Source organism: Citrobacter sp. MGH110, from assembly GCF_001037515.1.
GTDB classification, from domain to species: Bacteria; Pseudomonadota; Gammaproteobacteria; order Enterobacterales; family Enterobacteriaceae; genus Citrobacter; species Citrobacter portucalensis.
Genome location: NZ_KQ089832.1, coordinates 397412 through 454333 on the forward strand (window position 1 = coordinate 397412; position 56922 = coordinate 454333).

Consider the following 56922-nt stretch of genomic DNA (forward strand, 5'->3'; position numbering starts at 1 on the left):
AGTTTCCGCCGATACTCCAGTTGCCCGCTGACGGCGTTTTTATCCCGGTAGCGCCCTTCGTAATAACCGCGCATACGCTGATTGCTGCCAAGCAGCGGCATCATGCTCCACGGCACATCGCCTTGGGTAAACGCGCCGTCCATCTCCCAGGCAAGCACATTGTTCTCGTCCAGCGAGTGATAGCGGCTGTAGTGCAGTTGATATTCATCAAATCGCGTATCGCTTCCCACCTCTGGTGTGAATCGGGTATAGCGCACATCGGCATACTGTCCTTTACGCGGGTTGGGAACGAAATCACGATCGTCCCAGCTGAGTTCGACACTACTTCCGGAGCTGAGAACCGACGCCCCCTGCCCGGTATGCTCAATGTTGGGCGGATCGTTATCGTCCATTTGGGTAGCGTGCTGGGCGTTCAGCGACCAGCCAAGCCCCAGATAAACATTGGGTGCCAACTGGCGATACAACGTTGGGCGCAACTCCAGAACCTGAGCGGTGTATTGCTGTTTTTGGTTATCTTTATCCCCAGCGCTAAAACCTTGCCCCCAGTAATAGGTTGGAGTATCCGTTAATGCGCCATTGAGAAAAAATCGCCACCGATCGTCGGCAAAAAATGCGTAATTTTGCATCGTGATACCGAATGCGCCAGTTGAGCTAAAATAGCCGCTGAGCGTCAGCGTCGAGTTTTGGCTTACCGTATCATTCGGGTCAGGGCGATACATCCCCACCACCGCTGTACCGATCCCTAACCCCAGCTCCGGGGTATAAAACGGTCCCGGCATTACGCCCCAGTCAATGCCTTTGCTGACGTCAAAGCTATCACTGGCACCCAACTTATTTAGCCAACCGTCAACTTCGCCTCGGCTTGGCAACGCTGCCCGCACTGTACAGGAGAGCATGTTGAACAGCAGGAAGAGGGTAAGACGGCTCAAAAGCGATACTCTCCCGCCATGAAGAAACTGTTACGTTCAGCAAAGCCGATTTCGGTCGTGACGTTGAAGTTCCGGGTAATTTCATACTGTGCGCCCACCAGCACGTTCCAGGGGGATTGCAGATGCTGTTTAACGTCAAAGCGACCATTACCGTCTTTGTTGGCAATATCAACGAGTCTTTGCAGCGTTTCAGACGGCATGGTGAGGTCGTTAAGGTTACCGCTAAATTCTTGCTGCACGTCCTGGTACATACTGCCAACCCATAGATTCAACTTTCCGGATGGCAGGTGCAGCGCATCCACACTGGGGGTGGTAAAGCGATAACCGATGCGCGGAGAAAGGGTTAAGGCATCAATACTCCCATCCAGAATATCGAACCGCGTCTGGGTGTAGTTGGCATCAAAAGCAGTAAACCAGTTGCCTACACCGCCAACCAGCGTCGTCCCTACGCCGTAGGTGGTGCCTTTAAAGTCGAGCTGAAACGCCAAATTCTGCAAACTGCTTGGTGTGCGGTCTTTAAGGGGGCCTTTTATCCCGACGCCTATTTGCGAAACGGAGTGGCCATCGGTATAGCCAATCAAGCCATAGACATTCATAAACGGCAGCAGCCAGGCATCCAGCTTCAGCGTTTCGGTTTTACTGCGTTCACGCGTATTGCCGACGCTAATTTTAAACGCGTTATCCAGTGAGCGACCACCGAGGGAAAGACCGTTGAAGTTAATACTATCCACATTAATATTTTGTCGGATATTCATGTAGTTAATATTCACGCCAAACGGTGCCGGTAGTTCATATCCGCGCTTACGCGCTTCATCGCCTAAAAAGGGCAAAATAGTGTGGTTTTCGGCAGGTTTAACCGTCGTTTTTTCCGGTACAGGCGCAGACAGACCGTCATCCTGATAGCCAAAGAGAGGTGTAATAGTTGAGCTGGAATCCGTCGCGGCACTGGCATGAAAAACCAGACAGGAAGACGTTATCAACACCACGCGGATGCTTGTGTTTGTCATAAGAAAGTTTAGTAGCAGGCAGGAATTGCCCAGATATAAAAGAAGAAGGGAGAGTATAGAAGTTACGTACTATGTGGAGGTATTAATGTGCGGTTTCACATCTGATAATATAAATATATGTTTTATAACATTTTAATGTTAATGCCCAGCCGAGGCCAGGCATAACACGCATCAGGAAAGGACGTATTTCTCTATCGCCCAGGCGACGCCATCTTCAAGGTTAGATTTCGTCACGAAGTTGGCGATTTCTTTGACTGATGGAATAGCGTTATCCATGGCAACGCCCACCCCTGCGTATTCAATCATCGCGATGTCGTTTTCCTGATCGCCAATCGCCATCACCTCTTCGGCTTTAATGCCTAACGCATCGGCCAGCGATTTTACGCCCGTCCCTTTATTGACGCGTTTATCGAGGATTTCGAGGAAATACGGCGCACTTTTCAGCACGGTGTACTTCTCTTTTACTTCCGCAGGTAGACGAGAGATAGCTTTATCGAGGATCTCCGGCTCGTCAATCATCATCACTTTCAGGAACTGGGTTGCGGGATCCATTTTCTCGGCTTCACAGAACACCAGCGGGATGGTCGCGACAAACGATTCGTGCACCGTGTAGTAGCTGATATCACGGTTCGCGGTATACAGCGTATTGCGATCGAGGGCGTGGAAATGCGAGCCAACTTCCCGGGAAAGCTGCTCCAGGTAGCGATAATCATCATAGCTCAGCGCGGTTTGCGCCACGGTACTGCCATCCCCTGCTTTCTGCACCAGCGCACCGTTGTAGGTAATGCAGTAGTCACCGGGTTGTTCCATATGTAGTTCTTTCAGATAGCTGTGAACGCCAGCATACGGGCGTCCCGTGGTCAGCACCACATTCACGCCACGCGCGCGTGCCGCGGCAATCGCCGTTTTGACCGCTGGTGAAATGGTGTGATCGGGTAGCAGAAGTGTGCCATCCATGTCGATAGCAATAAGTTTGATAACCATGAGTTCCCCGGATTAAATGAGTCCGTCCTCATGCTAACGCGATTCCGCTCAAAAAACAGCTACGAAAAGGGGGATAGAAAGGGGAATCGAGATTCCCCTTTTTGTAGATTGGTTGTCGTTTGTAGGTCTGATAAGCAACGCGCCATCAGGCACAATACAACGTCTTGCCGGATGGCGGCGTAAACCGCCTTATCCGGCCTACAGATTGGCTTAAATATCGATGTTCGCCGCTTTCAGGGCGTTTTCTTCGATAAATGCGCGACGCGGTTCAACGGCATCGCCCATCAGCGTGGTGAACAGCTGGTCGGCAGCAATCGCATCCTTCACGGTAACGCGCAGCATACGACGGCTTTCCGGATCCATGGTGGTTTCCCACAGCTGTTCCGGGTTCATCTCGCCCAGACCTTTATAACGCTGGATAGCGAGGCCACGACGAGACTCTTTCTGCAGCCATTCCAGCGCCTGCTCAAAGCTGGCAACCGGCTGGCGACGCTCGCCACGTTCGATAAACGCATCGTCTTCGATCAGCCCACGCAGCTTCTCGCCAAGCGTACAAATACGATGGTACTCGCCACCGGTCACAAATTCATGCTCCAATGGATAGTCAGTATCGACACCGTGGGTACGCACCCGGATCACCGGTTCGAACAGGTTCAGTTCAGCGTCTTTACGCACGAAGCTATTCCAGGTGCTGCCGTGCATTTCGTTTTCATTAAGCACGTTAACCAACTGGGAAACCCAGGCCGTAACTTTCGCTTCATCAGCCAGATCGGCTTCTGGCAGCGTCGGTTGATAAACCAGCTCTTTCAGCAGCGCTTTCGGGAAACGACGTTCCATACGGCCAATCATTTTCTGCGTCGCGTTGTATTCAGAAACCAGTTTCTCTAACGACTCACCGGAAAGGGCCGGTGCGCTGGCGTTGGTGTGCAGCGTTGCGCCATCCAGAGCGATAGAGATCTGATACTGATCCATCGCTTCGTCATCTTTAATGTACTGTTCCTGCTTGCCTTTTTTCACTTTGTACAGCGGTGGCTGTGCAATGTAAACGTGGCCGCGTTCAACGATTTCCGGCATCTGACGATAGAAGAAGGTCAACAGCAGCGTACGAATGTGCGAGCCATCGACGTCCGCATCGGTCATGATGATGATGCTGTGATAACGCAGTTTGTCCGGGTTGTACTCGTCACGACCGATGCCACAGCCGAGCGCGGTGATCAGTGTCGCGACTTCCTGAGAGGAGAGCATCTTGTCAAAGCGCGCTTTCTCGACGTTGAGGATTTTACCCTTCAGCGGCAGAATCGCCTGGTTTTTACGGTTACGGCCCTGCTTAGCAGAACCGCCCGCGGAGTCCCCTTCCACAAGGTACAGTTCGGACAACGCCGGGTCACGTTCCTGACAGTCCGCCAACTTGCCCGGCAGGCCCGCTAAGTCCAGCGCGCCTTTACGACGGGTCATTTCACGCGCACGACGTGCAGCTTCACGAGCACGTGCAGCATCAATAATTTTGCCAACAACGATTTTCGCGTCAGACGGGTTTTCCAGCAGATATTCGCTCAGCAGTTCGTTCATCTGCTGTTCTACCGCCGATTTCACCTCAGAGGAGACCAGCTTGTCTTTGGTCTGTGAAGAGAACTTCGGATCCGGTACTTTCACGGAAACAACGGCAATCAGGCCTTCACGGGCATCGTCACCAGTAGCGCTGACTTTCGCTTTTTTGCTGTAGCCTTCTTTGTCCATGTAGGCGTTCAGGGTACGGGTCATCGCCGCACGGAAGCCTGCAAGGTGAGTACCGCCGTCACGCTGTGGAATGTTGTTGGTGAAGCAGTAGATGTTTTCCTGGAAACCATCGTTCCACTGCAGCGCAACTTCAACGCCGATACCGTCTTTTTCGGTGGAGAAGTAGAAGATATTCGGGTGGATCGGCGTTTTGTTTTTGTTGAGATATTCAACAAACGCCTTGATGCCACCTTCGTAGTGGAAATGGTCTTCTTTGCCGTCGCGCTTGTCGCGCAGACGAATAGAGACGCCGGAGTTCAGGAATGACAGCTCACGCAGACGTTTCGCCAGAATGTCGTATTCAAATTCAACAACATTGGTAAAGGTTTCGTGGCTTGGCCAGAAACGGACCTGAGTCCCGGTCAATTCTGTTTCGCCGGTTACTGCCAGCGGCGCCTGCGGCACACCGTGCACGTAAGTTTGCTGATGCACTTTGCCTTCACGACGAATCACCAGTTCCAGCTTCTGTGACAGGGCGTTAACGACGGAAACACCCACGCCGTGCAGACCGCCGGAAACTTTATAGGAGTTATCATCGAATTTACCGCCTGCGTGCAAAACGGTCATGATAACTTCCGCTGCCGAAACGCCCTCTTCCGGGTGAATACCGGTTGGGATACCACGGCCATCATCGGTAACGGACACGGAGTTGTCAGCGTGAATCGTTACCACGATATCTTTACAGTGACCCGCGAGCGCTTCGTCGATAGCGTTATCTACCACCTCGAATACCATGTGGTGCAGACCGGTGCCGTCATCCGTGTCGCCGATATACATACCCGGGCGCTTACGCACCGCATCCAGTCCTTTCAGGACTTTGATACTGGAGGAGTCATAAGAATTCGACATCAACGTTTCTCGCTCATTTTATCTTGGGTTAATCCGTTATTTTACCCTTTTCCACGGTAAACATCTTCGAATTTTCATCGGACATGTCTATAACGTGTTCAGCGCTGATTGCGCTGACAAAGACCTGAGATTGCGTGGCTTTTAAGCGGCTGGCCAGCAGTCCGCGACGCGCGTCATCCAGTTCAGAGGCAAAATCATCTATCAGGTACAGGCAGCGCCGCCCGCTTTCACGGGTCAGGAACTCCCCTTGCGCCAGACGTAAGGCGCACATCAGCAGCTTTAACTGCCCACGCGACAACGTATCTTCCACCGGCGCACCGTCGGCGCGAATGCGGAAATCCGCCTTATGCGGGCCGTGCGCAGTGTAGGTCAACATGCGATCGCGTTCAAAACTGCGTTCCAGCACTTCGGCATAATCAGTCTCTTTCTCCCAGCCGCGCTGGAATGAGAAGGAGAGTGAAAACTCGGGAAGAAACTGCTGGCAGGTATCCGCCATATCCTGCGCGATACCGGCGCTGTACTCCGCGCGCCAGGTGCTGATTTGTTCCGCCAGTGGGATCAGTTCTTTATCCCACGGGCGCAGTTGCTCATAACGACTCACCTGGCGCAGCGCTGCATTGCGCTGCTTGAGCAGTCGCTTCAGGTTGATCCAGGCGGTGAAAAATCCGACTTCATTGTGAAAGCATCCCCAGTCAAGGAATGCTCTTCTGTATTTGGGGCCGCCGTTGAGTAAAGTAAACCCCTCAGGCGTGATCAGCTGCATCGGCATCAGGTGCGCCAGTTCTGCGACCTTGTGCCCGTCAGTGCCGTCAATGCGCACTTTGCTGTCGCCCAGTTTGTCTTTCGTCAGGCCAATCGACGTCTCACGTTCTTCACCCTGCAAACGCCCGTGTAAAACAAACGACTCCTGCTCGTGGCGAATCACGCGACCAATCTGCAAACTGCGAAACGCCCGACCGTGGCCGAGCGTATAGATAGCTTCCAGTACGCTGGTTTTGCCGCTGCCGTTCGCGCCAACCAGGAAGTTAAAGCCAGGGGATAAAGCGAGATCCGCGCTTTCGATATTGCGAAAATCGCGGATCAACAGGCGGGTGAGCGACATTACAGTCTCATTGGCATAACAACATAGGCAGCCGACTGTGATGCGGCATCTTCAATCTGTACGCTCGATACGGAATCAGTCAGCAGAATACGCACGTTCTCGCACTTCAGCGCGTTCAGAACGTCCAGCACGTAGCTCACGTTAAAGCCGATTTCCAGTTCTGTACCAGGATAGGAGACATCCAGAATTTCTTCTGCTTCTTCCTGCTCCGGGTTGTTGGCGGTGATTTTGAGCTGATTTTCGCTGACATACAGACGCACGCCGCGGAATTTCTCGTTCGAGAGGATCGCCGCACGCGCAAACGCCTGTTTGAGGATATCGCAACCGGCTTCCAGATGCTTGTCCGGATTCTTCGGCAATACGCGGCGATAATCCGGGAAACGGCCATCAACCAGCTTAGAGGTGAAGATGAAGTCACCAACGTGCGCACGAATGTTGTTGCTGCCAATCTGCACGCGCAGCGGGTTATCGCCGCCGTCGAGCATACGCATCAGTTCAATCACACCTTTACGCGGTACGATCACCGAATGGCTTGGCAACGGCTGACCAACAGGCATTGAACAAACCGCCAGGCGGTGACCGTCGGTCGCCACGGTACGCAGCTCTTCCCCTTCGGTTTCAAACAGCATGCCGTTTAAGTAGTAACGTACGTCCTGATGCGCCATCGAAAACTGCGTGGCTTCAATCAGGCGCTTCATCGTCGCCTGCGGCAGGGTGAATTCGACTTCGCTCTGCCAGTCGTCCAGATTCGGGAAGTCGGCGGCAGGCAGCGTAGACAGCGAGAAACGGCTGCGGCCAGAACGCACCAGCATACGGTCGCCTTCCAGTTGAACGGCAATTTCCGCGCCTTCCGGCAATCCACGGCAAATATCGAAGAATTTACGCGCCGGAACGGTGGTCGCACCAGGTTCATGAGGCTGGATCAGCGCCACGCGCGCCACCATCTCCATTTCGAGATCGGTGCCGGTCAGCGAAAGCGTGCCGTCAGCAACCTGCAGCAGCAGGTTTCCGAGAATAGGCAGTGTAGGACGTCCACCCAGCGGGCCGCTGACCTGCTGAAGCGGTTTTAATAAATGTTCACGTTCAACGGTAAATTTCATAGCGTCACGAAGATAATGTTCTGATTAAATTGGAGAAATCTTCTTTAATATCATGGCTTTCTTCACGCAACTGCTCAATCTTGCGGCAGGCATGAAGCACGGTAGTATGGTCACGCCCACCAAACGCGTCGCCAATTTCCGGCAGACTGTGGTTAGTGAGCTCTTTTGCCAGCGCCATCGCCATCTGGCGCGGGCGAGCTACCGAGCGAGATCGACGCTTAGAAAGCAGATCCGCAATTTTGATTTTGTAATACTCCGCCACCGTCTTCTGGATATTGTCGATGGTGACCAGCTTTTCCTGCAAAGCCAGCAGATCGCGCAGCGCTTCGCGCACGAAATCGATAGTAATCGCCCGGCCGGTAAAATTGGCGTTGGCGATCACGCGGTTCAGTGCGCCTTCCAGCTCACGTACGTTAGAGCGTAGACGCTTGGCAATAAAGAACGCGACTTCACCCGGCAGACGAATGTCGTTTTCGTCGGCTTTTTTCATCAGGATCGCAACACGCGTTTCCAGTTCAGGCGGTTCGATCGCGACAGTCAGTCCCCAGCCAAAGCGGGATTTCAGACGATCTTCAACGCCGTTGATCTCCTTCGGATAGCGATCCGAGGTCAGGATGATCTGCTGATTGCCTTCCAGCAGGGCGTTAAAGGTGTGGAAAAACTCTTCCTGCGATCGCTCTTTATTCGCGAAGAATTGGATATCGTCAATCAGCAGCGCGTCAACGGAACGGTAGTAGCGTTTAAACTCTTCGATCGCGTTGTTTTGCAGGGCTTTGACCATGTCCTGCACAAAACGCTCGGAGTGCATATACACCACTTTGGCGTTTGGCTTACGCGCCATAATGCCGTTACCGACAGCGTGCAACAGGTGGGTTTTACCCAGACCCGTACCGCCATAAAGGAATAACGGATTGTAGGCGCCGCCAGGATTGTCCGCCACCTGACGTGCCGCCGCGCGCGCCAGCTGGTTAGATTTACCTTCAACGAAGTTATCAAACGTGTGTTTGACGTTGACGTTAGAACGATAGGTAGGTTCTGCCGGAGCCGGGACGTTATCCCAGCCTGGACGCGCCGCCGGAGCAGCACGTTGTGGTTGCACTTGCTGAGCCACGTGGGCAGGCGCAACAACATTGTTGACCGGCGTTTTCAGCGTTTGCGTGACGGGTTTAGTGCCGACTTCAAAGCGCAGCTGTGGGGCATCCGCGCCACAGAAATTATTGAGTAATCCATTAATATTATTAAGGTATTTATCCCTTACCCAATCGAGCACGAAACGGTTTGGCGCATACAAAGCCAGCGTGTTATCGCTCAGTTCCGCCTGCAACGGGCGTATCCACATACTGAACTCTGTGGCTGGTAACTCATCCTGCAATCGGGCAAGACACTGCTGCCAAAGCGAAAGTGACACGGCGGACTCCACTCGAACAAAAGTCGATAAATGACAAAGGCTGAAACATTCATGATTGTTGACGCACATCGACAAGACCCTATGCAAAGGGTGACGTGCGAATTGCTATCTGCAATTTTTACCCGATCAGGATCCATTGAAACGATCAGGACCGCGGATCATAGCGTAAACTGAGAAAGAGATCTTCTGTTTCTCACAGATTCTTCCCGATTTATCCACAGGATGATCCAGAATCGGCTAAGTGTAAACGATCCTGGAGAAGTGCTGCAGGTTTTAGCGCGCATATTGAAAAAATTAATGAGTAAAGATGCTTTACTGCTTAAACGATCTAATAAAGATCCCGTGCGATCCTTGCGCTTTATCCACCAGCCCGTATAATTCTTACCCCCAGCGAGTAACGGTCGCCTTACGGCGTCAACGCTGCCTGTTTTTTACGCGAAACCATGCGGAAAAAAGCGGGAAATAAGGAAAGAGAATTGACTCCGGAGTGTACAATTATTACAATCCGGCCTCTTTAATCACCCACACTGTGGCGTAAGTCGTTCGAAATTCGTTCGGGTATACGCAAAAGTCAGTGAATTTATTCAAGTTTAGGTAGAAATCGCCATGAAACGCACTTTTCAACCGTCTGTACTGAAGCGCAACCGTTCTCACGGCTTCCGTGCTCGTATGGCTAATAAAAATGGTCGTCAGGTTCTGGCACGTCGTCGTGCTAAAGGCCGTTCTCGTCTGACCGTTTCTAAGTAATAAAAGCTAGCCCCTGAGTGGTTAAGCTCGCATTTCCCAGGGAGTTACGTTTGTTAACTCCCACTCATTTCACATTCGTCTTCCAGCAGCCACAACGGGCTGGCACGCCGCAAATCACCATCCTCGGCCGCCTGAATTCGCTGGGGCATCCCCGTATCGGTCTTACAGTCGCCAAGAAAAATGTTAAACGTGCGCATGAACGCAATCGGATTAAACGTCTGACGCGTGAAAGCTTCCGTTTACGTCAGCACGAGCTTCCAGCAATGGATTTCGTGGTGGTGGCGAAAAAAGGGGTTGCTGACCTCGATAACCGTGCTCTCTCGGAAGCGTTGGAAAAATTATGGCGTCGCCATTGTCGCCTGGCTCGCGGGTCCTGATAGCCCTCATTCGGGTCTATCAACGCCTGATCAGTCCGCTGCTTGGGCCGCATTGCCGTTTCACTCCAACCTGTTCGAGCTACGGAATTGAGGCATTGCGCAGGTTTGGAGTGATAAAAGGCAGTTGGTTGACGGTGAAACGCGTATTAAAATGCCACCCTTTACACCCTGGTGGTGACGATCCCGTCCCGCCCGGACCATTTGATACCAGAGAACACTAACGATGGATTCGCAACGCAATCTTTTAGTCATCGCTTTGCTGTTCGTGTCTTTCATGATCTGGCAAGCCTGGGAGCAGGATAAAAACCCGCAACCTCAGGCCCAACAGACCACGCAGACAACGACCACCGCAGCGGGTAGCGCCGCAGACCAGGGCGTACCGGCCAGTGGCCAGGGGAAACTGATTACGGTTAAAACTGACGTGCTTGATCTGACCATCAACACCCGTGGTGGTGATGTGGAACAGGCTTCACTGCCAGCTTACCCGAAAGAACTCGGTTCTACCGAACCGTTCCAGTTACTGGAAACCACGCCACAGTTCATCTACCAGGCACAGAGTGGCCTGACAGGTCGTGACGGCCCGGATAACCCGGCTAACGGCCCACGTCCGCTGTACAACGTCGATAAAGACGCGTTTGTACTGGCTGACGGTCAGAACGAACTGCAGATCCCGATGACCTATACTGACGCAGCGGGTAACACATTCACTAAAACGTTTGTTCTTAAGCGTGGTGAATATGCTGTCAACGTTAACTACAGCGTGCAGAACGCCGGCGAAAAACCGCTGGAAATCTCCACCTTTGGTCAGCTGAAGCAATCCATCAATCTGCCATCTCATCGTGACACCGGTAGCAGCAACTTTGCGCTGCACACCTTCCGTGGCGCGGCGTACTCCACGCCGGATGAGAAGTATGAGAAATACAAATTCGACACCATTGCTGAAAACGAAAACCTGAACGTCAATGCTAAAGACGGCTGGGTCGCAATGCTGCAACAGTATTTCGCAACGGCATGGGTTCCGCGTAACGACGGCACCAACAACTTCTATACCGCTAACCTGGGTAACGGCATTGCCGCTATCGGCTATAAATCACAGCCGGTACTGGTACAGCCTGGCCAGACTGGCGCGATGACCAGCACCCTGTGGGTCGGCCCGGAAATTCAGGATAAAATGGCGGCCGTTGCACCGCACCTGGATCTGACCGTGGACTACGGCTGGTTGTGGTTCATTTCTCAGCCGCTGTTTAAACTGCTGAAGTGGATCCATAGCTTCCTGGGTAACTGGGGCTTCTCCATCATCGTTATCACCTTTATCGTTCGTGGCATCATGTACCCGCTGACCAAAGCGCAGTACACCTCCATGGCGAAGATGCGTATGCTGCAGCCGAAGATTCAGGCTATGCGTGAGCGTCTGGGCGATGACAAACAGCGTCAGAGCCAGGAAATGATGGCCCTGTACAAAGCTGAGAAGGTAAACCCGCTGGGCGGCTGCTTCCCGCTGATCATCCAGATGCCAATCTTCCTGGCGTTGTACTACATGCTGATGGGCTCCATTGAACTGCGTCATGCGCCGTTCGCTCTGTGGATCCATGACCTGTCTGCACAGGACCCGTACTACATCCTGCCGATTCTGATGGGCGTGACGATGTTCTTCATTCAGAAGATGTCTCCGACCACCGTAACCGACCCGATGCAGCAGAAGATCATGACCTTCATGCCGGTCATCTTCACCGTGTTCTTCCTGTGGTTCCCGTCAGGTCTGGTGCTGTACTATATCGTCAGCAACCTGGTAACCATTATTCAGCAGCAGCTGATTTACCGTGGTCTGGAGAAACGTGGCCTGCATAGCCGCGAGAAGAAAAACTCCTGATTCGGTGTAGGCCGGATTAGGCGAAGCCGCCATCCGGCAAACGGAACATAAAGTAAAGGGCGGTCATTAGACCGCCTTTTTTATTGCATTAAGAAGAGACAAACCATGAGCCATAACGACACCATCGTCGCTCAGGCCACCCCACCGGGACGTGGTGGCGTGGGTATCCTGCGTATCTCCGGCCTGAAAGCGCGTGAGGTCGCAGAAACCGTACTTGGGAAACTGCCCAAACCGCGTTATGCCGATTATCTGCCGTTCAAAGACGCGGATGGCAGCGCGCTGGATCAGGGGATTGCCTTGTGGTTCCCCGGCCCAAACTCCTTTACCGGCGAAGACGTTTTAGAGCTTCAGGGCCACGGAGGTCCGGTGATTCTTGACCTGCTGCTCAAACGTATTCTGACCATTCCCGGGCTGCGCATTGCCAGACCGGGTGAATTCTCCGAGCGAGCATTTCTCAATGATAAGCTCGATTTAGCCCAGGCAGAGGCGATTGCCGACCTGATCGATGCCAGCTCAGAGCAAGCCGCTCGCTCGGCGCTGAACTCGTTGCAGGGCGCATTTTCCGCACGGGTAAATCATCTTGTGGAAGCGCTCACTCACCTGCGCATCTATGTTGAAGCAGCGATCGACTTCCCGGATGAAGAAATCGACTTCCTGTCTGACGGCAAGATTGAAGCGCAACTCAACAGCGTTATCAGCGATCTTGATGCCGTGCGTGCGGAAGCGCGTCAGGGCAGCCTGCTGCGCGAAGGGATGAAGGTGGTGATTGCCGGGCGTCCAAACGCCGGGAAATCAAGCCTGCTGAACGCGCTAGCTGGCCGTGAGGCGGCCATTGTCACCGATATCGCCGGGACTACCCGCGACGTGCTGCGTGAGCATATTCACATCGATGGCATGCCGCTACACATCATCGACACCGCCGGTTTGCGCGACGCTAACGATGAAGTGGAACGCATCGGTATCGAACGTGCCTGGCAGGAAATTGAACAGGCCGACCGTGTACTGTTTATGGTTGATGGCACCACCACCGACGCCGTGGACCCGGCAGATATCTGGCCAGACTTTATTGCCCGTCTGCCAGCCAAACTGCCGATCACTGTGGTGCGTAACAAAGCGGATATTACCGGTGAGACGCTGGGCCTTAGTGAAGTAAATGGCCACTCACTGGTTCGCCTCTCCGCGCGTACCGGTGAAGGCGTTGACGTACTGCGTAATCATCTCAAACAGAGCATGGGCTTTGAAACCAATATGGAAGGCGGCTTCCTGGCCCGTCGTCGTCATCTGCAGGCGCTGGCAGAAGCTGCAGAGCATCTCGAGCAGGGTAAAGCCCAACTGCTCGGAGCATGGGCCGGAGAATTGCTGGCTGAGGAGCTACGCCTTGCGCAGCAGAACCTCAGTGAGATCACAGGAGAGTTTACCTCCGACGATCTGCTGGGACGGATCTTCTCCAGCTTCTGTATCGGTAAGTAACGTTGTGTTGCCCGGTGGCGTGATGCTAACCGGGCCTACAGGCCCCGTAGGCCGGATAAGGCGTTTACGCCGCCATCCGGCAACAACTATTTCCCATGTGGAAATCACTGTTGTCCAAATGGCAACTCGTGCAGTTGACTCTCTGACCGTATGCTTAGCGCCACATTTCTTATGAGGTCGCTATGACACGCTTTCTAATCTGCAGTTTCGCCCTGGTTCTTCTTTATCCTGCCGGTATTGATATGTATCTGGTGGGGCTGCCCCGTATTGCTGCCGATTTACAGGCCAGCGAGGCGCAACTGCATATCGCGTTTTCGGTATATCTGGCAGGAATGGCGACGGCGATGCTGTTCGCCGGTAAAATTGCCGACCAGTCAGGTCGCAAACCGGTCGCCATAGTCGGCGCACTCATCTTTATTTTCGCCTCTGCGCTATGTTCTTTCGCCGAAAGCGGTACGCCATTCCTCATAGGTCGTTTTATTCAGGGCGTAGGTGCGGGCTGTTGCTACGTTGTGGCTTTCGCTATCCTGCGCGATACGCTCGACGATCGCCGCCGGGCGAAGGTACTGTCGTTGTTGAACGGTATTACCTGTATCGTGCCGGTGCTGGCTCCGGTGATGGGGCATCTGATCATGCTCAAATACCCGTGGCAGAGCCTGTTCTACACGATGATGGGAATGGGTGTGGCTGTTTGCCTGCTGTCGGTGTTTGTCCTGCGAGAATCGCGCCCAGCAACGCTTATGGCGACGACGGAAAAGAACCACACGACCGAATCACTGGTAAACCGCTTTTTCTTAAGCCGTCTGGCCATTACCACCCTCAGCGTGTCGGTGATCCTGACCTTCGTGAATACGTCTCCGGTGCTACTGATGGAAGTGATGGGCTTCGACCGTGGTGAGTATGCCACCACGATGGCCATGACCGCAGGCATCAGTATGGCGGTCTCTTTCTCTACGCCATTTGCTCTGAGCGTATTTAAGCCTCGCGTTCTGATGCTGACCTCACAGGTGCTGTTTCTGTGTGCCGGCGTGGTGTTAACCCTTGCCACTTCACACGCAGTAACGCTTTTCGGGCTGACGTTAATCTGCGCCGGATTCTCGGTCGGCTTCGGTGTTGCGATGAGCCAGGCGCTTGGGCCGTTCTCGCTGCGTGCGGGCGTCGCCAGCTCGGCATTAGGTATTGCCCAGGTTTGCGGTTCCTCGCTGTGGATTTGGCTGGCGGCGGTTCTTGGCCTTGATGCGCTGAATATGCTGATCGGGATTCTGATTGGCTGTAGCATAGTGAGTATCATGCTGATTATCACTGTTGCACCTAACCGGTCCGCGCCAACTCATGAAGAAATCCCTCAGCAGTCTCGATCTTAATTTATTGCTCTGCCTGCAGCTGTTGATGCAAGAACGCAGCGTCACTAAAACCGCCAAACGGATGAATGTCACACCGTCGGCGGTCAGTAAGTCGCTGTCGAAGCTGCGGACCTGGTTTGATGATCCCTTGTTTGTGAACACCCCGCTGGGGCTATCACCGACGCCGCTGATGGTCAGCATGGAGCAGAGCCTTGCTGAATGGATGCAGATGGGCAATCAGTTGCTCGATAAGCCGCACCATGAGTCTCCACGCGGGCTGAAGTTTGATCTGGCGGCCGAAACGCCGTTAGTGATGATCATGTTCAATGCGCTCTCCCAGCAGATTTATCAGCGCTATCCCCAGGCAACAATCAAAATACGCAACTGGGACTATGATTCGCTGGATGCCATTATTCGCGGTGAAGTGGATATTGGCTTTACCGGGCGCGAAAGTCATCCGCGTTCGCGCGAACTGCTGAGTTTGTTGCCATTGTCGATCGACCATGAAGTGCTGTTTTCCGATCTGCCCTGCGTCTGGCTACGTGAAGATCATCCCGCACTGCAGGAAGAGTGGAATCTGGACACCTTTCTGCGCTATCCGCACATCAGCATTAGCTGGGAGCAAAGCGATACATGGGCGCTGGATGAAGTCCTGCAAGAAATGGGACGCGCACGCAATATCGCGTTATGTCTGCCCGGTTTTGAGCAATCGCTGTTTATGGCCGCGCAGCCGGATCACGCGCTGATAGCCACCGCACCGGTCTATTGCCAGCGTTATAACCAACTCCACCAGCTTCCACTCGTTGCACGGCCAATGCCATTTGATACGGCGCAACTGGAAAAAATGCGCGTACCGTTCACTCTTCTTTGGCATAAACGCAACAGCCACAATCCTAAGATCGTCTGGCTAAAAGACACGATCAAGGCGCTTTATCGCGATATCTCCTGACGATCCTTCATTTTGGTGTTGCTAAATCGACCATTCTGGCAACAGAAATGTAAATATCGCGTAATGTCTCCCATTTTCGCTTAGTTTTTGGGCAGCAAAGCCTGCCCGGAAGCCGTGTAAATGTTACTCTGGTAATAATCACGGACCATTAATCACGGAGCGACAAATGGCGACACATTTTGCCAGAGGGATTCTTACGGAGGGACACCTGGTTTCAGCTCGCCTCCCTTCTCCATGTCATATCGAAGCAAGAGATCTACCCGCTCATCGCCGGACACGTTTCCTGGCTTCCCGAAGTCTTCTCGCTGAACTGATGTTTATGCTTTACGGCACCAGCACGCTGCCCGAAATTGTTACTCAGGCCAAAGGTAAGCCCGTTTTTCGCGATAAGACCCTGCCGGGTTTTTCGATTTCCTATGCCGGGAATATCGTCGGCGTTGTGCTAACAACTGAAGGAACGTGCGGCCTGGATATGGAACTTCAGCGGGCCACCCGCGGGTTTCACAATCCAAATTCAGCGGAAACGTGGCGCTTCTCCAGTAACGAAAACCTGTGGATCAATAACCAAAACGACCCCAACGAAGCACGCGCGCAGCTCATTACATTGCGCCAGAGCGTACTCAAACTCACTGGCGATGTGTGCAATGACGATCCGCGTGAGCTCCAGCTTTTACCCGGCGCAGGGCGTCTGAAATGTGCCCATGTGGCGCAGGTTGAAGCCATTTGCGATGCGGAAGATGTACTGGTGTGGTCAGTTGCGGTTACGCCAACCATTGAAAAACTCAAGGTTTGGGAGTTTGATGGTAAACAGGACTGGAAAAGTTTGCCTGATATCCAGACTCGCGCCAATGAGCCAACGGGTCGTCTGATCCGGTTCTCTCAATTATGTGCAGCGAAGAGCCATACGCTTTGATTTAACCTTCATGATGAAACAGGAGTCACCATGTCTGAAACATTGAATGTTGTTACGTTACTGGGAAGTCTGCGCAAAGGTTCGTTTAATGGAATGGTTGCCCGTACGCTGCCCAAGATTGCTCCAGCGGGAATGGAAGTGAACGCGCTGCCGTCGATTGGTGATATCCCTCTGTACGATGCCGACCTCCAACAGGAAGAAGGTTTTCCGGCCAGCGTAGAAGCACTGGCTGAGCAAATCAGAAAGGCTGACGGTGTCGTCATCGTCACACCTGAATATAACTATTCTGTTCCGGGCGGACTGAAGAACGCCATCGACTGGCTGTCCCGCCTGCCCGATCAGCCATTATCGGGTAAGCCGGTGCTGATCCAGACCAGTTCTATGGGCGCTATTGGCGGCGCGCGCTGCCAGTATCATCTGCGTCAGATCCTGGTATTCCTCGACGCCATGGTAATGAACAAGCCGGAATTTATGGGCGGCGTCATTCAGAATAAAGTAGACCCGCAGACAGGTGAAGTGATCGACCAAAGCACGCTGGACCATCTGACCGGTCAACTGACCGCATTTGGCGACTACATTCAGCGCGTGAAAGCGTAAAAGAAAAAGCCCGGCGATATGCCGGGCTTTTTGATATATGGGCAAATAAACAGCGATTAGTGCGCGTCGATAAACACAATCTTCAGCACAAACAGCAGCGCGACAATGATGACGCACGGGCTGAGATCGCGGAAACGTCCGGTACCAATCTTCATCACGCAGTAAGAAATAAAGCCCAGCGCAATACCTTCGGTAATTGAGAAGCTAAATGGCATCATCACGGCGGTAATAAACGCCGGAACCGCTTCTGTCAGGTCATCCCACTTAACGCGCGACAGGCTTGATGTCATCAGGACGCCAACGTAAATCAGCGCACCAGCGGCTGCATAACCCGGTACCATCCCCGCCAGCGGCGACAGGAAGATAACCAGCAGGAACAGCAGGCCAACGACCACGGCGGTCAGACCGGTACGTCCACCGACCGAAACCCCGGAAGAAGATTCGATATACGCAGTAACGGAAGAAGTCCCGATAAACGCCCCGGTAACCGACGACACGCTATCCACATACAGCGCTTGCTTCATGCGCGGGAACTTGCCCTTCGCATCCGCCAGACCGGCTTTATCCGTAACGCCAATCAGCGTACCGGAGGAGTCGAACAGGTTAACCAGCATGAACGAGAAAATCACACCCGCCAGGCCAATGTTAAACGAACCGGCCAGGTCGACATGTCCGATAACGGACATCACGCTCGGTGGCGCAGAAACGATACCGTTGTAATGAACATCGCCCAGCATCCAGCCCAGCAGCGTGGTTACGATGATAGAAATCAGCACCGCCGCGTGAATGTTACGGGACGCCAGAATCGCGATGATAAAGAAGCCCAGGATACCGAGCAGTACGCTGTGGGACGTCAGGTTACCGATAGACACCAGCGTGTCTTTGTTGGCGACGATAACACCGGCGTTTTTCAGCCCCATCATGCCGATGAACAGACCAATACCGCTGGTGATCCCCACACGCAGGCTAACCGGGATATTGGCAATCATCCAGTAACGAACGCGGAAAATCGTCAGCAGCAGCAGACCAACAGCGCCCCAGAAGATAGCGCCCATACCAATCTGCCATGACAGCCCCATCGCACCAACGACCACGAAAGCGAAGAATGCGTTCAGGCCCATAGCAGGCGCAAGTGCGACCGGCAGGTTGGCAAACAGGCCCATCAGGATGCTACCAAATGCAGCAATAAGGCAGGTGGTAACAAAGACAGCGCTGGTATCCATGCCAGCCACGCCAAGAATTTGCGGGTTAACAAAAACGATATACACCATCGTCAGGAAGGTCGTTAAACCGGCGATCACTTCGGTCCGTGCCGTCGTGCCATGTTCGCGCAGTTTGAACACGCGTTCCAGCATCCCTTGGCCAGAAGCCTGGGTTGTGTGTTGTTGACTCATTATCAATTTCCGAACAAGGAGGGAAAATTCGTCGCTATCCTATACCAAAATGCGACAATAGGGTTGGGTTATGAGCAACTTTTTTCATTGATTTTGCTTATACGGCAACGATTGCGTCGCCCAATAATGCATTACGAAAACGTTAAACTTGTTAAAACGGAAATGACATGTCCCAGATAGAAGCCGTATTTTTTGACTGTGACGGTACCCTTGTCGACAGTGAAGTGATTTGTTCTCGCGCGTATGTCAGCATGTTCCAGGCGTTTGGCATTACGCTCGATCTTGAAGAAATTTTCAAACGCTTCAAGGGGGTAAAGCTGTACGAGATCATCGACATTATCAACGAAGAGCACGGTGTCGAACTGGCAAAAGCCGATTTAGAACCGGTTTACCGCGCTGAGGTCGCACGTCTGTTCGATACGGAACTGGAGGTGATTGCCGGTGCCAATGCGCTACTGGACAGCATGGCCGTACCAATGTGTGTGGTCTCTAACGGTCCAGTCAGCAAAATGCAGCATTCGCTGGGTAAGCTGGGCATGTTGCACCATTTCCCTGATTTACTGTTCAGCGGCTACGATATTCAGCGTTGGAAGCCCGATCCGGCCCTGATGTTCCATGCGGCGAAAGCGATGGATGTTAATGTTGAGAACTGCATTCTGGTTGATGATTCCAGCGCAGGTGCGCAGGCGGGGATTGCCGCCGGGATGGAGGTGTTCTACTTCTGCGCCGATCCGCATAACAAACCGATCGATCATCCAAAAGTGACGACGTTTACCGATCTGGCACAATTGCCGGAATTGTGGAAAGCGCGGGGTTGGAATATCGTCGAATAAACAGTAGGTCCGATAAGCAAAGCGCCATCAGGCGAATGGCGCAGAATGCCGGATGCGGCGTAACACCTTATCCGGCCTACAATAGCGACGCCGGGGGATCCCGGCGCACGCAACAAACTGCTTATTCCTTCGGATCTTTGCCCGCCAGCAGCTTATCCAGCTCATCCCCGCCCACGTGACGGAAGTCTTGTCCCTTCACGAAGTAGAAGATGTATTCGCAGATATTCTGGCAGCGGTCACCGATACGTTCGATGGAACGTGCGCAGAACAGCGCGGTCAGCACGCTTGGAATGGTACGTGGGTCTTCCATCATATAAGTCATCAGCTGACGCACGATGCCTTCATATTCCTGGTCAACTTTCTTATCTTCACGATAAATACGCACTGCTTCGTCCAGATCCATACGCGCAAACGCATCCAGCACGTCATGCAGCATTTGTACGGTGTGGCGGCCCAGTGATTCCAGGCTTACCAGCAGCGGCTGGTGCTGTTGCGAGAACTTTTCCAGCGCGGTACGGCAAATTTTGTCCGCCACGTCGCCAATACGTTCCAGCTCAGCGATGGTTTTGATAATCGCCATCACCAGACGCAGGTCGCTCGCTGTCGGTTGACGCTTGGCGATGATACGCACGCAGGCTTCGTCGATCGCCACTTCCATCATGTTGACGTTCTTATCGCCTTCAATGACGCGTTTTGCCAGCTCGCTGTCCTGGTTGTGCATCGCCGTGATTGCATCAGAAAGCTGCTGCTCGACCATGCCGCCCATGGTCATCACCTGGGTACGGATGCTTTCCAGCTCTGCATTGAACTGGCCGGAAATATGTTTATTAAGGTTAAGGTTATCCACAACAAGCTCCTGAATCAGCCGTAACGACCGGTGATGTAATCTTCAGTTTGTTTCTTCGCGGGCTTGGTGAACAGATCGTCCGTGTTGCTGAACTCAATCAACTCGCCCAGGTACATAAATGCCGTGTGATCGGAACAACGCGCAGCCTGCTGCATGTTGTGGGTAACGATAACGACGGTGTAATCTTCTTTCAGCTCAGTGATCAGCTCTTCGATACGCCCGGTAGAAATAGGGTCGAGCGCTGAACATGGCTCATCAAGCAGAAGCACTTCCGGGCGAATGGCGATACCACGCGCAATACACAGACGCTGCTGCTGACCACCCGAGAGAGAGTACCCGCTCTGGTGTAATTTATCTTTGGTTTCGTTCCACAATGCGGCCTTGGTCAATGCCCACTGCACACGCTCGTCCATATCCGCACGCGAGAGTTTCTCAAACAGACGTACGCCAAAAGCAATGTTGTCGTAGATGGACATCGGGAACGGCGTCGGCTTCTGGAATACCATGCCCACTTTGGCACGCAGCAGAGCGATATCCTGGGTATTGGTGAGAATATTGTCGCCATCCAGCAGGATTTCACCTTCCGCACGCTGCTCCGGGTACAGTTCAAACATTTTGTTGAACGTACGCAGCAGCGTCGATTTACCACAGCCTGACGGCCCGATAAACGCCGTTACCTGGTTTTTAGCTATATCCAGGTTGATGTTCTTCAGGGCATGGAATTTGCCATAGTAGAAGTTCAAATCACGAACCTGAATCTTACCCGGGGCAGTATCAACCATACTCATTTCAATCTCTTCCTCATCCGGCGCCGCATCAGCCACGCCGTAAAAATTAACCGTGTTTCTTCTTCGCGAAAATGACGCGCGCCAGAATGTTCAGCAGCAGTACGCACAGGGTAATAATCAGTACCCCGGCCCAGGCCAGTTGCTGCCACTCAGCAAACGGGCTCATAGCAAACTTAAAGATAGTGACCGGCAGGTTGGCGATAGGCTGCATCATGTCGGTGCTCCAGAACTGGTTGGAGAGCGACGTAAACAGCAGCGGAGCCGTTTCACCTGCGATACGAGCAATCGCTAACAGAACACCTGTAATGATCCCCGAGACAGACGCCTTCAGGGTGATCGCAGAAATCATCTTCCATTTCGGCGTACCCAGTGCATAGGCAGCTTCACGCAGGCTATCCGGCACCAGCTTGAGCATGTTCTCCGTGGTACGGATAACAATGGGCACCTGCAGCAGCGCCAGCGCGATAACGCCCGCCCAGCCAGAGAAGTGCTCCATTTTTGCTACCACGATGGTGTAAACGAACAGACCGACCACGATTGATGGCGCAGACAGCAGAATGTCATTGATAAAGCGAATAACCTCGGCCAGCCAGGACTTACGTCCGTACTCTGCCAGGTAGATACCCGCCATAATGCCAAGCGGAGTACCAAACACGGTCGCCCACAGAATTAACAGTCCGCTACCGGCCAGGGCGTTCGCCAGACCACCACCCGCTGTATTCGGCGGAGGCGTCATTTCGGTGAACAGCGCCAGCGACATACCGTCAATACCACGGGTGATCGTGGACATCAGGATCCAAATGAGCCAGAACAGACCGAACGCCATGGTCGCCATAGAGAGCGTCAGCGCGATGCGGTTCTTCAGACGGCGACGTGCCTGCATTTTACGGCGGGACTCCGCCAGCGCAGTGGTGTTTTGCATTTCAAGCGTAGCCATTAGCGTGCCCCCTCGTTCTTCGCAAGGCGCATGATCATGAACTTAGACGCCGCCAGTACGATGAAGGTGATCACAAACAGAATCAGACCCAGTTCCATCAACGCAGCAACGTGCAGGCCAGATTCCGCTTCGGCAAATTCATTCGCCAGCGCAGAGGTAATACTGTTGCCCGGCATGTACAGCGAGGCACTATCGAGCTGGTAGGTGTTACCAATGATAAAGGTGACCGCCATGGTTTCACCCAGCGCGCGGCCCAGACCCAGCATCACACCGCCGATCACACCATTTTTGGTGAACGGCAGGACGATACGCCAGATAACTTCCCAGGTGGTACAGCCGATGCCGTAGGCTGACTCTTTCATAAGCACCGGCGTTTGTTCGAACACATCACGCATAACCGCAGCAATGTACGGAATGATCATGATAGCGAGGATCACACCAGCCGCCAGAATACCGATACCAAACGCCGGGCCAGCGAACAGTGCACCAACAAACGGAATGTTGGAAAGGATGTTTCCGACCGGCTCCTGGAAGTACGTCGCAAACAGCGGGGCAAAGATAAACAGGCCCCACATGCCGTATACGATACTCGGAATTGCTGCCAGCAGTTCAATAGCGATACCCAGCGGACGACGCAGCCAACCGGGTGCAAGTTCAGTCAGGAACAGCGCAATGCCGAAACTCACCGGAACGGCAATCAGCAATGCAATAAACGAGGTGACCAGCGTACCGTAAATCGGTACCAGCGCGCCGTAGATATCGTTCGGCGCATCCCAGTCTTTGGTCCACAAAAAGGAGAAACCAAATTTCTGTATGCTTGGCCAGGAGGAGATAACCAGAGAGACAATAATGCCACCCAACATCAATAGCACAATCAGCGCAGCCAGTTTTACCAGCGCGCTGAATATCATGTCACCCTTTTTACCCGGTGGGTTAAAAGCAGGCTTGGTTGCAGCCATAAATCACTCTTTAAGTTAAACGCGTTTACGAAATTGCCCTGCCGGATGGCGCTACGCTTATCCGGCCTACAAATTGGGCCTACAGTCGGAACTGTAGGGCGGATAAGCGTAGCGCCATCCGCCAACTCGTTAAAGATATTCTATTAGTACAGCGCTTTACCGCTGCTGTCTTTCACGTTGGTCTTCCATGCAGCACGAATCTGCTCAACCACGCTGTCCGGCAGGCTGGCGTAATCCAGGTCATTAGCCTGTTTGCCACCATTTTTATATGCCCAATCGAAGAATTTCAGCACTTCAACGCCCTGCTCGGGCTTCTTCTGCTCTTTATGGACCAGGATGAAGGTGGTGGAAGTGATTGGCCACGCATCGTCACCTTTCTGGTTCGTCAGATCCTGAGCGAAGGTTTTGCTCCAGTCAGCGCCTTTAGCGGCGTTGGCAAAGTTTTCTTCGGTCGGGCTTACCGGTTTACCATCAGCAGAGACCAGCTTGGTGTAAGCCAGGTTGTTCTGCTTAGCGTAAGCGTACTCAACGTAACCGATAGAACCCGGCAGACGCTGTACGAATGCGGCGATACCGTCGTTACCTTTACCGCCCAGACCGGTCGGCCAGTTAACGGTAGAGCCGGAACCAATTTTAGATTTCCACTCTTCGTTCACTTTCGCCAGGTAGCTAGTGAAGACGAAGGAAGTACCAGAACCATCAGCGCGACGCACAACGGCGATATTTTGCGAAGGCAGCTTCAGACCTGGGTTCAGTTTGGTGATGGCTTCGTCATCCCACTTCTTAATTTTACCGAGGTAGATGTCGCCCAGCGTTTTACCGTCAAGCACCAGCTCGCCGGATTTCAGTCCAGGGATATTCACCGCCAGCACCACACCGCCGATAACGGTCGGGAACTGGAACAGGCCTTCTTGTGCCAGTTTCTCGTCAGACAGCGGGGCATCAGAAGCGCCGAAATCAACGGTATTGGCCGTAATTTGTTTTACGCCACCGGAGGAGCCGATACCCTGGTAGTTTACTTTGCTACCGGTCTCTTTCTGATAGGTATCTGCCCATTTGGCATACACTGGCGCAGGGAAGGTTGCACCTGCACCTGTCAGGCTCGCTGCTGCAAACGCAGAGAACGCGCTCATGGATAAGGTCGCGGCGACAACAGTTGCGACAGTGGTACGCATAACTTTCATAATGTCTCCTGCACGGTTTTCGTAAATCGTTGTTTGAGTTGCTACTGTGAGCAAAATAGGACAAACAGGTGACAGTTAAATGTACGAAATATGACAGTTTTATGACAATGAAAAATACGAGAAGTTATTTACCTAAAAATACATTTAAAACAAAACGTTAACCATTACCATGACAATAACATTTCGCTAAAATTTTCTTTTTATGACACTGCAAACAGTAGCTGAAGATGACGGTTTGTCACATAAAACAGGCGGGATAATTGATTAAAAACAGAACAAGTTTAAAAAAATGCCCCGCTTATAGCAGGGCATTTTCAGTTCAGTTAGGTACGGATTACTCTACGGTAACCGACTTCGCCAGGTTACGCGGCTGATCCACGTCGGTGCCTTTAATCAGCGCCACATGATACGCCAGCAACTGCAGCGGAACGGTATAGAAGATCGGTGCAATCACCTCTTCCACATGCGGCATCTCAATGATGTGCATGTTTTCGCTGCTGGTAAAGCCAGCATCCTGGTCAGCAAAGACGTACAGCTGACCGCCACGGGCGCGAACTTCTTCAATGTTGGACTTCAGTTTTTCCAGCAGTTCGTTGTTCGGCGCAACCACGATAACCGGCATATCGGCATCAATCAGCGCCAGCGGACCGTGTTTCAGTTCGCCTGCGGCATAAGCTTCAGCGTGAATATAAGAGATCTCTTTCAGCTTCAGCGCACCTTCCAGCGCAATCGGGTACTGATCGCCGCGGCCCAGGAACAGCGCATGGTGTTTATCAGAGAATCCTTCAGCCAGAGCGGCAATGCGTTTGTCCTGAGACAGCATCTGCTCAATACGGCTCGGCAGCGCCTGCAGACCGTGAACGATTTCCTGCTCAATAGCCACATCCAGGCCTTTCAGACGAGACAGTTTCGCCACCAGCATCAGCAGAACGGTCAGCTGAGTAGTAAATGCTTTCGTGGAGGCCACGCCGATTTCGGTACCGGCATTGGTCATCATCGCCAGGTCGGATTCGCGCACCAGAGAAGAGCCCGGTACGTTACAAATAGCCAGCGAACCCAGATAGCCCAACTCTTTGGATAAGCGCAGACCCGCCAGGGTATCTGCCGTTTCACCAGACTGGGAAAGGGTGATCATCAGGCTGTTACGACGCACGGCGGATTTGCGATAGCGGAATTCGGAAGCAATTTCGACATCACAAGGAATGCCAGCCAGCGATTCAAACCAGTAGCGGGACACCATACCGGAGTTGTACGACGTACCGCAGGCGATAATCTGGATATGCTCAACCTGAGACAGCAGCTCGTTGGCATGCGAACCCAGCTCGCTTAAATCCACTTCACCGTGGCTGATACGGCCGGTCAGCGTGTTTTTAATTGCGTTCGGCTGTTCGTAGATCTCTTTCTGCATGTAGTGGCGATAAATACCTTTTTCGCCCGCATCGTATTGCAGATTAGATTCGATATCCTGACGTTTAACTTCCGCGCCAGACTTGTCGAATATTGAGACCGAACGACGGGTTACTTCCGCGATGTCGCCCTCTTCCAGGAAGATGAAGCGACGGGTTACCGGCAGCAGTGCCAGCTGATCGGAAGCGATAAAGTTCTCACCCATACCCAGACCAATCACCAGCGGGCTGCCAGAACGGGCCGCCAGCAGGGTTTCCGGGTTACGGGTATCCATGATCACCGTGCCGTAGGCACCGCGCAGCTGCGGAATAGTACGCAGCACGGCTTCACGTAACGTACCACCCTGTTCCAGCTCCCAGTGCACCAGGTGAGCAATCACTTCAGTGTCGGTTTCAGAAACAAAGGTGTAGCCACGCGTTTTCAACAGCTCACGCAGTGGTTCATGGTTTTCAATGATGCCGTTATGCACCACAACAATGTGTTCAGAAACATGGGGATGCGCGTTCGCTTCTGAAGGTTCACCGTGTGTCGCCCAGCGGGTGTGAGCAATACCAGTACCACCATGCAGCGGATGTTCTTCCGCAGCAGCAGTCAGCATCTGCACTTTACCCAGACGACGCAGACGGGTCATGTTGCCTTCAGCATCGACAACGGCCAGACCAGCAGAGTCATAACCACGATATTCCAGACGACGTAAACCTTCGAGAAGGATTTCAGCTACATCACGCTGCGCGATAGCGCCAACAATTCCACACATATTTTTTGATTCCGAATTTAGGCATTAGCCTGTCGTTGTCGGTCAACCTGTATTTATCCTTCATCTTTCACGCTGTGGCTGTGTTGGCTGCACGCTTTCGCCATGGTCACTTACTGATTGTAAGCTCCCATGGTCTCACGCGCTTGCCGCCTTACCACAACGCGAAATCTTTGGATAAAACCCGTATTCCGGGTGCCCCGAGCCTTGTAGAGAGTGGGGTTATTTTTATAGGTACTGCTTGTTGAGCGGAGGATTATATTATCCCCTCATCTCTTGTCTGCCTGATGGCGCTCACGCTTATCAGGCCTACAGAACGTCACCGCACGTAGGCCGGATAAGGCAAAGCCGCCATCCGGCAAAAATAAATTACTTCTTCTTCACCGGACGCTGCCAGCCCTGTTTATGGACCTGAGGTACACGGCTTAATACCAATTCGTTATCGGCGACATTACGCGTTACGGTGGTTCCTGCGGCAATCGTCGCACCTTTACCCACGGTGACAGGTGCCACCAGCTGAGTATCAGAACCCACAAACACATCATCACCAATAATGGTTTTAAACTTATTGGCACCATCGTAGTTGCAGGTGATCGTACCCGCGCCGATATTCACGTTATCGCCAATTTCCGCATCGCCCAGATAGGTCAAATGACCAGCTTTAGAGCCTTTACCCAGACGCGCTTTTTTCATTTCGACGAAGTTACCCACGTGTGCGCCTTCCTGCAGCTCAGCACCCGGGCGCAGACGCGCGAATGGACCGATGGTGCAAGCGGCTTCCAGATGGGCATCTTCCACCACACTGTACGGGCTAAGCTCACAACCCTCACCAATCACGCTGTTTTTGATGATGCAGCCAGCGCCAATCTTGACGCGATCCCCAACGGTTACGTTACCTTCAATGATAACGTTAGTATCAATTTCAACATCGCGCCCGTGAATCAGCGTACCGCGAAGATCAAAACGTGCAGGATCGCGCAGCATCACGCCCGCCAGCAGCAGTTTTTCTGCCTGCTCGGACTGATACACACGTTCCAGACGGGATAACTGAAGGCGGTTATTTACCCCTTCCGTTTCACTGATTCGTGCCGGATGTACTGCCGCAATTTCACGTCCTTCCTGATACGCCATCGCGATGATATCGGTGATGTAGTATTCACCCTGCACGTTGTTGTTGGTCAGTTTAGACAGCCAACGCTTCATGTCAGCGCCGTTGGCAATCAGAATGCCAGTGTTGATTTCCTGGATTTGACGCTGCTCGTCGGTTGCATCTTTATGCTCAACAATGCCAGTAACTTTGCCGTTTTCACGGGTAATACGCCCATAGCCGGATGGGTCGTCCAGTTTTACCGTTAACAAACCGATACCACCCTGCGGTTTGGCTTCACGCAGGCGACGTAAGGTATCGGTAGAGATCAGCGGCACATCTCCATAGAGCATTAAAATGTCTTCGTCATCACTAAAGAATGGCGCCGCCTGCTGCATTGCATGGCCGGTACCCAACTGCTCAGCCTGCAGAACCCAATTCAGATTGCCATCTTTCAGCGTTTGCTTAAGCAGATCGCCACCGTGTCCGTAGACAAGGTGTACATGAGTCGCACCTAATTCATTAGCTGCATCAATGACATGCTGAACCATCGGCTTTCCTGCGAGGGTGTGCAGCACTTTAGGAAGATCGGAATACATACGCGTGCCTTTGCCTGCGGCAAGGATCACAACGCTCATAGCATTATTCAACATACACGTCCTGACTGTAATTTGAGAACGAATTTATACCGTTTCACATTGAAAATACTACATTTTTTTCAGCGTGAAATGGACCGAAGATAAAACGTTCAACAGGGGGGATTCCCCATCTGATAACTCACTATTTTCGTCTATATCTGCGTCTTTTGTCTCCCAAAAACCAGGAGTTTGCTCTTATTAAAGCCTTAGGTTAATGTTTTTGCTATTTTTTTACCGCATGAATAAAGCATTACATCAGCATAGTACGATTTTATTTATGTGATTCAGTGAGAAGCAGAAAAACGGGTTGGGAAAATTGAGGGGAGGAATGATAGAGAACAAATGATACAGCGAAGGAGGGGGGGTTTAATGACGATGACGCTAGCTGATAAACCGCATTAAGCTTCGCGCCACAGAGCTGGCGGGGAAAGACTAAAAACTCATATTGCTGAACAGGGCGATGATTTTGTTGATCAATTTCATGTTGGTATCTCTTTTTTTATCTGAGTTCATTATGTGACATACATCACATAAAAAAGAGTCTACGCCTCATTTTTTAACCAATCAATATTTTTATGATCTAAATCACGAAATAATAAAACTGCTTTTTATTTACATATTTCCTGTAACCAAGCCATAAAAAAAGCCAGCCTGGAAACCAGACTGGCCTTTGTGCTTTTCAAGCCGGTGTTACATCGCTTTTTTGGTCAACTCGATAACGCGCAGTTTCGCGATCGCTTTGGCCAGTTCCGCAGATGCCTGAGCGTAATCCACGTCACCATGAGAGCTCTTAATGTGCTCTTCAGCCTTACGCTTCGCTTCCAGGGCTCTCGCTTCATCGAGATCCTGTCCGCGAATCGCGGTATCAGCCAGTACGGTCACGCTGCCAGGCTGCACTTCAAGAATGCCGCCGGACAGATAGATAAACTCTTCATGACCGAACTGTTTAACGATGCGGATCATACCAGGCTTAATGGCGGTGAGCAGCGGTGCGTGACCCGGGAAAATACCCAGTTCACCTTCACTACCCGTTACCTGGATTTTCTCGACCAGACCAGAGAACATTTGTTGCTCTGCGCTGACGACGTCCAGGTGGTAAGTCATTGCCATATCACCCTCCGATTAAGGCGTTAAAGTTTTTTGGCTTTTTCCACGGCTTCGTCGATAGAACCAACCATGTAGAACGCCTGCTCTGGCAGGTGGTCGTATTCGCCTTCCATGATGCCTTTAAAGCCACGGATGGTGTCTTTCAGGGAAACGTATTTACCCGGAGAACCGGTGAATACTTCCGCAACGAAGAACGGCTGGGACAGGAAGCGCTGGATCTTACGCGCACGTGCTACCACCAGTTTATCTTCTTCAGACAGTTCATCCATACCCAGGATGGCGATGATGTCTTTCAGTTCCTGATAACGCTGCAGCAGGGACTGTACGCCACGCGCGGTGTCGTAGTGTTCCTGACCAACAACCAGCGGATCCAACTGACGGCTGGTGGAGTCCAGCGGGTCAACTGCCGGGTAGATACCCAGAGAAGCGATCTGACGGCTCAGTACCACGGTTGCATCTAAGTGAGCAAAGGTGGTTGCTGGGGACGGGTCAGTCAAGTCATCCGCAGGTACGTATACCGCCTGAACGGAGGTGATAGAACCGGTTTTGGTAGAGGTGATACGTTCCTGAAGAACACCCATCTCTTCCGCCAGGGTCGGCTGGTAGCCTACCGCTGATGGCATACGACCCAGCAGTGCAGATACTTCTGTACCGGCCAGGGTGTAACGGTAGATGTTATCAACGAACAGCAGAACGTCACGACCTTCGTCACGGAACTTCTCAGCCATGGTCAGACCGGTCAGTGCAACGCGCAGACGGTTTCCCGGCGGCTCGTTCATCTGGCCATATACCAGGGACACTTTGTCCAGTACGTTGGAGTCGGTCATTTCGTGGTAGAAGTCGTTACCCTCACGAGTACGTTCACCTACGCCCGCAAACACGGAGTAACCGGAGTGTTCGATCGCGATGTTACGGATCAGCTCCATCATGTTTACGGTTTTACCTACACCCGCACCACCGAACAGACCGACTTTACCGCCCTTAGCGAACGGACACATCAGGTCGATAACTTTGATGCCGGTTTCCAGCAGTTCCTGAGAGCTGGACAGCTCTTCGTAGGAAGGTGCTGCGCGGTGGATAGCCCAACGCTCTTCTTCACCGATATCGCCTTTCATGTCGATCGGGTGACCCAGGACGTTCATGATACGACCCAGGGTTGCTTTACCTACCGGGACTTCGATCGGGTGTTCGAGGTCTTTAACTTCCAGACCACGACGCAGACCGTCGGAAGAACCCATGGCGATGGTACGTACGATACCGCCGCCGAGCTGCTGCTGAACTTCCAGCACCAGGCTCTCTTTACCATTCATAACCTCAAGAGCATCGTACACGCGCGGTACGGCATCCTGAGGGAATTCGACGTCAACCACGGCGCCGATTACCTGGACAATTTTTCCAGTAGCCATCTTGAATCCTCTACGAATTAACCTGGTTATACCGCGGATGCACCACCGACGATTTCGGTGAGTTCCTGAGTAATGCTGGCCTGACGAGCTTTGTTGTATACCAACTGCAGCTCTTTAATCAGGCTGCCGCCATTGTCGGTCGCGGCTTTCATCGCCACCATACGTGCGGCCTGCTCGCTGGCCAGGTTTTCTACCACGCCCTGATAAACCTGAGACTCGACATAACGACGCAGCAAGGTATCCAGCAGCGCTTTCGGGTCTGGCTCATACAGGTAATCCCAGGATTTACGCTTCAATTCATCATCATCTGATGCCGGCAGAGGCAGCAGTTGAGTGATGGTTGGCGTCTGAGACATGGTGTTAATAAATTTGTTGCTGACAACGTACAGTTTGTCCAGACGACCTTCATCGTAGGCCTGCAGCATCACTTTAACCGGACCGATCAGTTCGGACAGGGAAGGGTTATCCCCCATGCCGGTTACCTGAGCGATCACGTTTCCGCCAACGGAGTTAAAGAAAGACACGCCCTTAGAGCCAATCATTGCGATATCGCACTGAACGCCTTTATCGGACCATGTTTTCATATCCGCCAGCAGCTTTTTGAACAGGTTAATGTTCAAGCCACCGCACAGACCACGGTCGGTCGACACCACCAGGTAGCCCACGCGTTTAACGTCGCGTTCTTCCAGGTAAGGGTGCTTATATTCCAGATTACCATTCGCAAGGTGACCAATCACTTTGCGCATGGTCTCTGCATAAGGACGGCTGGCCGCCATGCGATCCTGCGATTTACGCATTTTGGAAGCGGCGACCATCTCCATCGCTTTAGTGATCTTCTGCGTGTTCTGGACGCTTGCGATCTTACTACGTATCTCTTTTGCGCCGGCCATGAGCTTCTCCTCAATGCCTTGCGGTCCGCCCTAAAGCAGACCGCCAGACGTTACCAGGACTGGGTTGCCTTGAAGGAATCGAGGATAGCTTTCAGCTTGCCTTCGATTTCATCGTTATAGCCACCGGACTGGTTGATCTCTTGCATCAGCGGAGCGTGGTCACGGTCAACGTAAGCCAGCAGAGCGGCTTCGAAGCTACCGATTTTCGCCAGTTCCACATCTTCGAGGTAACCGCGTTCAGCCGCAAACAGCACCACACCCTGCTGTGCAACAGACATTGGCGCATACTGTTTCTGCTTCAGCAGTTCAGTTACTTTCTGACCATGGCTCAGCTGCTTACGAGTAGCTTCATCCAGGTCGGAAGCGAACTGAGAAAACGCTGCCAGTTCACGATACTGTGCCAGAGCGGTACGAATACCACCGGACAGTTTCTTGATGATCTTGGTCTGCGCTGCACCACCAACACGAGATACGGAGATACCCGGGTTAACTGCCGGACGAATACCGGAGTTAAACAGGTTAGTTTCCAGGAAGATCTGACCATCGGTAATGGAAATTACGTTGGTCGGAACGAACGCAGAAACGTCACCCGCCTGGGTTTCGATAATCGGCAGAGCGGTCAGGGAGCCGGTTTTACCTTTAACTTCACCATTGGTGAACTTCTCAACGTATTCCGCGTTTACGCGGGATGCGCGTTCCAGCAGACGGGAGTGGAGGTAAAATACGTCGCCCGGGAATGCTTCACGTCCTGGCGGACGACGCAGCAGCAGGGAAACCTGACGGTAAGCAACGGCCTGTTTAGACAGGTCATCGTAAACGATCAGTGCATCTTCACCGCGGTCACGGAAGTATTCGCCCATTGCGCAACCGGCATATGGTGCCAGGTATTGCAGTGCAGCAGATTCAGACGCGGTCGCCACAACAACGATGGTGTTGGACAGTGCGCCGTGTTCTTCCAGTTTACGAACCACGTTGGAAATGGTGGACGCTTTTTGGCCGATAGCCACGTACACACATTTGATGCCGGAATCACGCTGGTTGATGATGGCATCGATTGCCATCGCAGTTTTACCTGTCTGACGGTCACCGATGATCAGCTCACGCTGGCCACGACCGATTGGGATCATGGCATCAACAGATTTATAACCGGTCTGTACTGGCTGGTCGACGGACTGACGTTCGATTACGCCTGGTGCGATAACTTCGATTGGCGAGAAGCCATCGTTATCAACCGGACCTTTACCGTCAATCGGGGAACCCAGAGTGTTCACCACACGACCCAGCAGGCCACGGCCAACCGGAACTTCCAGAATACGACCCGTACACTTAACCTTCATGCCTTCGGCGAGGTCAGCGTATGGACCCATCACAACTGCACCTACGGAGTCGCGCTCCAGGTTCAGTGCGATAGCGTAACGGTTACCCGGCAGGGAAATCATCTCACCCTGCATACAATCGGCCAGGCCGTGAATGCGGATAACACCGTCACTTACAGAAACAATAGTACCTTCGTTGTGAGCTTCGCTCACAACATTGAACTGAGCAATGCGCTGCTTGATCAGTTCGCTGATTTCGGTGGAATTCAGTTGCATGCTCCAGTCCCCTTAAGACTGCAAGACGTCTGCAAGGCGCTCAAGACGGCCGCGTACGCTGCCATCAATGACCATATCACCCGCTCGGATGATTACGCCTGCCATTACAGACTTATCGATTTTGCAATTCAGCTTAACTTTGCGTGACAGACGTTTTTCCATCGCAGCACTAATCTTCGTAAGCTGTTCATCACTCAGTGCATTGGCAGAAGTGACTTCTACCTCAGAGATAGCCTCACTGGCTGCACGCAGGTGAATAAACTGCTCAAGAACATCCGGGAGCGCATTCAGACGGTTATTTTCAGCCATAACCCTAATCAGGTTTTGGCCGCTTTCGTCCAACTGCTCACCGCACACGGCGATAAACGACTCAGCGAGCGTTTCCGGCGCCAGCGCGCCAGAGAGAAGCTCTGCCATTTGTTCGTTTTTTGTCACCTCAGCGGCGAACGTCAACATATCCTGCCAACGGTCAATGCTTTGGTGCTCAACGGCAAAGTCAAAAGCTGCTTTGGCGTAGGGGCGAGCTACCGTAATAAATTCAGACATCAGCCCCTCCCTCCTTACAGTTCAGCGACAAGTTTGTCCACGATGTCGCTATTAGCAGCTTCATCCACGGAACGTTCGATGATCTTCTCGGCGCCAGCAACAGCCAGGATAGCAACTTGCTTACGCAGCTCTTCGCGAGCACGTTTACGCTCGGCGTCAATTTCCGCCTGCGCCTGTGCCACGATTTTAGTACGTTCCTGCTCTGCTTCAGTTTTAGCTTCGTCCAGGATCTGAGCACGGCGTTTGTTCGCCTGCTCGATGATTACCTGAGCTTCCGCCTTCGCTTTTTTCAGCTGGTCGGTCGCGCTGGCCTTTGCAAGGTCAAGATCCTTATGTGCTCGTTCTGCAGAAGCAAGGCCGTCAGCAATTTCTTTTTGACGTTTTTCGATGGCAGCCATTAATGGCGGCCATACGTACTTCATGCAGAACAGAACGAACAGGACAAACGCGATGGCCTGGCCGAGGATTGTTGCGTTAAGATTCACAGCACAATGCCTCTATCTAGTTAACGTTCTGATATTGCTCTTAATTCAAGCAACGCTTACTACGCGACAGCAAACATCACGTACAGACCCAGACCTACAGCGATCATTGGGATTGCATCCACCAGACCCATAACGATAAAGAACTGAGTACGCAGCAGAGGAATCAGATCCGGTTGACGCGCTGCGCCTTCCAGGAATTTACCCCCGAGGATGCCGATACCGATCGCAGCACCGATTGCCGCCAGACCCATCATCACAGCGGCAGCAATGTACAGCAGATCCATATTCAGGTTTTCCATGACAGTCTCCAGTTTGTTTCAGTTAAAACGTAGTAGTGTTGGTAAATTAATGCTCTTCAGATGCCATCGACAGATAGACAATCGTCAGAACCATAAATATGAAGGCTTGCAGCGTGATAATCAGTATGTGGAAAATGGCCCAAGGCACATTCAGGATCCACTGTGACCACCACGGCAACAGACCAGCAATCAGAATGAAAATCAGCTCACCGGCATACATGTTGCCGAACAGTCGCAGACCAAGAGAGATTGGTTTGGACAGCAGGCTTACCCCTTCAAGGATTAAGTTGACAGGGATGAACGCCCAGTGATTGAACGGCTGCAGCGTCAACTCTTTCGCGAAGCCACCGATGCCTTTCATTTTGATGCTGTAGAACAGAATGAGGATAAATACGCCCAGCGCCATCGACAGGGTGATGTTCACGTCAGCAGACGGAACCACACGCAGAGCCGGTAGGCCAAAGATATGCTCACCGATGTACGGCAGCAGGTCGATAGGCAGCAAATCCATCAAGTTCATCAGGAATACCCAGACGAAAATCGTCAGGGCCAGCGGAGCAATCAGCTTGCTTTTGCCATGGTACATGTCTTTCACGCTACCATGCACAAAGCCGATTACCAGCTCAATCGCGGTCTGAAATTTACCTGGTACGCCGCTGGTCGCCTTTTTGGCTACGCTACGGAACATAAGCAGGAACAACAGACCCAGAACCACCGAGAAGAAAATGGAGTCAATATTGAGCGTCCAGAAGGTGGCTGGGGGGTTGTGCGGATCCACCAGCGAGAATGTACGTAGGTCCAACTGAAGGTTATTCAGATGGTGTCCTATGTAATCCTGCGGCGTCATATTTTCTGAAGCCATGATGCCTTTACCCTTTGTTGTTAATTACAGCCGGCGCCAGTATCTGAACCACCAGCACCAAAACCCACGTAACGATCAGCGGCATGAATACCGCTTTCAAAACAGCCAACGCCACCACCAACAACACCAGCATCGCTAATACCTTGAAGGCTTCGCCGAAAGCGAACGACCAGGCTACTCGGCCCTTCGCTGGTGTATGTACCTGGTGACGCCAGGCAAATATCATAAACAACACATTAGGCAGTAACACTGCCAATCCTCCACACAACGCGGAGATGCCCCAGAAAGGGTCTTTGAGGCTAAACAGCAATCCACTTGCTATTACAACCAGAAGCTGTGTGAGCAAAAGCTTACGAGCAACGTTTCGACTCAAGAGCGACATAGACATCACGTTTTTACTCCTGCTCCCTTCGAGGTATGCCGCGTGTCGTATAAAACGTTCTTTATGGCTTAGAGTCAAGCATCAAAAAGCGGACAAATTATACGGTGCGCCTTCGTGATTTCAAACAATAAGTAGCTAAAAAGTGAATAAATGTTTAAATATTTTTCGCTGCCCCACATTTATTACTTTTAGGCAAACTGTGAACGATCATGCAAAACTGCAAATGCCGCGAAAACACTGGCGCCAAAGCGTGCACCAGATCACATATTGAACATATTCACCTTCACATAATTTATTTACGTGGCAATTGATGCCTTTTCATCTTTTTGATATTTAAGCGTAAAAATAGCCACTATTTCAAAAACAACGCCTAACAACAAAAAAACCGCTCATTGACATTTATAATAAAAAATTAACACGAACGGTGATTCTTACGTTCTATTTTTAGCAGACTGATATTTTCACAGCTGACTTGTTTCGCTTTTAACAAAAAACGGTACGTTATAGTTATGATGCAAAACCGTAAGGCACTAGTGAAATGTAACGACATTTAACCACACTATTACCTATGACTTTTAACACCTGAAAAGCCGTTTTTTCTCTATTTTTTTTGATAAAAATTAAATTTTGTTTGGCTTAATAACCACCAAATGACGTTCACCATCCAACTGCGGAACGCGTAATTTTTCGACGGACTCAACGCTGAATTCTGCTGGCAGAGAATCAATTTCATCTGCAGGCAACTGCCCTTTTAGCGCATAAAAACGCCCATTCTGGCCCGGCAAATGGTGACACCAGCTCACCATATCATTGAGTGAAGCGAAAGCACGGCTAATCACCCCATCAAACGGTGGTTCTGAAGGAAATTCTTCAACACGGCTTTGCACTGGAGTGATGTTAGTAAGCGCAAGCTCATGCTGCACCTGACGCAAGAAACGAACACGTTTTCCCAGGCTATCGAGCAGTGTGAAATGCGCTTCAGGGCGCACGATAGAGAGCGGAATTCCCGGCAGGCCCGGTCCCGTACCTACATCGATAAAACGCTCACCCTTCAGATACGGTGCAACGACAATGCTGTCCAGAATATGGCGCACCAGCATTTCGTTTGGATCCCGCACCGACGTCAGGTTGTAGGCTTTGTTCCATTTGTGCAGCATATCGACATACGCAATCAGCTGATTTTTCTGGTGATCGGTAAGAGAAATACCGGCATCAGCCAGCAGACGAGAGAGTTTGTTGAGCACGGTCGTTACCTGTTAATAATCAAATGCCCGATGCGCTTTCGCTTATCGGGCCTACAAATTTGTACGGCGGGCAAGCGAAGCGCTCCCGCCAAAATAGTGTTATCAAGCGCTGCGGCGCAGCATACCTTGTTTTTTCAGCCATACCAGCAGAATGGAGATGGCGGCAGGCGTTATGCCGGAAATACGCGATGCCTGACCGATCGAAACGGGTTTGTGATCGTTCAGCTTAGCGATAACTTCATTCGACAAGCCAGAGACCTGACGATAATCCAGCGTTGCAGGCAACAGGGTGTTTTCATTGCGCTGTTGTCTTTCAATTTCTTCCAGCTGACGGGCAATATACCCTTCGTATTTCACCTGAATCTCAACCTGTTCTGCGGCCTGAGCATCATCAAGCGCGGGTGCGAACGCAGATAAAGAGGTCAACTGAGCATAGGTCATATCCGGGCGACGCAGCAGATCTTCACCGCTCGCTTCACGTGACAGAGGTGTAGCCAGGTGAGCATTCACTTCTGCTGCGGACTCCGCTAACGGATTCACCCAGGTTGATTTAAGACGTTGGCGTTCCTGTTCGATACGCTCCAGTTTCTCGTTGAAGCGAGCCCAGCGCTCATCGTCCACCAGACCCAGTTCACGACCAATTTCGGTCAGACGCAGGTCGGCGTTATCTTCTCGCAGCATCAGACGGTATTCAGCGCGAGATGTGAACATACGGTACGGTTCTTTGGTGCCCAGCGTACACAGGTCGTCCACCAGCACGCCAAGATAAGCCTGATCGCGACGCGGTGCCCATCCCTCTTTTTCAGCAGACAAACGTGCGGCGTTCAGACCAGCCAGCATGCCTTGTGCGGCAGCTTCTTCATAACCGGTTGTACCGTTAATCTGGCCCGCAAAGAACAGACCCTGGATGAATTTGCTTTCCAGAGTAGGTTTCAGGTCACGCGGATCGAAGAAATCATACTCAATCGCGTAGCCTGGGCGGACGATTCTGGCATTTTCCATCCCCTGCATGGAGCGGACAATTTGCATCTGCACATCGAACGGCAGGCTGGTGGAGATGCCATTCGGGTAAATTTCGTTAGAGGTCAGTCCTTCCGGTTCGAGGAAGATCTGATGCTGGTTACGATCGGCAAAGCGCATAACTTTGTCTTCGATCGACGGGCAGTAGCGTGGGCCGATACCTTCGATCACGCCAGCGTACATTGGGCTACGATCGAGGTTATTGCGGATCACGTCATGGGTTTTCTCATTGGTATGCGTGATGTAACACGGCATCTGGCGTGGATGCTGAGAAGCATCGCCCAGGAATGAGAAGACCGGCATCGGGTTATCGCTGTTTTGCTGGCCGAGCACGCTGAAATCAATTGTGCGCGCATCGATACGCGGCGGTGTACCGGTTTTCAGGCGGCTGACGCGCAGCGGCAGTTCACGCAGACGGCGTGACAGCGGGATGGACGGCGGATCGCCAGCGCGGCCACCGCTGTAGTTATCCAGACCAATATGAATTTTGCCGTCGAGGAAAGTCCCCACGGTTAATACGACCGCTTTGGCACGGAACTTCAGTCCCATTTGGGTTACTGCTCCCACAACGCGATCGTTTTCGACAATCAGATCTTCAACCGCCTGCTGGAAGATCATCAGGTTGGGTTGATTTTCAAGTGCAGTGCGTACCGCCTGGCGATAGAGCACACGATCGGCCTGAGCTCGGGTAGCGCGAACGGCTGGCCCTTTGCTTGCGTTTAGTATCCTAAACTGGATACCCGCGTGGTCGATCGCTTTTGCCATCAACCCACCAAGCGCATCCACTTCTTTTACCAGGTGTCCCTTCCCAATACCGCCGATCGCCGGGTTGCAGCTCATCTGCCCCAGAGTATCGATATTGTGTGTCAAAAGCAGGGTTTGTTGTCCCATTCGCGCCGCGGCCATTGCGGCCTCGGTGCCTGCATGACCCCCGCCAATGATGATGACGTCAAAAGGATCCTGATAAAACATGGTAATTGCCTCGCATAACGCGGTGTGAAAATGGATTGAAGCCCGGGCCGTGGATTCTACTCAACTTTAGTCGATGGAGAAAGACCTGGGATCCTGGGTATTAAAAAGAAGATCTTTTTATTTAGAGATCTGTTTTATTGTGATCTCTTATTAGGATCGCACCTTTCTGTGGATAAGGACGATCCTTTAAGTAAGATCAACAGGTTGCTGAGGATCATTAGCTGTGAATGATCGGTGATCCTGGTCCGTATAAGCTGGGATCAGAATGAAGGGTTATACACAACTCAAAAACTGAACAACGGTTGTTCTTGGGATAACTACCGGTTGATCCAAGCTTTTAACCAGAGTTATCCACATAAAAAAGTACGATCTTTACAAATCTCTGAGCAACGGATGCCACGATCCAAGCCAAATTTCAGCCGGATCTTCCGGAATTTCATGTTCCAGCACGTTGATCCTGAGAGTTTCGCCGATCTGTTTTGCCCCACAGGCCTTCAATTCGGCTTCCAGCTTGTCGATTGCGCCGCAAAAGGTGTCATATTCACGACTGCCGATCCCGATTGCACCAAAGCGCACTTGTGACAGGTCCGGCTTTTGCTCGCGTAACGCATCATATAAAGGCTGCAGGTTGTCAGGAATATCTCCCGCACCGTGCGTGGAGCTGATAATCAGCCAGATCCCGTCAGTCGGAACCTCTTCAAGCATTGGCCCATGCAGTATTTCGCTGGAAAAACCGGCGTCGTCCAGCTTTTCAGCCAGATGCTCTGCTACATATTCCGCACTGCCAAGCGTACTACCGCTGATAAGAGTGATGTCTGCCATGATCGCCCACCTTTATAAAGAGGGCGTATTGTACGCTGTGAGCGAGCTGGGATCTACCTGTGGAAAACCAGGGGATTAAAAAAACCGATCATGGCTTGATGGTGCGCATGATCGGGTTTTGCAGGACGATCAGCGTTTCCGTGGACTGAATTTCGTCAATTGTTTGGATCTTGTTGATAAGTACCTGCTGCAATGCGTCGATCGACTTGCACATCACCTTAATAAAGATGCTGTAGTGCCCGGTGGTGTAATACGCTTCGGTCACTTCATCGAGGCTTTCCAGTCTGGCCAGCGCTGACGGATAGTCTTTCGCACTTTTCAGGATGATGCCGATAAAGCAGCCGACGTCATAACCCAATTGTTTGGGACTGACATCAATCCGCGCGCCGGTAATGATCCCCGCCTGCTTCATCTTTTCTACGCGAACGTGAATTGTTCCTGGGCTGACGCCGAACTGTTTGGCTAATTCTGCGTAGGCGGTACGAGCATTTTCCATTAAGGCGTCAAGAATGCCGCGGTCCAGATTGTCGATCTGATAATTTTCCATAGGTTTTTCTTATGTAGATTAATGATTCCCTCTATTTTAGACGTAATTTTTAACGAATCAAAATCGAAGTCGGCTTTTTGTTTGTTGATTATTGAATATTACCTCCATTCTGTTGCTTAATCATAGGCAACAGGACACAGGAGTACACATAATGAAAACCGCTTACATTGCCAAACAACGTCAAATTAGCTTCGTAAAATCTCATTTTTCTCGCCAGCTGGAAGAGCGTTTAGGCCTGATCGAAGTTCAGGCGCCGATCCTCAGCCGCGTTGGAGATGGTACGCAGGATAACTTGTCGGGCTGTGAAAAAGCGGTGCAGGTGAAGGTTAAAGCATTGCCAGACGCTCAATTCGAAGTGGTTCATTCACTGGCGAAGTGGAAGCGTCAAACGTTAGGACAACACGACTTTAGCGCAGGCGAGGGGCTGTACACGCACATGAAAGCCCTGCGTCCCGATGAAGATCGCCTCTCCCCGCTGCACTCAGTGTACGTTGACCAGTGGGACTGGGAGCGCGTGATGGGCGACGGTGAGCGTCAATTCTCCACTCTGAAAAGCACGGTAGAGGCTATCTGGGCGGGAATTAAGGCCACCGAAGCTGCGGTTAGCAAAGAGTTTGGTCTGGCACCGTTCCTGCCAGAGCAGATCCACTTTGTTCATAGCCAGGAGCTGTTATCTCGATATCCGGATCTTGATGCAAAAGGTCGTGAACGTGCGATCGCTAAAGAGCTGGGTGCGGTATTCCTGGTTGGGATCGGCGGTAAGCTCAGTGACGGTCACCGTCATGACGTACGTGCGCCGGATTATGATGACTGGAGTTCAGCATCCGAGCTGGGTCATGCCGGTCTGAACGGTGATATTCTGGTCTGGAACCCGGTTCTGGAAGATGCGTTTGAGCTGTCTTCTATGGGGATCCGTGTGGATGCTGACGCCCTGAAACACCAGCTGTCTCTGACCGGTGATGAAGATCGCCTGAGTCTGGAGTGGCACCAGGCGCTGCTGCGCGGTGAAATGCCTCAGACAATTGGTGGCGGCATTGGGCAGTCGCGTCTGACCATGCTGTTGCTGCAATTACCGCACATTGGTCAGGTTCAGTGTGGCGTATGGCCGGCCCAGGTACGTGAAAGCGTCGCATCTCTGCTGTAACAATTAACGCCGCCAGCGTCTGAGCAGGCGGCTTCGCATCCCGGTATCAAAGCGCCAGATATGATCGAAAATGCGCATGATGCCGGGTTTGCCATGTGCTGACATCGCCACCGCGTGAAAACGGTGCTGGTGCACCCGCTGTAATTCACCCACTTTATTGACGACCTCATCGGGCAATCGCTGAGCGATAAAATCTGAGATCACCACCGCATCGGCATCAAACCATTCCCGACCCTGCATGCGCTCAATTATGGCGCGAAAACAGCTGGCAATATCAGTGCCGCCACGAAAGCGCTGACTTAAAAAGCGGATCGCCTGTTCGATGCCCTCCGGACCGGAAAGCTCATAGCGCACCACTTCTGTTGAAAACAGCATAATGAAACAGCGCCGGTTATCGGCAAGGGCAACGCGCATTAGCGCCAGGCAAAAGGCTTTCGCACACTGCTCATTAAATCCGCCCATCGATCCCGAGGTATCAACGCAGACGATAAAAGGCCCGCGCGGCTGCTCGTCAAAATCCTGATGCACCACCGGACGTTCCGTTACTTTCTCACGCCATGCTTCGCCGTGCAGGCGGTAGGTGAGCAGTTGCTTTTCCACCAGCCGTCGGTAGAACTCGTATTCCAGTTCGGTAATGCCCAGCGTGGCCAGCTCTGGCGGTAGCAGGCGCAGGATATCGTCACTTTGCTGGATGCCATCCACCTGCTCCGGGACGGTTGCCGGTTCGCGCACCAGCGTACGGAAGGTTTCCATTGGCGCATCTTTACGCGGCACGGATTTCGCCTCTCTGGAACGACCTAACTGCTCGGCCAGGCGCTGGAGTTCGGGTTGTTGCGTCAGAAATTCGCCGTATTTCACCATCAACTGATAATCACCGCGCTTGATTTGGCCCGCGCTCATATCCCACAACCGGCCTGCTGCGTTGTCATTTTCTGCCAGTACAGGTTCCAGTTGCCCGCTGAGGGTCATCCGTTCTTGTACTTCACTGAGCAAATGCTCGCGCTCTTCTTCCAGCAGTTGCTGATTCAGCGTTGTGGTTTGCACTACCAGGCTCAGGCGCCAGCGCTGGAGAAAAAGCGTATGTAGGGCGGGCGTAAAGGTGCTGTTGTCATTGACCAGTTGCTGCGCTTGCCCGGCCCAAGGCGAATGGAGGCGGTGCAATAGGGATAATATTTGCGGTAGCTGAACGATAAACTGCGCATGAGAGAGGAGCTGGCTTTGTTGATAGCACATAACCTCCTCCATCAGCTCCGGCGGTACATGGGTATCTTTGAGGCGGCTACGCAATGATTCACGCCAGCGGGGAATGTCGTCAGTGATCGCTTTTTTAAGGCGAGGAAATTTTTTAAAAAATACCACCATCTTTGGGGAAGCCAGCAGGGCGACGATCATCTCTTCGATCATCGCCTCTTCGCTGACTGCCAGCATGATGTTGAGCGTATCAAGGGTCAGCATTGTTGCGCCTGGCGGATTTGCGCCCCGACATCCTGCAGGCTGGCCTCAATGCGGCCTAACCAGTCGCTATGAATAAACAGGCATTTTTGCTGTTCGCTGAATGCGCTGTGCTGCTGATGCCACTCGTTATCGAGCGCTTCAAGCTCCTGTTTTATCTCTGCGGGCATACTCTCTTGCGAAGCCCCCGGCAGCGCCAGGCGAGAACCTTGTAAACTGACATCGCGTACAACCAGATGCTGTGCGCTATCGACTTCCATATTCAGCGTTTGGGCAAAGCCGATCCCGTTTAGTTTTCCGCGGATCTCACCGCCTTTTGTTAGCCACAGTTCCAACGCACCACGTTCGAAAGCTATATGGATAACCTCCATATCATGCAGTTTTAAAGGCTTTTGCAGCAGTAATGTCACGACAGAAGACGAGGCTTCTGGCGGTAAATCATAATGAGGACGACGGCTGAACATTCCGCCCTGGCGGATCACCGTGAACGCCGTTTTGTCGCTTTGCTGCTGCTGGAGCTGAATGCGGCGCTGCACAATGCTGCCCAGGCGCGTCAGCATGGCTTGCTGTTGCCAGGCGTGTCCGGTCATCAATATTTCAAGCTGTTGTTGCATCAGATTCAGGCTTTGTGCGTCGTACCACAGGCAATCTTTCAGCAGGATCAGGTCGATAGGTACTACCGCATCGCGTCCGCTAAAGAAAGCGCTGGCCTGGAGTAAGCGGATCGCTTTTTTCCAGCGACGATCGGACACATAAGGAGCATTCGGTAACACGTCCAACTGCTGGCGCAGCGTGAAAATGAGCTCAAACACGCGATCGGGAAGCTTGATCGCACCAATGTCTTTTTGCCACTGGTGATACTCTTCATCCGTCACCTGTAATGATGCCGGGACCGGATTGTCGCTTTCATCCTGCTGACTTAACAGCATGGAGCGGAAATTGGCCTTGTCCTGAACTTTATCCAGCCACAGACGAATCAGCATACGGTCGTACAGCGCTTCCAGGCTGCTGTCGGCTTCAGGCAGTTCGTTGGAAGCCGCCACCAGCAGACGCATCGGAATTTTTTCTTCATACGCGCCGTTACGGAAGTGACGTTCGTTAATGGCGGTCAACAGGGTGTTAAGAATTGCCGGGCCTGCTTTCCAGATTTCATCGAGAAAAACGATTTCAGCTTCAGGAAGATAGCCCGCCGTTAAGCGTTCATAGCGACCTTCGTCTTTTAACGCCTGAATGGACAGCGGACCAAACACCTCTTCGGGCGTAGAGAAGCGCGTCATCAGGTATTCAAAAGCGCGTGCGTTTTGGAAGGCAAACTTCAGTCGGCGGGCAATTAAGCTTTTTGCGATCCCCGGGGGACCTAATAAGAAAACGCTCTCGCCGCTGAGTGCTGCCAGCAGACACAGACGAATGGCGTGGCTACGTTCATAAAGTCCCTTTTCCAGCGCATTGCTCAGACGGGAAATTCTTTCCGCTAATAAATGTGGGTGAGCCATAATGAAGTGGCGTCCTTTCGCCAAATGTACTGCATAAACTGCGAGTATAGATGCTTCACACCATTGCAGTAATAGACTGAAGGTGCGCTTATTTTTCTTTGAGCCAGATTAATCTGGTCTCATTTAGGGGTACGATTTTGTGATTAATCGTGCATACTGTGCGCCTTTTTGTGGGCCAAGGGACGACGCACACATTTCTTATATATACACCAAATCAATCAAGCTGCACCAAGGCGGCAATGGAGTTTTCTTCTGGGATGGGGGGAATAACGAATGCAGCCCACACGGAGTGGCTTGAGAGATGATGTGTATAAACGAAAGACGAGTCTATGAGCACTGATAATAAACAATCATTGTCTGCGATTACCCTTGCGGCCATTGGGGTTGTCTACGGTGATATTGGTACCAGCCCACTTTATACGCTTCGTGAATGTTTGTCCGGCCAGTTTGGTTTTGGCGTTGAACGTGATGCCGTATTTGGTTTTCTCTCGCTGATTTTCTGGCTGCTGATCTTTGTTGTCTCCATTAAATACCTGACGTTTGTCATGCGCGCAGATAACGCCGGAGAAGGCGGGATCCTGACGCTGATGTCATTGGCCGGGCGTAATACCTCGGCGCGAACAACATCCATGCTGGTCATTATGGGATTGATAGGCGGCAGCTTCTTCTATGGTGAAGTGGTGATTACGCCAGCCATTTCGGTGATGTCTGCAATTGAAGGTCTGGAGATAGTTGCCCCGCAACTGGATACCTGGATTGTTCCGCTCTCAATAATTGTGCTGACCCTGCTGTTTTTGATTCAAAAACACGGTACCGGCATGGTCGGTAAGCTGTTTGCGCCGATTATGCTGCTATGGTTCCTGACGCTCGCGGTATTAGGTGTGCGCAGTATTATTGGCAATCCGGAAGTGCTGCAGGCGCTCAATCCGTATTGGGCGGTGCATTTCTTCCTCGAATTCAAAACGCTGTCCTTTATCGCGCTGGGTGCGGTGGTGCTGTCGATTACCGGTGTTGAAGCGCTGTATGCGGATATGGGCCACTTCGGTAAATTGCCGATTCGTCTGGCATGGTTTTCCGTGGTATTGCCTTCACTGGTGCTGAACTATTTTGGGCAGGGCGCGTTGTTGTTAAAGCATCCTGAAGCGATCAAAAACCCGTTTTTCCTGCTGGCGCCGGACTGGGCATTAATTCCATTGTTGATCCTCGCCGCGCTGGCAACGGTCATCGCCTCTCAGGCGGTTATCTCCGGCGTCTTCTCGCTGACGCGTCAGGCCGTACGTCTGGGGTATTTATCGCCGATGCGTATCATCCATACCTCGGAAATGGAATCGGGCCAGATTTACATTCCTTTCGTTAACTGGATGCTCTATTTTGCGGTAGTTATCGTGATTGTGAGCTTTGAACACTCCAGTAACCTTGCCGCGGCGTATGGGATTGCGGTAACGGGGACGATGGTACTGACTTCAATTCTGTCGACCACCGTGGCGCGCAAAAACTGGCACTGGAATAAATACTTCGTCTTCCTGATCCTGGTGGCGTTCTTGTGCGTCGATGTTCCGCTGTTCTCCGCGAACCTCGATAAGCTTATTTCTGGCGGTTGGCTGCCTCTGACGCTGGGTCTGGTGATGTTCACCATCATGACCACCTGGAAAAGCGAACGCTTCCGTCTGCTGCGTCGCATGCATGAGCACGGTAACTCTCTGGAGGCGATGATTGCTTCTCTGGAGAAATCGCCACCGGTACGCGTGCCGGGAACGGCGGTGTATATGTCCCGCGCACTGAACGTCATCCCGTTTGCGCTTCTGCATAACCTCAAGCATAACAAGGTGCTGCATGAGCGCGTTATTCTGCTGACGCTGCGCACGGAAGATGCACCCTATGTTCACAACGTGCGTAGGGTGCAGATTGAGCAGTTATCGCCCACCTTCTGGCGCGTGGTGGCCAGCTACGGTTGGCGCGAAACGCCGAACGTGGAGGAAGTGTTCCATCGCTGCGGTCTGGAAGGCTTAAGCTGTAGGATGATGGAAACGTCCTTCTTCATGTCGCATGAGTCGTTGATTGTAGGCAAGCGGCCATGGTACCTGCGTCTGCGCGGCAAGCTGTATCTGCTGCTACAGCGCAACGCGCTGCGCGCGCCGGACCAGTTTGAAATCCCACCGAACCGGGTTATTGAGCTTGGTACTCAGGTAGAGATTTAATCTCATCGACGCCCTCTTTCATCGCGAAAGGGGGCGTTTTGTTTTGCCCCTCTCAGTTTTCATTTCATCAAATGATAATCCTTGCGAAACGTTTCGATGGCGATCACATTTTCGTAACGTCGCGGTGGTTTTCTGTCCACTCTTCGCACTACACTTATCTCCAGCGAAACGTTTCGCTAGTGGGGAAAGAAAATGAAGAAAGGCACGGTACTCAACTCTGAAATTTCAACGGTGATCTCCCGTCTGGGGCATACCGATACGCTGGTGGTGTGTGATGCAGGTTTACCCATCCCGAACAGCACAACGCGTATTGATATGGCATTAACCCAGGGCGTACCTTCTTTTATGCAGGTACTGGATGTGGTCACACGTGAAATGCAGGTCGAGGCGGCCATTCTCGCGTCGGAAATTAAACAACATAATCCGCAACTCCACAAAACGTTGCTCAGCCACATTGAGCAACTGCAACAACACCAGGGAAACACCATAGAAATTCGTTACACCACGCATGAACAATTCAAAAAACAAACCGCAGACAGTCAGGCGGTAATTCGCAGCGGAGAATGTTCTCCGTATGCGAATATCATTCTCTGTGCTGGCGTCACGTTCTGAGGCCATCATGAACGCATTACTGCAACTTAAAGGGATCGATAAAGCGTTCCCGGGCGTAAAAGCGCTATCCGGCGCCGCGCTGAATGTCTACCCTGGCCGCGTAATGGCGCTGGTGGGCGAAAACGGCGCGGGCAAATCCACCATGATGAAAGTGCTGACCGGGATCTATACCCGTGATGCCGGTTCTTTATTGTGGCTGGGGAAAGAGACCACCTTTAACGGCCCGAAATCCTCCCAGGAAGCCGGAATCGGTATCATCCACCAGGAGCTGAACCTGATCCCGCAACTCACTATCGCCGAGAACATTTTTCTTGGCCGTGAGTTTGTGAATCGCTTTGGCAAAATTGACTGGAAGAAGATGTACGCCGAAGCCGATCTGCTGCTCGCCAAACTGAATCTGCGCTTTAAAAGCGACAGACTGGTTGGTGAGCTGTCGATTGGCGATCAGCAGATGGTCGAAATTGCCAAAGTGCTGAGCTTTGAATCGAAGGTCATCATTATGGATGAACCGACGGATGCCCTCACCGACACTGAAACCGAATCCCTGTTCCGCGTCATCCGCGAACTGAAATCCCAGGGACGCGGCATTGTCTATATTTCTCACCGTATGAAAGAGATCTTCGAGATTTGCGACGACGTAACCGTCTTCCGCGACGGGCAGTTTATTGCCGAACGTGAAGTTGCCTCGCTGACTGAAGACTCGCTGATTGAAATGATGGTGGGACGTAAGCTGGAAGATCAGTACCCGCGCCTGGAAAAAGCGCCGGGTGATATTCGCCTGAAGGTCGATAACCTGTGCGGTCCTGGCGTAAACGATGTTTCGTTCACGCTGCGTAAAGGCGAGATCCTTGGCGTATCCGGGCTGATGGGGGCCGGACGTACCGAACTGATGAAAGTGTTGTACGGCGCATTGCCGCGCACCAGCGGTTACGTCACGCTTGATGGCCATGAAGTGGTTACCCGTTCGCCGCAGGATGGGTTGGCTAACGGCATCGTCTATATTTCTGAAGACCGTAAACGCGATGGCTTAGTGCTGGGCATGTCGGTGAAAGAGAACATGTCACTGACCGCGCTGCGTTATTTCAGCCGCGCCGGTGGAAGCCTTAAACATAAAGATGAGCAGCAGGCGGTGGGTGATTTTATTCGTCTGTTCAATGTTAAAACACCATCAATGGAACAGGCTATCGGCCTGCTTTCCGGTGGTAACCAGCAGAAAGTGGCGATTGCGCGCGGTCTGATGACCCGGCCAAAAGTGCTGATCCTTGATGAACCAACGCGCGGCGTTGACGTTGGGGCCAAGAAAGAAATCTATCAGCTTATCAACCAGTTTAAGGCTGACGGGCTGAGTATCATTCTGGTCTCCTCTGAGATGCCAGAAGTATTGGGCATGAGCGATCGAATTATCGTTATGCATGAAGGGCATCTCGGCGGTGAGTTCACTCGCGAGCAGGCCACTCAGGAAGTATTAATGGCTGCCGCTGTGGGCAAGCTTAATCGCGTGAATCAGGAGTAAAAAAGATGACTACCCAGGCTGTTTCTGGTCGCCGTTATTTCACTAAAGCATGGCTTCTGGAGCAAAAGTCGCTCATCGCTCTGTTAGTGCTGATCGCGATTGTTTCCACCATGAGCCCTAACTTTTTTACCGTTAATAACCTGTTCAACATTCTCCAGCAAACGTCGGTGAACGCCATCATGGCCGTTGGCATGACGCTGGTTATCCTGACGTCGGGTATCGATCTGTCCGTCGGTTCCTTGCTGGCGCTTACTGGTGCGGTTGCGGCTTCAATTGTAGGGATTGAGGTCAATGCGCTGGTGGCTGTTGCTGCAGCCCTGGCGCTCGGCGCTGCCATTGGCGCAGTCACCGGGGTGATTGTTGCGAAAGGCCGGGTGCAGGCGTTTATTGCAACGCTGGTGATGATGCTGCTTCTGCGCGGCGTGACCATGGTGTACACCAACGGCAGTCCGGTTAATACCGGATTTACTGACAATGCCGATCTGTTTGGCTGGTTTGGTATTGGTCGTCCGCTAGGCATCCCTACGCCAGTGTGGATCATGGGGATTGTCTTCCTCGCGGCGTGGTACATGCTGCACCACACTCGTCTGGGCCGTTATATCTACGCGCTGGGCGGTAACGAAGCGGCAACGCGTTTGTCTGGTATCAGCGTCAGTAAAATCAAAATTATCGTTTACTCACTGTGCGGTCTGCTGGCATCGCTGGCGGGCATCATTGAAGTCGCGCGACTCTCCTCCGCACAACCGACGGCAGGTACTGGCTATGAGCTGGATGCTATCGCAGCGGTGGTGTTAGGCGGTACCAGCCTGGCGGGTGGTAAAGGACGTATTGTTGGGACGCTGATCGGCGCATTGATTCTTGGTTTCCTCAATAATGGTTTGAATTTGTTAGGTGTATCCTCCTATTACCAGATGATCGTCAAAGCGGTGGTGATTTTGCTGGCGGTACTGGTAGACAACAAAAAGCAGTAACAACGATTACAGGACATCTTAAATATGAACATGAAAAAACTGGCTACCCTGGTTTCTGCTGTTGCGCTGAGCGCCACCGTGAGCGCGAATGCGATGGCGAAAGATACCATTGCGCTGGTGGTCTCCACCCTCAACAACCCGTTTTTTGTTTCTCTGAAGGATGGGGCGCAAAAAGAGGCGGATAAGCTGGGTTACAACCTGGTGATTCTGGACTCGCAGAACAATCCGGCGAAAGAGCTGGCTAACGTTCAGGACTTAACGGTTCGTGGAACTAAAATTCTGCTGATCAACCCGACTGACTCTGATGCCGTTGGTAATGCTGTGAAGATGGCTAACCAGGCAAAAATTCCGGTTATTACCCTTGACCGTGTTGCCTCCAAAGGCGAAGTGGTAAGCCACATCGCGTCTGATAACGTGTTGGGTGGCAAAATTGCGGGTGATTACATCGCGAAGAAAGCAGGTGAAGGCGCGAAAGTTATCGAACTGCAGGGGATTGCCGGAACTTCAGCGGCGCGTGAGCGTGGCGAAGGTTTCCAGCAGGCCGTTGCGGCACACAAATTTAACGTACTGGCCAGCCAGCCGGCAGACTTCGACCGCACCAAAGGTCTGAACGTCATGCAGAACCTGCTGACCGCGCATCCTGATGTGCAGGCCGTATTTGCCCAGAACGATGAAATGGCGCTGGGTGCGCTGCGCGCACTGCAAACCGCGGGTAAATCTGATGTGATGGTGGTTGGATTTGACGGCACTCCAGATGGCGAAAAAGCAGTAAATGATGGCAAACTGGCTGCGACCATTGCTCAGTTGCCGGATCAGATCGGCGCGAAAGGCGTTGAGACTGCGGATAAAGTCCTGAAAGGCGAGAAGGTTCAGGCTAAATATCCGGTTGACCTGAAGCTGGTCATCAAGCAGTAATACCGATTCAGGTCGCTCGCGGCCTGATGGAGACATAAATACGCCATCCCCGTATCTGATTTTGGGGATGAAAGCGTAAAAAGAAAAGCAGGGCACGCGCCACCCTAACCCGGTGGCGCACTTTGACTTGGAACACCAAATATGAAAACCGCAGGCAACCTCGTTGTTCTTGGCAGTATCAATGCCGATCACATCCTTAACCTTAACTCTTTCCCGACACCTGGTGAAACCGTAACTGGTAGTCATTATCAGGTCGCATTTGGCGGTAAAGGCGCGAATCAGGCTGTTGCTGCGGGTCGTAGTGGCGCGAATATCGCATTCATTGCCTGTACGGGCGATGATGATATTGGCGAAAGTGTGCGTAAACAGTTAGCCAAAGACAACATCGATATCGCGCCGATTAGCGTAATTTCGGGGGAATCGACCGGTGTGGCGTTGATTTTTGTGAATGGTGAAGGTGAGAACGTTATCGGCATTCATGCCGGAGCGAACGCAGCTCTTTCGCCAGCGTTGGTGGAAGCACAGCATGAGCGTATTGCTCAGGCGTCCGCCTTACTTATGCAGTTAGAATCACCGATCGAAAGCGTACTGACTGCAGCAAAGATTGCACATCAAAATAAGACCATGGTCGCCCTGAACCCGGCACCGGCACGTGAACTTTCTGATGAACTGCTGGCGCTGGTGGATATTATTACCCCGAATGAAACCGAGGCTGAAAAGCTGACGGGGATCCGGGTCGAAAATGATGAAGATGCGGCCAATGCGGCGCAGGCATTGCACGCTAAAGGTATCCATACTGTACTGATTACTTTAGGTAGTCGCGGTGTGTGGGCCAGCGTTAATGGCGAAGGTCAGCGAGTGCCCGGTTTTAAAGTGGAAGCCGTTGATACTATTGCCGCTGGAGACACCTTTAATGGCGCGTTAATTACAGCGTTACTGGAAGATACTCCGCTGCCTGAAGCGATCCGTTTTGCGCATGCCGCTGCGGCGATTGCGGTTACCCGTAAAGGCGCACAGCCTTCCGTTCCGTGGCGCGAAGAAATAGAAGCGTTTTTAAGTCAACAGAGGTAACGCTTGGCTACAATGAAGGACGTCGCCCGCCTGGCGGGTGTTTCCACGTCGACGGTTTCTCACGTCATTAATAAAGATCGCTTTGTCAGTGAGTCCGTCACTGGCAAAGTAGAAGCTGCGATTAAAGCGCTTAACTACGCGCCCTCCGCGCTGGCGCGTAGCCTCAAGTTAAACCAGACCCGTACGATTGGCATGTTAATCACTGCCAGTACCAATCCCTTCTATTCTGAACTAGTGCGCGGCGTTGAACGTAGCTGTTTTGAGCGCGGTTACAGCCTGGTGCTGTGCAATACCGAAGGCGATGAACAGCGCATGAACCGTAACCTGGAAACCCTGATGCAAAAACGTGTGGACGGCTTGTTGCTGCTCTGCACCGAAACACATCAGCCTTCCAGAGAGATAATGCAGCGTTATCCTTCTATACCGACCGTGATGATGGACTGGTCGCCTTTTGATGGTGAAAGCGATCTGATTCAGGATAACTCCTTGCTGGGCGGGGATTTAGCCACACAACATCTTATCGAAAAAGGTTTTACGCGCATTGCCTGCATCACCGGGCCGCTGGATAAAACCCCGGCGCGTTTGCGTCTGGAAGGATATCGGGCAGCAATGAAGCGGGCGGGGTTGCCTGTCCCGGAAGGCTACGAGATTACCGGTGACTTTGAGTTCGGCGGCGGCTTTGAAGCTATGCAAACGTTGCTGTCGCATAAACAGCGACCGCAGGCCGTTTTTACCGGCAATGATGCAATGGCAGTTGGCGCGTATCAGGCTCTGTACCAGTCAGGATTGCGCATTCCGCAGGATATGGCTGTGGTGGGTTACGATGATATCGAGCTGGCGCGCTATATGACGCCGCCCCTGACAACCATCCACCAACCAAAAGATGAATTGGGCGAACTGGCCATCGATGTATTAATTCACCGGATGGCGCAGCCCGCATTACAGCAACAGCGTTTGCAGCTTACTCCTGTTCTGATGGAGCGGGGGTCGGTTTAGGTTTGTGCCGATCTTTGATCAGGTTACGTCCATCTTTGGCTTTTAGCAGCATGAACATCAGCGCGGATATTACCGTGATAGCGCCCATCGTCATAAAGGTGTAGTGGAACTGTTCGACCGTATTGGTTCCTTCCATACCTTCATAGATACGCAGAACGGCGGCGCTGATGGCAACCCCTAAACTGATTGATAACTGCTGAGTAACGGCCAATACGCTGTTGCCGCTGCTGGCGTTTTCATCGGTCAGATCCGCCAGAGTGATGGTATTCATTGAAGTAAACTGGGTGGACATCGCCATACCTAAAATGAACAACGGCAGGATTAGCATCCAGATCGGCATGGCAGGAGATTGCAAAGCGAACTGCGCAATCATCAGGCCGATAAATACCGTAACACCCACCAATGTGGTCCTGTAGCCGAGTTTGCGCAGTACCTGCGTCACCATGGATTTTGCCAGAATTGAACCCAACGCTGTTGGCGCCATCATGCAGCCGGCTATCAGAGCCGGATATCCAAATCCTACCTGCAACATCAGCGGCATTAAGAAGGGCACGCAGCCTGTGCCCAGGCGAGTGGCGAGGTTTCCGGCGATCCCAACAGAAAAGGTCCGAGTCTTAAATATCGGAAGCGATATCAGCGGCGTTGGGTGGCGACGCGCATGGCGAATATAGGCGAGTAGTAACAACACACTGGCAAGAATAATACCGAGTGCGACCCAGGTCTCGACAAGCTTCTCACCGAACAATTCAACGCCGCTGGAAAACAACACCAGGCTCAAACCAAACAGAAAGAAACCGGTCATATCAAAACCGCGGCGTGGCGTGGTGAAGTTCGGCATATATTTGCGGGCATAGAAGATACCGGCAATGCCAATTGGAATATTAATCAGGAAGATCCAGTGCCAACTGGCCCATGTAACCAGTACACCGCCCAATACCGGACCTAAAATCGGCCCCACAAGTCCTGGCATGGTGACGAAGTTAAGCACGGGAAGCAGTTCGCTGCGGGGGTAAGCACGCAATAACGCCAGACGGGCAACGGGCATCATCATGGCGCCACCGATCCCCTGAATGACACGGAAAATCACCAGCTCGCTTAAGGAACTGGACAGCGCACAGGCCAGCGATCCCAACGTAAACAGGCTAACGGCAATCATAAAGACGCGTCGGGTACCAAATCGGTCTGCCAGCCAACCACTTACCGGGATCAGCATCGCGACAGTCAGGGTATAGCTGATAATGGCCGACTGCATGGCGAGTGGAGAGCGGTTAAGACTATGTGCTATTGCGGGTAGGGCGGTATTGAGGATCGTGGCGTCTAGTGCCTGCATAAAAAAGGCCATGGCTGCTATCCACGGTAGCCCGGCCATACTGCGTGATTTCTTTTCTGACATATTATTTATCCGGTAGCACGTTCGGTGCTATCAGCAATGCCTGACAGGCAGCAAAGGCGCGATCGCCATCGTTATCATCTATTGCGTCGACAATGGCCTGGTGCAAATCCAGTTTCACCACATCGTTATAGGTAATAGAGGTAAAGTAGGTCTGGTAAACCGAATGGAACAGAGATGCAAAGGAAATAAGGAACGGATTCGCACTCATTTCATAGATGTGCTCATGCCAGGCGATATCAACCTCAATCCAGCGTTCGCGTCTGAAGTTTCTTTTCAGCTCGACCATCTCTTCCATCAGCGTGTTGAGGTGCGCTTTCTGTTCAGCCGTACCTATGGTCGCTGCCAGTAAGCACGCCTGAGGCTCCAGGCTGATACGCATCACCAGAAAATGTTTAATGACCTGCGGGAAATTATCTTCTGTCATCCACCAGGTGAGCAGCTCCTGGTCAAGGAAGTTCCAGTTTGCTTGCGGCATGACGCGTGTACCAATACGTGGGCGCGGTAATACCATACCTTTTGCCGTTAATGTTTTTACTGCCTCTCTTACCGCGGTGCGACTCACGCCAAACTGATCGCCTAGCTCTATTTCGCCAGGCAATATCGCACCCGGTGCGTATTCACCTTTTAATATTCGCTGAGCCAGCTTTTCGGCCAGAACGTAGGACAAGTTTTTCTGTGCGGCTAGCTGTTGGGCATTTAACGGCATGAATGTTCTTCCTTACTCTTTTTCTTATTCATTAGTATGCCACCTGGAAGTGTGATTGCGGCTGCAAAAACGGCAATTTGCTTATTTTATGGCATGTTAATGGTTGTTTTGGTGAAAAAACACGCACTCGGAAAGTTATTTTAAATTTCCCCTTGTCAGCCTGAAATAACTCCCTATAATGCGCCTCCACTGACACGGAACAACGGATTACAAGCCGCCGGGTCAGCGGGGTTCCACTGAGAACTCCGGCGAAGAAAGCGAAATTAAATGCTTGACTTCGTAGCGGGATGGCGTAATATGCACACCCCGCGCCGCTGAGAAAAAGCGAAGCGGCACTGCTCTTTAACAATTTATCAGACAATCTGTGTGGGCACTCGAAGATACGGATTCTTAACGTCGCAAGACGAAAAATGAATACCAAGTCTCAACGAGTGAACACGTAATTCATTACGAAGTTTAATTCATTGAGCATCAAACTTTTAAATTGAAGAGTTTGATCATGGCTCAGATTGAACGCTGGCGGCAGGCCTAACACATGCAAGTCGAACGGTAGCACAGAGGAGCTTGCTCCTTGGGTGACGAGTGGCGGACGGGTGAGTAATGTCTGGGAAACTGCCCGATGGAGGGGGATAACTACTGGAAACGGTAGCTAATACCGCATAACGTCGCAAGACCAAAGAGGGGGACCTTCGGGCCTCTTGCCATCGGATGTGCCCAGATGGGATTAGCTAGTAGGTGGGGTAACGGCTCACCTAGGCGACGATCCCTAGCTGGTCTGAGAGGATGACCAGCCACACTGGAACTGAGACACGGTCCAGACTCCTACGGGAGGCAGCAGTGGGGAATATTGCACAATGGGCGCAAGCCTGATGCAGCCATGCCGCGTGTATGAAGAAGGCCTTCGGGTTGTAAAGTACTTTCAGCGAGGAGGAAGGTGTTGTGGTTAATAACTGCAGCAATTGACGTTACTCGCAGAAGAAGCACCGGCTAACTCCGTGCCAGCAGCCGCGGTAATACGGAGGGTGCAAGCGTTAATCGGAATTACTGGGCGTAAAGCGCACGCAGGCGGTCTGTCAAGTCGGATGTGAAATCCCCGGGCTCAACCTGGGAACTGCATCCGAAACTGGCAGGCTAGAGTCTTGTAGAGGGGGGTAGAATTCCAGGTGTAGCGGTGAAATGCGTAGAGATCTGGAGGAATACCGGTGGCGAAGGCGGCCCCCTGGACAAAGACTGACGCTCAGGTGCGAAAGCGTGGGGAGCAAACAGGATTAGATACCCTGGTAGTCCACGCCGTAAACGATGTCGACTTGGAGGTTGTGCCCTTGAGGCGTGGCTTCCGGAGCTAACGCGTTAAGTCGACCGCCTGGGGAGTACGGCCGCAAGGTTAAAACTCAAATGAATTGACGGGGGCCCGCACAAGCGGTGGAGCATGTGGTTTAATTCGATGCAACGCGAAGAACCTTACCTACTCTTGACATCCACGGAATTTAGCAGAGATGCTTTAGTGCCTTCGGGAACCGTGAGACAGGTGCTGCATGGCTGTCGTCAGCTCGTGTTGTGAAATGTTGGGTTAAGTCCCGCAACGAGCGCAACCCTTATCCTTTGTTGCCAGCGGTTAGGCCGGGAACTCAAAGGAGACTGCCAGTGATAAACTGGAGGAAGGTGGGGATGACGTCAAGTCATCATGGCCCTTACGAGTAGGGCTACACACGTGCTACAATGGCATATACAAAGAGAAGCGACCTCGCGAGAGCAAGCGGACCTCATAAAGTATGTCGTAGTCCGGATTGGAGTCTGCAACTCGACTCCATGAAGTCGGAATCGCTAGTAATCGTGGATCAGAATGCCACGGTGAATACGTTCCCGGGCCTTGTACACACCGCCCGTCACACCATGGGAGTGGGTTGCAAAAGAAGTAGGTAGCTTAACCTTCGGGAGGGCGCTTACCACTTTGTGATTCATGACTGGGGTGAAGTCGTAACAAGGTAACCGTAGGGGAACCTGCGGTTGGATCACCTCCTTACCTTAAAGAACC

51 protein-coding genes and 1 rRNA gene (1 of these 52 running past the window's edge) are annotated in these 56922 nt (G+C 52.2%); 20 read left to right on the forward strand and 32 right to left on the reverse strand.

Annotated features, from left to right (window positions below):
- From SK38_RS21840 to dnaA, 7 genes are all read right to left on the reverse strand, one after another.
- A protein-coding gene (locus tag SK38_RS21840; protein WP_048237053.1) for a BamA/TamA family outer membrane protein crosses the window boundary here: on the reverse strand, positions 1 to 929 show its 5' portion. It extends 202 nt beyond the left edge of the window; only the first 929 of its 1131 coding nucleotides appear in the window; its start codon is at positions 927 to 929; its stop codon lies beyond the left edge, outside the window.
- Complete coding sequence (locus tag SK38_RS21845) at positions 926 to 1936, reverse strand: hypothetical protein (RefSeq protein ID WP_048237054.1); 1011 nt, start codon at positions 1934 to 1936, stop codon at positions 926 to 928. Before SK38_RS21845 ends, SK38_RS21840 begins: the two co-directional genes overlap by 4 nt.
- Positions 1937 to 2107: 171 nt before the next feature.
- Positions 2108 to 2920 (reverse strand): sugar-phosphatase, encoded by an 813-nt coding sequence (gene yidA / locus SK38_RS21850; protein ID WP_048237055.1) that lies wholly within the window; start codon positions 2918 to 2920, stop codon positions 2108 to 2110.
- A gap of 210 nt (positions 2921 to 3130) precedes the next feature.
- On the reverse strand, positions 3131 to 5545 hold the full coding sequence (gene gyrB, locus SK38_RS21855) for a DNA topoisomerase (ATP-hydrolyzing) subunit B (RefSeq protein ID WP_008786542.1): 2415 nt from the start codon (positions 5543 to 5545) through the stop codon (positions 3131 to 3133).
- A gap of 28 nt (positions 5546 to 5573) precedes the next feature.
- A complete protein-coding gene (gene recF / locus SK38_RS21860) occupies positions 5574 to 6647 on the reverse strand; it encodes a DNA replication/repair protein RecF (RefSeq protein WP_048237056.1) in 1074 nt (357 codons plus the stop codon).
- A complete protein-coding gene (dnaN, locus tag SK38_RS21865; protein WP_003023863.1) occupies positions 6647 to 7747 on the reverse strand; it encodes a DNA polymerase III subunit beta in 1101 nt (366 codons plus the stop codon). The genes recF and dnaN overlap by 1 nt, the downstream gene beginning before the upstream one ends.
- Before the next feature lie 4 nt (positions 7748 to 7751).
- Positions 7752 to 9155, reverse strand: coding sequence for a chromosomal replication initiator protein DnaA (dnaA, locus tag SK38_RS21870; RefSeq protein WP_003827078.1), 1404 nt, complete (start codon positions 9153 to 9155; stop codon positions 7752 to 7754).
- Between the two features lie 297 nt (positions 9156 to 9452).
- On the opposite strand from dnaA, the gene SK38_RS25440 reads away from it, so the two are divergent.
- The 10 genes from SK38_RS25440 to SK38_RS21910 all read left to right on the forward strand — a co-directional run bounded on the left by SK38_RS25440 (position 9453) and on the right by SK38_RS21910 (position 17421).
- Entirely contained in the window at positions 9453 to 9533 is an 81-nt protein-coding gene (locus SK38_RS25440) for a hypothetical protein (RefSeq protein ID WP_418221920.1), read from the forward strand.
- 228 nt (positions 9534 to 9761) lie between these two features.
- Complete coding sequence (rpmH, locus tag SK38_RS21875) at positions 9762 to 9902, forward strand: 50S ribosomal protein L34 (RefSeq protein WP_003023858.1); 141 nt, start codon at positions 9762 to 9764, stop codon at positions 9900 to 9902.
- A gap of 17 nt (positions 9903 to 9919) precedes the next feature.
- Positions 9920 to 10279 carry a ribonuclease P protein component gene (gene rnpA, locus SK38_RS21880; protein WP_003844432.1) on the forward strand — a complete coding sequence of 120 codons (360 nt, stop codon included), beginning with the start codon at positions 9920 to 9922 and terminating at the stop codon, positions 10277 to 10279.
- The gene (yidD, locus tag SK38_RS24530; protein WP_003023846.1) at positions 10243 to 10500 is read left to right on the forward strand and encodes a membrane protein insertion efficiency factor YidD; all 258 of its coding nucleotides are present in this window, start codon (positions 10243 to 10245) and stop codon (positions 10498 to 10500) included. The genes rnpA and yidD overlap by 37 nt, the downstream gene beginning before the upstream one ends.
- Before the next feature lie 2 nt (positions 10501 to 10502).
- The gene (gene yidC / locus SK38_RS21885; RefSeq protein ID WP_003827058.1) at positions 10503 to 12149 is read left to right on the forward strand and encodes a membrane protein insertase YidC; all 1647 of its coding nucleotides are present in this window, start codon (positions 10503 to 10505) and stop codon (positions 12147 to 12149) included.
- 105 nt (positions 12150 to 12254) lie between these two features.
- Positions 12255 to 13619, forward strand: a complete 1365-nt coding sequence (gene mnmE, locus SK38_RS21890; protein WP_048237057.1) for a tRNA uridine-5-carboxymethylaminomethyl(34) synthesis GTPase MnmE — start codon at positions 12255 to 12257, stop codon at positions 13617 to 13619.
- A 182-nt stretch (positions 13620 to 13801) separates the two neighbouring features.
- Positions 13802 to 14983, forward strand: coding sequence for an MFS transporter (locus SK38_RS21895; RefSeq protein WP_032945462.1), 1182 nt, complete (start codon positions 13802 to 13804; stop codon positions 14981 to 14983).
- Positions 14952 to 15911, forward strand: coding sequence for an HTH-type transcriptional regulator YidZ (yidZ, locus tag SK38_RS21900; protein ID WP_003827051.1), 960 nt, complete (start codon positions 14952 to 14954; stop codon positions 15909 to 15911). The genes SK38_RS21895 and yidZ overlap by 32 nt, the downstream gene beginning before the upstream one ends.
- Before the next feature lie 166 nt (positions 15912 to 16077).
- Entirely contained in the window at positions 16078 to 16824 is a 747-nt protein-coding gene (locus tag SK38_RS21905) for a 4'-phosphopantetheinyl transferase family protein (protein ID WP_048237058.1), read from the forward strand.
- A gap of 30 nt (positions 16825 to 16854) precedes the next feature.
- Positions 16855 to 17421 (forward strand): NADPH-dependent FMN reductase, encoded by a 567-nt coding sequence (locus SK38_RS21910; RefSeq protein WP_003827046.1) that lies wholly within the window; start codon positions 16855 to 16857, stop codon positions 17419 to 17421.
- Positions 17422 to 17477: 56 nt separating this feature from the next.
- Here the strand turns inward: SK38_RS21910 and adeP are convergent, their stop codons facing one another.
- Complete coding sequence (gene adeP, locus SK38_RS21915) at positions 17478 to 18815, reverse strand: adenine permease AdeP (protein WP_003827042.1); 1338 nt, start codon at positions 18813 to 18815, stop codon at positions 17478 to 17480.
- Positions 18816 to 18982: 167 nt separating this feature from the next.
- Between adeP and yieH the strand changes: the two genes are divergently transcribed.
- Positions 18983 to 19648: a 6-phosphogluconate phosphatase gene (gene yieH, locus SK38_RS21920; protein ID WP_003827040.1), complete on the forward strand. Its 666-nt coding sequence runs from the start codon at positions 18983 to 18985 to the stop codon at positions 19646 to 19648.
- A 121-nt stretch (positions 19649 to 19769) separates the two neighbouring features.
- On the opposite strand, the gene phoU is transcribed toward yieH, so the two are convergent.
- The 20 genes from phoU to asnC form a co-directional block, all read right to left on the reverse strand.
- Positions 19770 to 20495 (reverse strand): phosphate signaling complex protein PhoU, encoded by a 726-nt coding sequence (gene phoU / locus SK38_RS21925; RefSeq protein ID WP_003023824.1) that lies wholly within the window; start codon positions 20493 to 20495, stop codon positions 19770 to 19772.
- A 14-nt stretch (positions 20496 to 20509) separates the two neighbouring features.
- Positions 20510 to 21283 (reverse strand): phosphate ABC transporter ATP-binding protein PstB, encoded by a 774-nt coding sequence (gene pstB, locus SK38_RS21930; protein ID WP_003023821.1) that lies wholly within the window; start codon positions 21281 to 21283, stop codon positions 20510 to 20512.
- 46 nt (positions 21284 to 21329) lie between these two features.
- The gene (pstA, locus tag SK38_RS21935; protein ID WP_003827037.1) at positions 21330 to 22220 is read right to left on the reverse strand and encodes a phosphate ABC transporter permease PstA; all 891 of its coding nucleotides are present in this window, start codon (positions 22218 to 22220) and stop codon (positions 21330 to 21332) included.
- Positions 22220 to 23179: a phosphate ABC transporter permease PstC gene (gene pstC, locus SK38_RS21940; RefSeq protein ID WP_008786549.1), complete on the reverse strand. Its 960-nt coding sequence runs from the start codon at positions 23177 to 23179 to the stop codon at positions 22220 to 22222. Before pstC ends, pstA begins: the two co-directional genes overlap by 1 nt.
- A gap of 143 nt (positions 23180 to 23322) precedes the next feature.
- Entirely contained in the window at positions 23323 to 24363 is a 1041-nt protein-coding gene (pstS, locus tag SK38_RS21945; protein WP_003827033.1) for a phosphate ABC transporter substrate-binding protein PstS, read from the reverse strand.
- Between the two features lie 334 nt (positions 24364 to 24697).
- Complete coding sequence (gene glmS, locus SK38_RS21950; protein WP_003827031.1) at positions 24698 to 26527, reverse strand: glutamine--fructose-6-phosphate transaminase (isomerizing); 1830 nt, start codon at positions 26525 to 26527, stop codon at positions 24698 to 24700.
- Positions 26528 to 26893: 366 nt separating this feature from the next.
- Entirely contained in the window at positions 26894 to 28264 is a 1371-nt protein-coding gene (gene glmU, locus SK38_RS21955; RefSeq protein ID WP_048237059.1) for a bifunctional UDP-N-acetylglucosamine diphosphorylase/glucosamine-1-phosphate N-acetyltransferase GlmU, read from the reverse strand.
- A 675-nt stretch (positions 28265 to 28939) separates the two neighbouring features.
- A complete protein-coding gene (locus SK38_RS21960; protein ID WP_003023809.1) occupies positions 28940 to 29359 on the reverse strand; it encodes a F0F1 ATP synthase subunit epsilon in 420 nt (139 codons plus the stop codon).
- Between the two features lie 20 nt (positions 29360 to 29379).
- Positions 29380 to 30762, reverse strand: a complete 1383-nt coding sequence (gene atpD, locus SK38_RS21965) for a F0F1 ATP synthase subunit beta (protein ID WP_003023806.1) — start codon at positions 30760 to 30762, stop codon at positions 29380 to 29382.
- Positions 30763 to 30788: 26 nt separating this feature from the next.
- The gene (gene atpG, locus SK38_RS21970; RefSeq protein WP_006687765.1) at positions 30789 to 31652 is read right to left on the reverse strand and encodes a F0F1 ATP synthase subunit gamma; all 864 of its coding nucleotides are present in this window, start codon (positions 31650 to 31652) and stop codon (positions 30789 to 30791) included.
- A gap of 50 nt (positions 31653 to 31702) precedes the next feature.
- Positions 31703 to 33244 carry a F0F1 ATP synthase subunit alpha gene (atpA, locus tag SK38_RS21975; protein ID WP_003023802.1) on the reverse strand — a complete coding sequence of 514 codons (1542 nt, stop codon included), beginning with the start codon at positions 33242 to 33244 and terminating at the stop codon, positions 31703 to 31705.
- Between the two features lie 12 nt (positions 33245 to 33256).
- On the reverse strand, positions 33257 to 33790 hold the full coding sequence (gene atpH, locus SK38_RS21980; RefSeq protein WP_003827024.1) for a F0F1 ATP synthase subunit delta: 534 nt from the start codon (positions 33788 to 33790) through the stop codon (positions 33257 to 33259).
- A gap of 14 nt (positions 33791 to 33804) precedes the next feature.
- Complete coding sequence (gene atpF / locus SK38_RS21985; protein ID WP_003827022.1) at positions 33805 to 34275, reverse strand: F0F1 ATP synthase subunit B; 471 nt, start codon at positions 34273 to 34275, stop codon at positions 33805 to 33807.
- 59 nt (positions 34276 to 34334) lie between these two features.
- A complete protein-coding gene (gene atpE, locus SK38_RS21990) occupies positions 34335 to 34574 on the reverse strand; it encodes a F0F1 ATP synthase subunit C (protein WP_003023794.1) in 240 nt (79 codons plus the stop codon).
- Between the two features lie 46 nt (positions 34575 to 34620).
- Positions 34621 to 35436 (reverse strand): F0F1 ATP synthase subunit A, encoded by an 816-nt coding sequence (atpB, locus tag SK38_RS21995; RefSeq protein ID WP_003023792.1) that lies wholly within the window; start codon positions 35434 to 35436, stop codon positions 34621 to 34623.
- 7 nt (positions 35437 to 35443) lie between these two features.
- On the reverse strand, positions 35444 to 35824 hold the full coding sequence (atpI, locus tag SK38_RS22000; RefSeq protein WP_003827019.1) for a F0F1 ATP synthase subunit I: 381 nt from the start codon (positions 35822 to 35824) through the stop codon (positions 35444 to 35446).
- A gap of 614 nt (positions 35825 to 36438) precedes the next feature.
- Positions 36439 to 37062, reverse strand: coding sequence for a 16S rRNA (guanine(527)-N(7))-methyltransferase RsmG (rsmG, locus tag SK38_RS22005; RefSeq protein ID WP_003827017.1), 624 nt, complete (start codon positions 37060 to 37062; stop codon positions 36439 to 36441).
- Between the two features lie 102 nt (positions 37063 to 37164).
- Complete coding sequence (gene mnmG / locus SK38_RS22010; RefSeq protein ID WP_003827014.1) at positions 37165 to 39054, reverse strand: tRNA uridine-5-carboxymethylaminomethyl(34) synthesis enzyme MnmG; 1890 nt, start codon at positions 39052 to 39054, stop codon at positions 37165 to 37167.
- Positions 39055 to 39426: 372 nt separating this feature from the next.
- Positions 39427 to 39876, reverse strand: coding sequence for an FMN-binding protein MioC (gene mioC / locus SK38_RS22015; protein WP_003827013.1), 450 nt, complete (start codon positions 39874 to 39876; stop codon positions 39427 to 39429).
- A gap of 88 nt (positions 39877 to 39964) precedes the next feature.
- The gene (asnC, locus tag SK38_RS22020; protein ID WP_003023780.1) at positions 39965 to 40423 is read right to left on the reverse strand and encodes a transcriptional regulator AsnC; all 459 of its coding nucleotides are present in this window, start codon (positions 40421 to 40423) and stop codon (positions 39965 to 39967) included.
- Positions 40424 to 40574: 151 nt separating this feature from the next.
- Here asnC and asnA point away from each other — a divergent pair, with 151 nt between their 5' ends.
- Entirely contained in the window at positions 40575 to 41567 is a 993-nt protein-coding gene (gene asnA, locus SK38_RS22025) for an aspartate--ammonia ligase (RefSeq protein WP_003827009.1), read from the forward strand.
- Between the two features lie 3 nt (positions 41568 to 41570).
- Here asnA and viaA read toward each other — a convergent pair whose 3' ends face one another.
- On the reverse strand, positions 41571 to 43022 hold the full coding sequence (gene viaA / locus SK38_RS22030) for an ATPase RavA stimulator ViaA (RefSeq protein ID WP_008786554.1): 1452 nt from the start codon (positions 43020 to 43022) through the stop codon (positions 41571 to 41573).
- Positions 43016 to 44512, reverse strand: coding sequence for an ATPase RavA (gene ravA / locus SK38_RS22035; protein WP_020996042.1), 1497 nt, complete (start codon positions 44510 to 44512; stop codon positions 43016 to 43018). Before ravA ends, viaA begins: the two co-directional genes overlap by 7 nt.
- A 329-nt stretch (positions 44513 to 44841) precedes the next feature.
- Between ravA and kup the strand changes: the two genes are divergently transcribed.
- The 7 genes from kup to rbsR all read left to right on the forward strand — a co-directional run bounded on the left by kup (position 44842) and on the right by rbsR (position 52788).
- On the forward strand, positions 44842 to 46710 hold the full coding sequence (gene kup / locus SK38_RS22040; protein ID WP_003827003.1) for a low affinity potassium transporter Kup: 1869 nt from the start codon (positions 44842 to 44844) through the stop codon (positions 46708 to 46710).
- Positions 46711 to 46902: 192 nt separating this feature from the next.
- Positions 46903 to 47322 (forward strand): D-ribose pyranase, encoded by a 420-nt coding sequence (gene rbsD / locus SK38_RS22045; protein ID WP_048237060.1) that lies wholly within the window; start codon positions 46903 to 46905, stop codon positions 47320 to 47322.
- 7 nt (positions 47323 to 47329) lie between these two features.
- A complete protein-coding gene (rbsA, locus tag SK38_RS22050) occupies positions 47330 to 48835 on the forward strand; it encodes a ribose ABC transporter ATP-binding protein RbsA (protein WP_003023764.1) in 1506 nt (501 codons plus the stop codon).
- Positions 48836 to 48840: 5 nt separating this feature from the next.
- Positions 48841 to 49806: a ribose ABC transporter permease gene (gene rbsC / locus SK38_RS22055; RefSeq protein ID WP_003826999.1), complete on the forward strand. Its 966-nt coding sequence runs from the start codon at positions 48841 to 48843 to the stop codon at positions 49804 to 49806.
- Positions 49807 to 49830: 24 nt separating this feature from the next.
- Positions 49831 to 50721, forward strand: coding sequence for a ribose ABC transporter substrate-binding protein RbsB (gene rbsB, locus SK38_RS22060; protein WP_003023760.1), 891 nt, complete (start codon positions 49831 to 49833; stop codon positions 50719 to 50721).
- Positions 50722 to 50862: 141 nt separating this feature from the next.
- Positions 50863 to 51792 (forward strand): ribokinase, encoded by a 930-nt coding sequence (gene rbsK, locus SK38_RS22065; RefSeq protein ID WP_048237061.1) that lies wholly within the window; start codon positions 50863 to 50865, stop codon positions 51790 to 51792.
- A gap of 3 nt (positions 51793 to 51795) precedes the next feature.
- On the forward strand, positions 51796 to 52788 hold the full coding sequence (gene rbsR, locus SK38_RS22070; protein ID WP_153753940.1) for a ribose operon transcriptional repressor RbsR: 993 nt from the start codon (positions 51796 to 51798) through the stop codon (positions 52786 to 52788).
- Here the strand turns inward: rbsR and mdtD are convergent.
- Together mdtD and SK38_RS22080 are read right to left on the reverse strand one after the other, a co-directional pair.
- Positions 52754 to 54181 (reverse strand): multidrug transporter subunit MdtD, encoded by a 1428-nt coding sequence (gene mdtD / locus SK38_RS22075; RefSeq protein ID WP_008786557.1) that lies wholly within the window; start codon positions 54179 to 54181, stop codon positions 52754 to 52756. The two genes, rbsR and mdtD, sit on opposite strands and share 35 nt — an antisense overlap.
- A gap of 1 nt (position 54182) precedes the next feature.
- Entirely contained in the window at positions 54183 to 54887 is a 705-nt protein-coding gene (locus SK38_RS22080) for a FadR/GntR family transcriptional regulator (RefSeq protein ID WP_003023753.1), read from the reverse strand.
- Positions 54888 to 55368: 481 nt separating this feature from the next.
- On the opposite strand from SK38_RS22080, the gene SK38_RS22085 reads away from it, so the two are divergent.
- A 16S ribosomal RNA gene (locus SK38_RS22085) occupies positions 55369 to 56910 on the forward strand.
- Positions 56911 to 56922: the final 12 nt, after the last annotated feature.

Bases quoted from the DNA above. Each gene is read 5' to 3' on its own strand.
- SK38_RS21845 (WP_048237054.1), bottom strand. From the start codon at position 1,936: ATGACAAACACAAGCATCCGCGTGGTGTTGATAACGTCTTCCTGTCTG.
- yidA (WP_048237055.1), bottom strand. From the start codon at position 2,920: ATGGTTATCAAACTTATTGCTATCGACATGGATGGCACACTTCTGCTA.
- gyrB (WP_008786542.1), bottom strand. From the start codon at position 5,545: ATGTCGAATTCTTATGACTCCTCCAGTATCAAAGTCCTGAAAGGACTG.
- recF (WP_048237056.1), bottom strand. From the start codon at position 6,647: ATGTCGCTCACCCGCCTGTTGATCCGCGATTTTCGCAATATCGAAAGC.
- dnaN (WP_003023863.1), bottom strand. From the start codon at position 7,747: ATGAAATTTACCGTTGAACGTGAACATTTATTAAAACCGCTTCAGCAG.
- SK38_RS25440 (WP_418221920.1), top strand. From the start codon at position 9,453: ATGAGTAAAGATGCTTTACTGCTTAAACGATCTAATAAAGATCCCGTG.
- rpmH (WP_003023858.1), top strand. From the start codon at position 9,762: ATGAAACGCACTTTTCAACCGTCTGTACTGAAGCGCAACCGTTCTCAC.
- yidD (WP_003023846.1), top strand. From the start codon at position 10,243: ATGGCGTCGCCATTGTCGCCTGGCTCGCGGGTCCTGATAGCCCTCATT.
- yidC (WP_003827058.1), top strand. From the start codon at position 10,503: ATGGATTCGCAACGCAATCTTTTAGTCATCGCTTTGCTGTTCGTGTCT.
- mnmE (WP_048237057.1), top strand. From the start codon at position 12,255: ATGAGCCATAACGACACCATCGTCGCTCAGGCCACCCCACCGGGACGT.
- SK38_RS21895 (WP_032945462.1), top strand. From the start codon at position 13,802: ATGACACGCTTTCTAATCTGCAGTTTCGCCCTGGTTCTTCTTTATCCT.
- yidZ (WP_003827051.1), top strand. From the start codon at position 14,952: ATGAAGAAATCCCTCAGCAGTCTCGATCTTAATTTATTGCTCTGCCTG.
- SK38_RS21905 (WP_048237058.1), top strand. From the start codon at position 16,078: ATGGCGACACATTTTGCCAGAGGGATTCTTACGGAGGGACACCTGGTT.
- SK38_RS21910 (WP_003827046.1), top strand. From the start codon at position 16,855: ATGTCTGAAACATTGAATGTTGTTACGTTACTGGGAAGTCTGCGCAAA.
- adeP (WP_003827042.1), bottom strand. From the start codon at position 18,815: ATGAGTCAACAACACACAACCCAGGCTTCTGGCCAAGGGATGCTGGAA.
- yieH (WP_003827040.1), top strand. From the start codon at position 18,983: ATGTCCCAGATAGAAGCCGTATTTTTTGACTGTGACGGTACCCTTGTC.
- pstB (WP_003023821.1), bottom strand. From the start codon at position 21,283: ATGAGTATGGTTGATACTGCCCCGGGTAAGATTCAGGTTCGTGATTTG.
- pstA (WP_003827037.1), bottom strand. From the start codon at position 22,220: ATGGCTACGCTTGAAATGCAAAACACCACTGCGCTGGCGGAGTCCCGC.
- pstC (WP_008786549.1), bottom strand. From the start codon at position 23,179: ATGGCTGCAACCAAGCCTGCTTTTAACCCACCGGGTAAAAAGGGTGAC.
- pstS (WP_003827033.1), bottom strand. From the start codon at position 24,363: ATGAAAGTTATGCGTACCACTGTCGCAACTGTTGTCGCCGCGACCTTA.
- glmS (WP_003827031.1), bottom strand. From the start codon at position 26,527: ATGTGTGGAATTGTTGGCGCTATCGCGCAGCGTGATGTAGCTGAAATC.
- glmU (WP_048237059.1), bottom strand. From the start codon at position 28,264: ATGTTGAATAATGCTATGAGCGTTGTGATCCTTGCCGCAGGCAAAGGC.
- SK38_RS21960 (WP_003023809.1), bottom strand. From the start codon at position 29,359: ATGGCAATGACTTACCACCTGGACGTCGTCAGCGCAGAGCAACAAATG.
- atpD (WP_003023806.1), bottom strand. From the start codon at position 30,762: ATGGCTACTGGAAAAATTGTCCAGGTAATCGGCGCCGTGGTTGACGTC.
- atpG (WP_006687765.1), bottom strand. From the start codon at position 31,652: ATGGCCGGCGCAAAAGAGATACGTAGTAAGATCGCAAGCGTCCAGAAC.
- atpA (WP_003023802.1), bottom strand. From the start codon at position 33,244: ATGCAACTGAATTCCACCGAAATCAGCGAACTGATCAAGCAGCGCATT.
- atpH (WP_003827024.1), bottom strand. From the start codon at position 33,790: ATGTCTGAATTTATTACGGTAGCTCGCCCCTACGCCAAAGCAGCTTTT.
- atpE (WP_003023794.1), bottom strand. From the start codon at position 34,574: ATGGAAAACCTGAATATGGATCTGCTGTACATTGCTGCCGCTGTGATG.
- atpB (WP_003023792.1), bottom strand. From the start codon at position 35,436: ATGGCTTCAGAAAATATGACGCCGCAGGATTACATAGGACACCATCTG.
- atpI (WP_003827019.1), bottom strand. From the start codon at position 35,824: ATGTCTATGTCGCTCTTGAGTCGAAACGTTGCTCGTAAGCTTTTGCTC.
- mnmG (WP_003827014.1), bottom strand. From the start codon at position 39,054: ATGTTTTATCAGGATCCTTTTGACGTCATCATCATTGGCGGGGGTCAT.
- mioC (WP_003827013.1), bottom strand. From the start codon at position 39,876: ATGGCAGACATCACTCTTATCAGCGGTAGTACGCTTGGCAGTGCGGAA.
- asnC (WP_003023780.1), bottom strand. From the start codon at position 40,423: ATGGAAAATTATCAGATCGACAATCTGGACCGCGGCATTCTTGACGCC.
- asnA (WP_003827009.1), top strand. From the start codon at position 40,575: ATGAAAACCGCTTACATTGCCAAACAACGTCAAATTAGCTTCGTAAAA.
- viaA (WP_008786554.1), bottom strand. From the start codon at position 43,022: ATGCTGACCCTTGATACGCTCAACATCATGCTGGCAGTCAGCGAAGAG.
- ravA (WP_020996042.1), bottom strand. From the start codon at position 44,512: ATGGCTCACCCACATTTATTAGCGGAAAGAATTTCCCGTCTGAGCAAT.
- kup (WP_003827003.1), top strand. From the start codon at position 44,842: ATGAGCACTGATAATAAACAATCATTGTCTGCGATTACCCTTGCGGCC.
- rbsD (WP_048237060.1), top strand. From the start codon at position 46,903: ATGAAGAAAGGCACGGTACTCAACTCTGAAATTTCAACGGTGATCTCC.
- rbsA (WP_003023764.1), top strand. From the start codon at position 47,330: ATGAACGCATTACTGCAACTTAAAGGGATCGATAAAGCGTTCCCGGGC.
- rbsC (WP_003826999.1), top strand. From the start codon at position 48,841: ATGACTACCCAGGCTGTTTCTGGTCGCCGTTATTTCACTAAAGCATGG.
- rbsB (WP_003023760.1), top strand. From the start codon at position 49,831: ATGAACATGAAAAAACTGGCTACCCTGGTTTCTGCTGTTGCGCTGAGC.
- rbsK (WP_048237061.1), top strand. From the start codon at position 50,863: ATGAAAACCGCAGGCAACCTCGTTGTTCTTGGCAGTATCAATGCCGAT.
- mdtD (WP_008786557.1), bottom strand. From the start codon at position 54,181: ATGTCAGAAAAGAAATCACGCAGTATGGCCGGGCTACCGTGGATAGCA.
- SK38_RS22080 (WP_003023753.1), bottom strand. From the start codon at position 54,887: ATGCCGTTAAATGCCCAACAGCTAGCCGCACAGAAAAACTTGTCCTAC.